A 43,417-nucleotide genomic window follows, 5' to 3' on the forward strand; every position below is an offset into this window, starting at 1 on the left:
CACTTTTCACTCGCTCGCACGCTCTCGATCGCTTTCGCTACGTAACGTGCGATCGATTATTCAGCAAACCCTAATTAGGACGTTCTGGTAAGGAAGTTGCAGCAAAAGCGCGATCGAACTCACCGTGCAAGCTCAACCGCCAGCGATTCACCTCATCCCAGGATACTTCTTGGTTGCGGATAGATAACAGTTGCGATCGATAATCCTGCACCCGAACGGGTACAAACCCCTCCTTGAGGACAGTAATTCCTGACAGCAACAAGCGGATTAAGTGCATCGCGTGCTTCCACCGAATTTCCCCGGTATTGCGGAGGTCTTGCTCCATTTTTTTAAATTGAGACAAAACGTAGCTATTGTAAGTTTGATAAACCAATTGAGAAAGAAAGATTTCCCGAATTTCCAGCAATTCTTCCGCTACGGGAGAAACTGTTTCTACTAAAGGCGTATACAAACATTCTAGCACATTTGGATTAGCTTTTAGTGCCAAAACTAAAAACTTTTGCAGTTCCCAATAGCATTCTTGATTTTCCTTGTTTTCCAATTGTTCTGGAATGCCGTAAAGCGACCAATGAAGTATTGCCGGCGGCAGGTAAATCCCGCGCCTATCTGTATCGGATTGCTCGTTATCAAGACCGTAAGCTCTCGAACCAACAATGCAGCGGTAAATTACAGAATCATAGAGGTTGTATTCTGCAAGAAAATCTCCTCCTGACTGCAATCCTTCGCTCTGAAACTGCTTGCGGATGCTGAGTTCGTGCCGCCGCAGACTAACTTGTGTTCCGTCTGGGAATTTGACTAAATATGCGTGGGAATTGTCCGTAGGCGATTGAACGATGACGCCTACTAATCCCGGTTTCCAAGATTGGTCGCCAGCGGGGTTTTTGACCTCGATTTTGGTGACAATTTGGGTTCCTGCGGGGATTATTAAGTTGAAATTTTGGGAAATATTGGCATTTGCCATGAGGAAACCTCCTGCGGGGCACGAGCTACTATGTTAGTGTAGTGTATTTGTAATACAAAATTCAAGCGAGAATTTATAGCAATTCGGAAAAGTACAGCTACATACAGAATTCTGTTTAGCGAAAAAGCAAAAAGTTCTCTAATTTTCTCGCTGCTTAATTTTTCGCTTTAGCTTATACCCCCTTTTCACTTTCATGTTGTGCAGGAAGTGCTACACGCCCATGAAAGTCATGATAACGATGTGAAAAGTCTTCTAAATATGGACTTTCAAGCACAGCACGTCGTTTAGCAAAATTATTATTTATTTGATGGTATAAGAAATCAGCATCTATCGCAAAAATTTTTTTAAAATCTACTGTTAATTCTGGTATGCCTTCCTGATATGATTCACGTTCTAGAGGTATTTTTTCCAAAAAATGGTATTGCTGAGAACGATTAGATTTAACTAAATTCCAATCTGCTGAATTTTGGTTGGGGCGAATTTCTTGAGCTGTAAATACTTGACAAAAAAGTATAGAATTTAATAACTTATTAGGTTTATCTCGATTTTGCCTAGCGCTATAGTCCCAATCTAAATCACAGTTTTGAGTAACAATAATTGCATAAGGATGAACAATAGGTTTAAACTGAATTTGATCGAAATACTGAATTTGATCGAGGTTTGGAGAAGATTCACTTGCAACTGGTTTAACCTGTATAAGTCCAGTCAGAATTTCCCCTTGTCTAAGAGCCTCTTTGTCATTCGAGGCTCTGTAAATCAAAGGTTTACTCATGGTTAGCTACTCAAAATCTAGAATTAAAGGTGGTCTGACTTCGCTAGGTAATACGCTACCAGTAAGTAATCCTAATTCTTTAGGTAAGGTAGTTTGTGCTAAGTCAGACCGACAGTCACTATAATATTCCACCATTCGTTCAAGCACTTCAGATGCTTCTTGCAATCCTTCTGGAGTATTAGCAAAAAGCAGATTGAGTAGCGTTAAGCACTTAACCCAAGTGATGGTGTTTTGATTGAATTGACCAAACCATTCACCACTAATAGGTGATTCGATGGAAACTTCGATTTTTAAGCTAGGAGTACCAGATGCTAAAGTGTGCCGATACTGCGTCTGAGCAGGAGTGGGTAAAACTTCATACCTTTGTCCAATTATATTTTTGCTTTGAATACCACCAGTTGTTACGTGCATAGGATTATATTGGTTGAGGTCGCATTGCTCTGTGCAACTCTTCCGTGATACCCCAGCGGAAGAGATTTCTGGCTGTATGGTTGTAGTTATCGAGTATTTTCCAGGCATTTTCACTCCTTTCTACTTTATCCTCAGTAAAAAAATCAGTATCTAATAAATAAGCTGTTTCATCTATACCTCTTTCTGTGTCCCTGACGTTAACAAGCCCATGATTAAAATTAACTTGACCGAATTCAGTTTTTAGCTGTAAATTTTTAACAAAGTTTTGAATTGAATCTGCTACTTCTGGTGTATACAGTTCAGAAGCAATACGTTGCGGTATTAATTCATGCCACTCTTTGTCTTTGATATTTAGTTTTGACCTAATAATTAAATCACGATATCTTAGTCCTGTTCGTGAATAAAAAGAGGGATTATATATTTTTTCAAAAAGTTCTACAGCGCGTTTAAATTGAGCAATAAAATTTTCATATCTTTCATACTTTGTCGTAGCAAACGTTATAGAGTTTTTGTCTAAAGATATCTGGCAACTCAAGTCTTCTGACTTAAATTGATAAGTCAAGTCAATTGAAGTCAAGTCACTGGTAAAATTTGAGCTGAATTGGGTTAAAAGATTGGATAGCTCAACCGGGATCTGCAAATTTCTAGAAGTTTCAAAAATTGGGTATTCAAACCTTATACTATCTTGAAAGTCTACAGGCTGTTGGCTGGCAATTTTCAGGATAGTTGGAAATCTAAGTTGAGCAATAACCTCAATAAGGGGGCTGTTCTCATAAATTACTCTTTCATAGTTTGGGAGCTTCATTTTTTCAAAGTATCCATTACCAATTTGAAGAGCGTCTATTATTCTAGCTTAACTTACTTCCAAACAGAATCACATTCAGGATAGATGCGATCGCCTTTTCCAAATCAACTTTTATAACAGAATAATTTCGATGGGCAATACAGGATTTGAACCTGTGACCCCTTCCGTGTGAAGGAAGTGCGCTACCACTGTGCTAATTGCCCGCAGATAATTAATCTACCATACCAAGTCCAAATTTGCAACTAAATTTTTCCTAAAAATTCAGCCGCTGGTTTCCCAGTTAAACTCGACACAATGCCAATAAGACAGGCATTTGTCGAGTCTGGCATCAGTTAACCTGCCACCAACCCGCCGACGGGCCGACAAACCGCACTACAATCCACCAAACAACCAAAAGGCTAATCCCCATCCAGCTTCCGCGACTTGTCCACTTGACAAAATCTTCGCTTTGGGTTTTCGTGATTGGCAGCCAGGGAACGATGCGTTCTTCTTTACCGTATTCGTCGCCGATCGACTCTTTGCGACGCTTAGCTTCACCCATAATCTTTGTCTGCTAAATTAGATTTCAACTGGATACCCAACCAAATTATAAGTCAACAGGTCAACTCAAGCCTGCGTCAGCCAAGTCGTATCCAAATAATCAATCCTCGCAAAAGGACTCAAAGCCGCTAAAACCTGCTTTCCGTAACTGCGGTGAATCACCCTGCTGTCGAAAATCGCCACAACCCCCTGACGTTCTCGCACAGGCGCGATCGCCCGCTGCAACTCATTCAGCGCCGCCGGCAGCAAATACAACCGAAACCAATCCTTGCGCTGCTCCTTATAATAAGCCACACGCGCCGTCACCAAAGGATTCTCCAAAGAAGGTAGCGGCAAAGTTGCGATCGCCAGCAAGTGAGGCGCCCTCAATTCCCCCTGATATTCCCGCCAAAACTCCCACCCCGTCACCAAAATCGCATTCTCGCCCACATCAGTCTTTTCTACCTGCACCCTAGAACCGAACTCAGAAGCCAAAATCGCTGCCAGCCGAGCCTTCAGCGGTACATCACCCACAATCAGCACCGTTAACCCCGCCACCGACGCGCTCATCAACAGCAAAGTCCGAATTTCTTCCATTAAAACTCCCTGAAATTCCGGCGTATTTGGCAGCGGCAGCCAGTTGGGGATGTACAGTTGAATTAATTCGCTTTGTCGATCGGGCGAAAACTTAACGCTTGTCAATTCTGGCAGTCCCAGCATTTGCCGGAAGATCGGAGCCTTCGGTTCCACATCCACCGCCCCCCCAATCAACACCACAGGCTGACAATCCCAAATTTTGCTCAAAACCTCAGCCACCTGCACCGGCGCGCAGAACAGAGAAAATGACCCAGCCTCCCGATTAATTTCCGCCCACCGCAGTGTTCCGTTTGTTTCCCACCGGTGCCAAAAATTGCTCCAAGCAGCCGGAATCAGCGAATTTGGCTCGATTTTTTCAAACAGCCCCTGCAAAATATTTTGCTCTGCCGTTTCCAGCAAATAGCACTCCTCTGGTTTCGCCGGATGCTGAAAGAAAGCCCGCGTTAGCAGTACCCGCCCTTGGAGGATTGCATCGGCTTCCAAAGGCCCAGATTCCATTAAATCGTTCCAGTCAGCAGGTTGCAAACACGCCGTCAATTGCTGGCGAGTCCAAACTTCCAAGTCATCCACACCGTCGATAATTGTCGGAATATTGCTCGGAAGTGGCGAATTCGCCGCCAAGCGAGCCGCCAGCCAAGACTCTGGATCGGCTAGCATCAATCCTCGTCCAGTGGCATTATCGGAATAAGTCTCGATCGACCCCTCTGTTTGCAGCCACTCTTGCAAGCGCGGAATTTCCACTGCTCTCAAATGCTCGATCAGCCGTGTCGGCGCCACCAAAATCACAGGCTGCGGCCACATCAAAATCGGCATCAAATAGCTGACTCGATACCGCTGTCGGTAAGCTCCAGCGGGAAGCCCCGTTTGGATCAGAGCGCTGCGCCCCAAGCGCAAAGCCCGCGCCACGAGCCGCGCCATCGTTAAATGGTGGGGCCAGTGCGGCTCGGAGTTCGATCGCAGGAAGCGGAGCAACGAGTTGTGGACTTCTACCTCAATCAATCGGTTTTAAAATTGACATTTCTCACTCAACATAATCAAAACTGGCCAGAAAATCAACTACTTTTTGACCGAGAGGCAAACTGAATTTACTCTCCTGATGAGTTGCACCTCCCTTCCCAAAATTACCGTGAGAATTCACCATCAAACTCTCCTGTCCCGAACTAATTAAAATAGTTTGGGTAGGTGACTCAAAAAACTTTGTGGGCTGACTTAACCGTGATATATTAGAGAGCAAATTTATCAACTCATTTAATTTATTTGTAGCTGTACTCAATGCTTTACGCAACTGCAATATTTGTTTTTCTTCCAAATTTTGATTCTCGATATTTTTGCCAATAACCATAATATTTCTCTGAGTTTGTACAGCATCCTTAAAAGGAAGAATCGCTAAAAAAGCTGCTGGCAATAAATGCTCATCTCTCTCAAATCTAAAAGTTAGAGTTGTGCGGCGGTAGCCGACTTCAATATTAGGAGGAAAATTCATTGCCCGGTAATGCTGAGCTATTTCGCTGTAAGCTGTTGCTAAAGTGCTGTTGGCTGAGTAGTCTAAAAGTGCGTCAACCACAATTTGCACTAACCCAGGCGTGTGATTTAAAAATTTTATTGATTCTGACGGCGAATTGAATTTTTGAATCTGAGTGCGATCGCCTGCGGGGCTGAGGTCAACCCACTGGCAAGTAATATCATCTGCAATGATGCCGCATCGAGGAACCAAATACAGTTTTGCTCCTGTTAAAGTTGCTCCCCTCAAATCAGCGCCTACCCAATCTGCATTAATCAAATTTGTTTCTGTCAAATCAGCGTGAACGAAACTAGCACTTCCTAAATTAGTATTTCTTAAATCTGCTCCGTTAAGGTTAGCTCCGCTCAATTTAGCACTGCTCAGATCCGCGCCGTTGAGGTTAGCTCCCGTCAAATCAGCCCATTTGAGGTTAGCTCCGCTCAAATTCGCACTGCTGAGATTCACCTGTTGCAAAGAAGCTTGTCTCATATCGGCATTGCTCAAATTGACGCCGCTAAGTTCTGCTTTTGTCAAATCCGCGCCGTGCAAGTTAGCTTCTTGAAAGTTAGCTGAAGCAGCCGAAGCACCTCTGAGATTTGCACCGGAAAGATTAGCACCGCACAGGTTAGCTTCCGTCAGTTTTACCTCTCTTAAATCTGCTTCAGTCAGGTTTGCACCGCTGAAGTTAGTTTTGCTGAGTTCGCAGCGGACTAATTCGCTTCTAATCAGGGATGCTCGGATTAATTGAGCTGCACTTAAATCGGCTCTCACTAAGTTTGCTACGTTGAGAGTAGCCCCGTTTAAGATTGCCCGCGAGAGATTGGTACTGCTGAGCCTAGCCACATTCAGGTTAGCTTCGCTCAAGTTAGCGTCGCTCAAATTAGCGCCGCTGAGGTTGGTGACAAATAAGCTAGCCCGCCTTAAAATTGATTGGCTGAGGTTGATGCGGCTGAGATTGGCTTCATTCAGGTTGATTCCTGTGAAATCTCTGTCGCCTTCTGTGTATCTTTTGACGATTGCAAATCGTTTGAGCAGTTCTTCAGCTTCCATTTTTTTTACCTGAATGAAATGGCAATCGGCTAACTTTTTTATGGCATAAGCTGTGGAGCATTTAAACCAGTAACGAGGCTAGTAGGGTGCGTCATTCGCGAACCCTTACGCTGAAACGGAAAACCTTAGATGCTGACGCACCTTACGCAAGTCCTTTAAATGCCGAACAGCTTAAATAGAAATAATATCAAATTCATTTATAGTATTTACTCACCGAGCTGATAAAAGCTTTTGACAAACTCAATGACCGTATTTAGCGGCGGGGTGGTAAATCTTTGGGCTTTAATTGCAGGACTGATAGAGGTTTTGTTGACTCCCGGCAAATTGGTCAAGTTTCTGCCAAAGTCTGGGTGATAGTGAATCATCAAACTTTCGGCGCTGGAGTTAGCCAGTACAGTTTGAGTAGGCGATTGGAAAAAACTTGACATCGGTTCGCGATCGAGGCGAATCGGCTGAATTTTCATTTCCCCTATTTTTCTCATTGTTTGGGTCAGGGCAACGTTTAATTGCACTACCATATTTGAGACTCTGACACCCAGGTTATTACCACTTTGGGGTTGAATCATTTTGATCAGAGTCATCAAATTTTTCTGAGTAAATGCTGCATCACTAAAGGGAGTAATCGCCACGAAAGCTGTGGGAAATAGTTGGTCGTCCTGTTCTATTCTAAATGATATGATTGTGCGTCTGGAATTAACTTCGATACTGGGAGGATGGTTCAAAGCAGGGTATTGACGGGCAATTTGGCGGTAGGTAGCTGCAAGGACAAAGTTAGCATCCGGGTCGAGGGGTCGATCGACAATAATTTGAACGGTCGGCGGTGTAGCATTGAAAAACCTTTGAGATTCTTCTGGGGTAAAGCGCTGAATGTGGCTGCGATCCCCGTTAGGACTGAGGTCAACCCAATCGCAGGTAATGTCATCTGCTTTCACATCAAACCTCGACACCGCGTAAATTTTTGCCCCCGTCAGGGCCGCCCCCGTCAAATCGGCGCCCACCCAATCGGCGTGAATCAAATTCGCTTGAGTCAAATCCGCGTGTACCAGAGTAGCGTTCAACAGATTGACGTTGCTCAAATTTGCTCCGTACAAGTTGGCCCCGCTCAATCTCGCTTCATCCAGGTCAGCGCCGGTCAGGTTCGCCCCGCTGAGGTCAGCCCACCGGAGATTAGCGCCTCGCAAGTCAGCGCCGCTGAGGTTGGCCTGAGATAGATTAGCTTGTCTGAGTTCGGCATTGCAGAGGTTGACACCTCGCAAGTCTGCCCTGCTGAGGTCGGCTCTGTGCAAGTTGGCCCGTTCCAAGTTTGCCGCTGTTAGGGAAGCGCCTCTGAGGTGAGCCCCGCTGAGGTCGGCTTGCTCTAGATTGGCTTCTCTGAGGGTTGCTTCTCTCAAATCTGCTTCGCTGAGATTTGCACCGGTCAAGTTGGCACTACTGAGGTTTGCTCGGATCAGTTCGGATCTGATCAGTGTAGCTTCGACGAGTTGGGATTCGCTGAGGTCGGCTCGAATCAAGTTAGCTACGTTGAGGATAGCACCGCTGAGGTTGGCTTTGTGCAGATTGGCACCGCTGAGTCTGGCAACATTGAGTTTGGCTTTTCTCATGTTGGCGTTTGACAAATTGGTGCCGCTCATGTTGGTGAGGCTTAAGATTGCCTCACTGAAATTAGCCCCGCCCAGATCGATCCTGCTGAGATTTGCCTCGCAAAGGAGGATGGCAGTAAAGTCTCTTTCTCCTGCTGCATATTTTGTGATGAGTTCTTCGGCATCCATGCTTTTGAATTTCCCTGATGTGTTAGCTAGAACAAAGCTTTGTTGTGCCAACCTTTAAACTAGAATAAGCATTTTTTGTAACTTGATGCAATATGCTTAGACATCTATATTGTGGAAGCCTTTTATAAAATCCAAAATGCTACTGATATTAGTTTGAGCCAATTTTGCGATCTCGGCTAACTTGCCAGAGGTTGAGTTACTTGGGTCGTATTTTTTAATCAGGCGCTTGCCGAAGGCTGGGTGGTGATATACGCTGAGTCTTTGGTCGCGGGAATTAATTAAGATCATTTGTGTTGGAATTTGAAAGAAATTGATGCTTTCGCCGATTTTTGGAAAAGAACTGGAAATTTTGATTTGGTCTACTTTGCTGATAGCTTGGTTGAGAGCTTTGCTGCATAACTGAACGTGTTTAGATTCTTTGACGTTAAGTTTGCCTGCATCGTGGGATTGAATCATTTTCATCAATGCTATTAGGTTTTTTTGAGTGATGGCAGCGTCGTTAAAAGGAATGATGGCAACGTAAGCCGTGGCAAATAATTTATCGTCGCTGTCCATTTTAAACGCGAGTACGGTGCGCCTGGAGCTGACTTCGATCGTGGGAGGCTGACTTAAACTCGGGTATTGTTGGGCAATTTGGTAATAAGTTGCAGCTAGTGCAAAATGAGCGCCTTGGTCTAAGGGCGAGTCAATCACAATCCGAACTGTGGGCAAGGTTTCGTGAAAAAAGTCGTGGGTTCCTCCTGAGTTCAACCAGTAAATTTGGCTGTGGTCGCCGTTGGGGCTCAGATCGACCCACTTGCAGGTCATGCCTTCGGTTTTGATGCCCAGCCGCGAAACGGCGTGGAGTTTGGCTCCGGTTAAGGTGGCTCCGGTTAAGTCGGCTCCAATCCAGTCGGCGCGGATCAGATAGGCATTTGTCAGGTCGGCGTGAACTAAGCTGGCATTGAGCAAGTTGGCGTGGCAGAGGTCGGCTCGGCTGAGGTCGGCGCCGCTCAATTTTGCTTCGCTCAGGTCGGCCCAGCGGAGATTGCAACCGCTGAGGATTGCCCAGCGCAAATTGACGCCGCTGAGGTCGGCGCCGCTGAGTACGGCTTGAGTTAGGTTGGCTTGTCTCAGTTCTGTGCCTCGCAAGTCGGCGCCGCTGAGGTCGGCTCGGCCCAGGTCGGCTCCTTGCAGGTTGGCTTGTTCGAGGTTGGCTTCTGTCAAGCACGCGCCGCTGAGGTGAGCGCCTCGAAGGTTGGCTTGAGCGAGGTTGGCTCCTCGAAGGGTGGCTTCGGTGAGGGTTGCGCCGCTGAGGTTTGCGCCGCTGAGGTTTGCGCCGCTGAGTTCGGCTCGAATGAGCTCGGCTCTGATCAGTTTCGCTCCTATGAGTATGGCTTTTTTGAGGTCAACTCGCACTAGGTAAGCGACGTTGAGGTCGGCGTCGGTGAGGTCGGCGCCGCCTAGATGGGCGCCGCTGAGTCTGGCGATGTTGAGTTTGGCACCTGTGAGGTTTGTTTTGCTGAGGTTGGCTCCGCTCAGGTTTGCTACACTCAGATTCGCACCCTTGAGGTTGGCTCCGCTCAAGTTGACGCCGCTGAGGTTGGCCTCAGTCAGGTTGATTCCGGCAAAGTTTCTTTCTCCGGCGGCATATTTTTTCAGGAGTTCCTCGACTGTCATGGGGGCGGCACCGTATCAAATATCCCCATTTTATTGCTATGAATATCGGTATTGTAGGACTGGGTTTAATTGGCGGCTCGATCGCTCTGGATTTACGATCGCGCGGGTTTAATATTGTTGGGGTTTCGAGTCGCCAACAGACTTGCGATCGGGCGCAAGCCAGGGGTGTTGTCTCTGAAGCCAGCATACACCTGTCTTTGATGGCAACAGCGGATTTGGTTTTTATTTGCACGCCCTTAGGAGCGATCGAGCCGATCGTCCAAAAATTAATTCCCCATCTTTCCCCTGATGCGATTGTAACCGATGTCGGTTCGGTAAAAACTCCGATAGTCGAGGCTGTGTCCGCTCTGTGGCCGAATTTTGTGGGGGGACACCCGATGGCGGGGACTGCTGAAAGCGGGATTGAGGCGGCGGTGAGGGATTTGTTTGTCGGGCGGCCTTATGTGGTGACGCCGCAGGCCCAAACGCCGGCGCAGTCAGTGGAGAAGGTTGAGGAAATCGCGCGGTTGTTGGGTGCTAAAGTTTATCGGTGCGGCCCTCAAGAACACGATCGAGCTGTGGCTTGGATTTCTCATTTGCCGATAATGGCTAGCGCGACGCTGGTGGCTGCGTGCGATCTTGAGGGCGATCGGGATATTGTGAATTTAGCCCAGCATTTGGCGAGTTCGGGTTTTCGGGACACGAGCCGGGTGGGGGGTGGCAATCCCGAACTGGGAGTGATGGTGGCAAAGTACAATCGAGAGGAATTATTGCGATCGCTCTCTATTTACCGCGACAGTCTCGACGAGTTGATCGGCGATATCGCAGCCGAAGATTGGCAAAGTCTCGAACACAAGCTGAAGCTGACTCAACAAGCGAGACAGAATTACAACTTGTGATCCAAAATTTACAACCCAATTCAACCAGTAATTCACGTTCAGATTGAGGCGCAAATAGTTGGTGCAGTCGCTAAAATGAAGCCAGTGTTAACGTTTAAAGCCTAGGAACGGGGCATTTGAGAATTAAAAATTAAACAAGGGTAAGGTGCGCGCGCCTCACCCTACTAATTTGTAATTCTCGGCCCCTTTTCCGATGCCCCATTCCCTATGACTGATTTTCAAGCATCACCAAATCCATCAAAACCTGTCCATCCCCTCAAGCGGCTGCTGAAGTACGGGCGCCGCTACCGCCTGAAAGCTTGGCTGGCAAGTACCTGTTCGCTGCTGAATAAATTCTTTGATTTAGCGCCGCCAGCATTAATCGGTATTGCCGTTGATGTGGTGGTGAAACAGCAAGATTCTATCCTCGCTCAGTGGGGCATAAAAGATGTCTTTTGGCAACTGGCAATTATCACTCTTTTGAGCGCGGTTGTTTGGATGTTGGAATCTATTTTTGAATATGCCTATGATTATTTGTGGCGCAATTTGGCTCAGGATATCGAACACGATTTGCGTCTGGAAGCTTACAGCCATTTGCAGGAATTAGAATTAGCTTATTTTGAAGAGCGCAGCACGGGCGGTTTGATTTCTATTCTCAACGATGATATCAATCAACTCGAACGTTTTTTGGACGACGGCGCTAATGAGGTAATTCAAGTAATGACAACTGTTGTTGTGATTGGGGCGGCTTTTTTTGCTGCATCTCCTCTTGTAGCTGGGCTGTCAATGCTGCCGATACCTTTTATTATTTGGGGCTCGATCGCTTTTCAAAATCGCCTCGCTCCTCTGTATGCTGATGTGCGGGAAAAGGTGAGTTTTCTGAACGGGCAACTGTCGAATAATTTGATGGGAATTACTACTATTAAAAGTTTTACTTCCGAAGATTATGAAATTGGGCGCATCGAAGCACAAAGCCAAGCTTACCGCCAAAGCAACCGACGGGCGATCGCACTTTCGGCTGCTTTTATTCCGCTGATTCGGGTGGTGATTTTCTTGGGGTTTATTGCAACACTATTTCTGGGCGGTTTGGAGGTGGTGGCGGGCCGGTTGTCTGTAGGAACTTACAGCGTTTTGGTGTTTTTAACCCAGCGGTTGCTGTGGCCGCTGACTCGCCTCGGAAATACTTTGGATCAATACCAGCGCGCTATGGCTTCGACTAATCGGGTGATGGATTTGTTGGATACTCCGATCGCAATTCGCACGGGTGATATTCGGCGGCCGGTTAGTTCGATTAAGGGTGAGTTGGAATTTAAAAATGTTACCTTTTCTTACAATCAAAGAAAACCGATTTTGCAGTATTTTTCTCTGACTCTGCCTGCGGGAAAAACTACTGCGATTGTTGGGGCTACTGGTTCGGGAAAGAGTACGCTAGTAAAACTAATATTGAGGCTGTACGAGGTACAGTACGGCAATATTTATCTCGACGGTATAGAATTAAATAACCTGAATTTAAAAGATTTGCGGAGATCGATCGGATTGGTGAGTCAAGATGTGTTTTTATTTCACGGTACGGTGGCAGAAAATATTGCTTACGGCAGTTTTGAGGCAACCAATCGAGAGATAGTAAATGCTGCTAAAATTGCGGAGGCTCACGAGTTTATTTCGCAATTGCCCGACGGTTACAACACTATTGTAGGGGAACGGGGTCAAAAATTGTCGGGGGGGCAGCGGCAGCGAATTGCAATTGCACGGGCTGTTTTGAAGAATCCGCCGATTTTGATTCTTGACGAAGCTACTTCAGCGGTGGATAACGAGACTGAGGCGGCAATTCAGCGATCGCTCGAACGAATTACCAAAAATCGCACTACAATTGCGATCGCCCACCGTCTTTCTACTGTCCGCAATGCCGATTGCATTTGTGTCATGGAAGAGGGGTTGGTGGTAGAATCGGGGCAGCACGAACAACTGATCGAACAGGACGGAATTTATGCGGCGCTCTGGCGCGTGCAGTCTGGTATAAGATAGAAACGCAGCGCTTTTGGGTAATTGGTAATTGCTAATTTGTAATTGGGGATGGGCCTTTGGGCATGGGTAACTAATGACAACAGTCAACAGCCAACTGCCAACCGCCAACTGCCAACTGCTAACTGACAACTGACTGCAAAATATTAGTTTCTACAAGCAAGAAAAGAAAATGTTTCTATTTGATAGCCCTGAGTCCAAACCCAACGAAAATAGCTGGAGCCGGAAATTAGATAAGTTTGTGAAAGCTAATCAAAATGAATTGGCTGCTTTGGCTTGGGGGCTATTTCTGGAAAGGGGAGAGGAAAGCGAGGAGATTTTGGCAATTGATATTGCAGAAACTGCGCGTTTTGTGTATTGTAAGAAAGAGGCGGTTGAGGAGTTGAACCGTCAAGTAAAAAGTCATATTCAGGAAGTTGTAGGTGTGTTGAATGCTCACAAACCTGAGAAAGAAGTGGCGATTTTGGCGATCGGCGAAGGTCAAATTAAGTTGATTCTTTTTGAACCTAAGCCTGAACCTCCTGTTTGTTTTGAGGAAGCGGCAACAGATGTTGATACATTGTTGGCTAAGCTGGAACAGCAGATGGTTGAATGTATGAAATAGGAATTATATCAAATCCGATGGCATCGGAATTGATATTACCTACAGTCAGGAGACGACGCCCTGCATTTTCCCGAAAATAAATCGGGCGATGGTTATATCTCTGATCGAGGAAGATTGATTATGTTGGGGTAGGGAAACGGCAATGTTGTGTCGTCAGTTGCCCTATTGTCGATGGTTATATCCGATCGCACTCTGAGGGCAATTTTATCCCATAGTCTCTTTCAATCCCTGGGTGATCTCAACATCCTATTAGCAACAGGCTTTTCGGCCTGTTCCACAAAGAGTAAACCCGGACTTATTATAGATATCAGAATAACCAGCAATCAAAATAACCAGGGGGAGGCGAATCGTCATGCAAAATTTGAACTTTGTCTAAATTAGGTATAGCTTCAGCCAATTCTCTACCTACTTTTATCTCAAGCGCCCTGTCTGTTAATGGAAAGGAAAATTGATAGCTATCTTGCAAATATTTGGCCTTAGCAACAATCTCATCTTTCTCTAAAATCGGGCTGTTGCTACCAATCAAAATGCTATTGCTTTCCTGGCCAACACACACGCACACTTGAGAAAACACGCTTTGAAAAGTTTTTATTTTTTCGGCATAAAACTGATCTCTTTGCAGCAGATTGGCTAGCACAACTCCCTTGCTTGACAAGCGTTTTTCGCAGAGTTGATAAAATTCTTTGGTGGATAGGCGGTGCGGAAAGTAGCCGTTGCCAAAAGCTACGTCGATCGTGATGGTATCGTATTGAGTATCTGATTTTTGCTGCTCTAAATACTCTCGACCGTCTTGAATTGTTACAGTTAGCCGATCGTCCAACTGCACCCCAAAACACTGTGTAGCTGCTTGGATCGCGATCGGATCGACATCCGCACATTCTATAACAGTTTCCGGCAAATAGTGGTGCAACACTAAGGGAATTCTGCCGCCGCCAAAACCAGCTATGTAGATTCTTTGAGGTTGGCTTTGCCAGACTAAACCCAACATCATCGCCTGAGTATATTCAGAAACTAGATGTAAAGGATTGTTGAAATCGAAAATAGATTGCAGTAAATCTGTTTGCTGGTTTACTTTTTCTACTAAAGATAGCTTAATGTGCGATCGATCTTTTGTGACTGCAACATAGTGAACACCAGACTCTTTGCAAAAAATAACTTTGTCTGGCTGTTGCAGCAGCCAAGCCAGCCGCTGTTGAATGGCAGCTAAATTCATACGTTGCCAATTTTGGCGATCGTCAATCATTAATTTTAATTGAAATTTTAGAGTATTGGACGCACGGGCGGTCAGAAACCGGGTTTTTTACCAAAATCCTTCGTCTTAGCCCGCAGATTCAGAAAAAAACCCGGTTTCTTTGGTTTGATGCGTCCAAGACTATTTTATTCAGGAATTACTCAGAAACCGGGTTTGCAGTCAATTTTATTTTCTTTATTATTCAAAACCCAGAGAGAAATTAAGCAGGCAGTATCCGTTTATATGCCACCAACTCCAAACCTGAAATCGAAAAATCCACTCTTTCCCAATCTTGCTTGTCACCTTCCAAATTTTCAAAGGCTGCTGAGGTGAGCAAAATCTCTCCCCGTTCCGCCAAATCCTCTCCCAGCTTGGATGCCAGATTAAATTCCGATCCGTACATATCCTCTCCTTCCAGCATCAAAACATCGCCACAGCCAATACCAATGCAGAGGTAAATATCCATCTCCGGCGGCAGTGTCGTGTTGACAGCCGCCGTTTGTTTCAAAGAGTCGATCGCAGCTTCCACGGTCGATTTTACATCGGAAAAAACTGCAAAAATATTGTCTGCTTCCTCCTTAACTACAGTGCCGCTGTATTCTGAAATTATCGGTTTGACAATTCCGTGCATCCGGTGAATCATTGCCAAAAAATGAATAATTCCGTAGCGGACTGTCGTGCGCGAAAATCCTGACATATCCATTACTAAAATTGCGTAATTTTGGCTAAAAGTTTCATTTATTTTCGCATCAATTTCCGCCATTCTTTCGGGATGCTCGTTTCTTTCTTGCAGCAACTTTTCCAAGTTAGCGCGGTTATTTGTTTTCATTTTATTTAATTAAATTCCCAATCGCGACACACTTCTTGAGGGCGACCAGCAGGATACACCGCACAATTGATGCCATCCTTACCGTAATAATAATCGCAGACTTTGCAAGGTTTAGTTTGCTCTAATTTTTGCATCAAAATTGCCCGGATTGTCTGGACTCGGTTGCGATACTTGTTTGCATTCGAGTGACTCGGTTCAATTGCCAAAGCTTGCTCGAAAGCTGCTAAGCTGGAATCGTACAATTTAATAATTTGGGAACTGTATTTTGTCCAAGCATCGGCATGGCTTTGATACAATTCGACTGTACTTAAGTTTAAAATTCCGTATTCTGTCCAAGCGTCGGCTGAAGCTCGATCGAACTTAATGTTGGCATTTAGCAACACTTTTTTAATCGTTGCCAAAAGTTCCCTCGGCTGCCAAGGTTTGCTAACATAAGCCTCGGCGCGATCGCCCTGGAACCTCGCAAATAAAGCTAACTGCTGTCCCTTCCCTGTTAAAAATACCACCGGTATGTTCCGAGTTTCGGGATTAGCTTTAATTAAACGGCAAACCCCGTAGCCGTCCAGACGGGGCATTATGACATCTAATAATACTAAATCGGGGCAATTTTTCTCAATTTTATCCAGCGCTTCCACACCGTCTGATGCCTGAATTACATTCAATCCGCTGCATCTCAACTGATGTGAAATGCACTCGCGCTGGCTGCGGGAATCTTCCACCACTAAAACTGTACTCATCACTCCCCACCTGCTTTTTGAAGTAAACTTGTTCGCTGCTTCGAGTAACCCTTGCTGAAATCAGTTTACCCACATTGGAAGAGTTTTTTATCACTTGCAAGCTCAACTTACTGAAATTGCAACAAATCTTAAACTGGGGAGCCAAGGTGATACTTATCAGAAAATGCGGGTTGCTAATACCGGAAAAATTATTAGATATTTGGGCGGCAAATATTGGGCTTTTCAGCCTTAATAACGGCAAATCGTACTGATGTCGGACGAACACCTTGTTGAATTGCAACAGATAATCGGCTATTGTATACATTAAAGTTCTTAAAGACGACAAATGAATCGATTGCTCCTCACTTTACTTGTAAGTCCGACGCTGTTTGGATCGGTGATGTCTTTGAGCGCGATCGCAAATCCCGCTCTAATTAGCGAAATACCAGCCCAATCGACTGATTCGCCTCAATGCGTGCGATCGCCCCACACTCAGCGTCTGACTTGCGTGCGGCTTCCTGGCAAGTCTGCTGCTGCTTCTAAGCCGAGAATTAGTTGGCAGCGCCCGGGTGAAAAACAGGTGGCGATGCTGGATTTTTCGGAAGCAGAAAGCGATGAGGCGGTGGCGCTGTTTGGCTGCGACTGTCAGATGTGTATCAACTCGCTGCGACAGTTGCGCGGTTTGCCTCCTCTGGATTTAGCTTCTTGAGGGCGATCGATCTGATATGTTGCACCATTCTCAATTAGTTTTTTATGAACAGGCTTTTCGGCCTGTTCCACAAGAAAATTTATCTTTTGTGGAACAGGCCGGAAAGCCTGTTGCTGACAATGGTGCAAGATATCCGATCGATTGTCAATTAACCTTTTATGAACAGGCTTTCCGGCCTGTTCCACAAGAAAATTTATCTTTTGTGGAACAGGCCGGAAAGCCTGTTGCTAACAAAGGTGCAAGATATTAGATCGATTGTCAATTAGTTTTTTATGAACAGGCATCTTGCCTGTTCCACAAGAAAATTTATCTTTTGTGGAACAGGCCGAAAAGCCTGTTGCTGACAATGGTGCAAGATATCAGATAGATCGAACAGCATTGGAAGTCAGTGTCAAAAACCTGGTTTCCGGCTGCGCGCTTTTGAGTGGCTTTAGCTTTCTCACTTTTAGAGACATTGTAGTCAATTTGTTCCATCATTTCTAGAGACTTTTTATCTCTCGAAACCTGGTCTCTAGTTTTTAGCGAGAACTTGTTTAAGTTGAGCAGTTGCTTGCTCAATTTTTTCGATACTACCTGGGTTGACCAATCCGTAGTAGTCAAAAACGTAAACTCGATTATTTTTTGTGGCTGTTAGTTGATTCCAAAATGAATCAGATTTAAATTGGTCTAAAATTCCTTCTCCCCGATCGACTACAATGATTACTTCGGGATTAGCCTGTAAAACCTTTTCCGCTGAAAGCGTTATGTAGCCTCGCATGGGGCTATCTCCTTGCAATTGGGCTGCGACATTTTTCACGTTAAACTTACCCAGCAAATCTCCAGCCCAACTGCTTTGATTCGGCGATAAAATCGGTTGTCTGCTTACCAAAACTAAAGTAGCGGGGCTTTGATTCGGGATGTCTGCTAAAAATGTTTGGTAGCGTTTTAACAGAGATTCTGGATTGGTATTGAGCGATTTAGCTAAAGTTGTTGTTAACTCTTCTAGGGATTTCCAGCTATCAACTTGAGTTAGTAAAGTTTTAATTCCAAGCTGCTGCAATTTTTGCATTGTTTGGTCGTGAAATCCCGATGCACCTACCACCAAATCCGGTTTCAATGCGATGATTTTTTCCAAATTGGGAGGGGTGCGTTCGGCAGTGACTGCGGTAATTCCTGTAAATTTGGGGTTGCTGCTGACTAATGCGCTGCCGGGAATTCCTACAAGTTTGGTTGAGTCGAGTTGATGGATAATATCGGCGGTTAAAGGTGTTAAAGCTACAACTTTTTGTGCTGATTCGCTGTTAGTTGTTTGTGATTGATTTGCTGATGGCGAACCAGCAGGAGTTGATGGCTGAATTTGGGGTGAAGTGGCGGCGGAGCAAGCGGCAAATGCTAAACTCAGCAACAGGATAGCGGTACGAGAAAAAAAAGTTTTGTACATAGTTTAGGCGGGAGTTACAGCGAGTTTAAACCAGGTTGAGACAGAAATGACGGGAAGTTCGATCGCACTTTAGCGCTGAATGATTTAAATATCAATAGTCTGCTGTCCAAAGAAACCGGGTTTTTAGGGAATCTGCGATGCTCTAACGACGTATTTTCGTCAAAAACCCGGTTTCTGGCCCATGCGTCCAGGATTATTACACGAAGTATGAATATACTAAATTTGGGAGACAGGAGCGATCGCACAAATCTGCAAGCCTACAGAAGTTTCTAAAATGATAGCTTCTACGCCAAAAATCTGAGCTAAATTATCAGGAGTTAAAACTTCTGCGGGAGTTCCTACACAAAAAAGTTCGCCTTTATTTAACATAGCAATCCGCGAACTGTACCTAGCAGCTAAATTAATTTCATGCAGCACTGTAATAATCGTCAATTTTTGTTCTAAATTGAGTTTGTTAAGCAGTTGTAACAATTGCAACTGATAGGAAATATCTAAATAAGTAGTAGGTTCATCTAATAGCAAAACTTGCGGATTTTGAGCCAAAGCTAAGGCGAGGAAAGCGCGCTGGCGTTCGCCTCCTGAGAGTTGTTCGACAGGGCGATCGCGAAATTCCTCAATCCCAGTTTGAGCGATCGCAACTTCCACCTTTTGGGCATCTTCCTTGCTCAATTCCCACTGCCACCAACCCTGATGAGGAGAACGCCCCAAACCGACTAATTGCCTTACCGTCAAACCTTCGGGTACTGCTTGCTGCTGCGGCAAAATCGCTAATTTTTGAGCGACAACAGCAGCAGGTTGAGTATGAATGGCTTTGCCGTCAAGCAACACACTTCCTTGCTGCGGAGTTAGGATGCGGCTGACTAATTTCAAGAAAGTAGACTTACCAGAACCGTTGGCGCCGATGAGACTCAACCACTCACCTGGTTGCAAAGATAAAGTGATGTTGCGGGCGATCGCAACTTCGCCATAACCGCCAGTTAAATCTTGAATTTCTAAATTCATTTTATTTTGGTAATGGTAACGGGTAATTGGTAAAACGTCAAACCGACGATCCGGCAGGGGTTTAAACCCCTGCCTCAAAGCTAAAGTCCTCTAAAGAGGACTGAAGAACTTAAATGACTCATGACTAATGGCTAATAACTAATGACTCATGACTCATGACTAATAACTAATGACTGATGACTAATGACTGATGACTAATCACTAATAACTAGAACGCCGATAAAGCAGCCAGACAAACAGCGGAGAACCCAACAAAGCCGTAACCGTACCCACAGGCAATTCTACCGCACCCAAACGTGCCAAAAAATCAGCAAAAGTCAACACCCAAGCACCGCCGATCGCACTCAGCGGCAATACAAACCGATAATCGTTACCAACCAACAAACGCACCCCGTGAGGCACAACCAATCCCACAAAACCAATCAATCCGCCGATGCTGACAGCACTCGCAGCTAGCAAAGTAGCAACACCGCCAATCAACAAGCGCGATCGTACCAGCGAAACCCCCAAACCAACAGCTAAATCGTCGCCCAAAGCCAGCAAATTTATCGATCGACCCAAAAAACATCCTAACAGCAAAGCAGCCAAAATATAAGGTGCAGCCACCTGCAAATCCGACCAACCGCGACCGTTCAAACTGCCTATCAACCAATTCAAAGCAGCTTGCAAGCGGCTGTCTTCAGCTAACAGCAGCAGTGTAGTTTGTATTGCCCCAAACAGAGAACTAACAGCCACACCAGCTAAAACCAAACGTTCAACAGAAATTCCCGTTTTAGTTTTTCCCAAAAAGTAGACTAGCATCGAAGTTAAAATAGCACCTATCCAAGCCGCCAAAGGCACCCAAGTTTGAAATATTCCCAAAGTCAGCATGGTAATCGCAACCAACCCTGCACCCGCCGAAATTCCTAATACAAAAGGATCTGCTAAACCGTTGCGGAGCAACCCTTGCAGCAAAGCCCCCGACATTCCTAAAGCCGCACCAACTGTCAGCGCGGCCGCCACTCTGGGCAAACGCAATTCCCAGAAAATAGTTTGATTGACAGCATCACCTCGGTGCAGAAATGCTTGCCACAATTGATCTGCACTCATCGGCACCGCACCGAAAGAAAGCGAAAGGGCGATGGTTAACAGCAAACTCAATCCTAAGAATAAAACTGCCTGAAAAACTCGATATTTTAGCCAGATTTTTGGGAGATTCACTAGATTACACCACAATCTTGATTGACAGCACTAAGTACCATATTTACTCTGTTTTTAACGCTCGAACTGGTTAACTACAATAACAATAACCGATGCACCTCAAGACGGCGATCGGGATCGCGAATTAAATAACTTATAATTTTAATTGTTATTGTGGGATGGGCTCTTATAGCCCGTCCACTCATGACGGGCTATAAGAGCCCATCCCACAAACTTGTGGAAGTTATTTAATTCTCATTCCTCATGGGAGCAGAATCGCTTGGCGATCGCACCCGCCGCCAAAATTAAATGTATAATATTAACGAAGTAAACCGCTACGAGTGAATCATGTCCGCAAACACCGCGCTACCGCCAGCCCTAGCTAAAATCGTCCAGCGCTTTCAGCGACACTCCGATCCGAAACAGCGCTACGAACAACTGCTGTGGTATGCCAAGCGACTTCCAGCATTTCCCGAAAGCGATAAACTGCCTGAAAACAAAGTTTCTGGCTGCGTGTCGCAAGTTTATATTACTGCAAATTTGGCAGAGGGAAAAGTTCTGTATCAAGGCGATTCAGACGCTCAGTTAGTCAAAGGATTAGTTGGCTTGCTGGTAGAAGGTTTGAGCGGATTAACGCCTGCTGAAATTGTCAGCATTACCCCAGATTTTATTCAAGACACGGGCTTGAATGTGAGTCTGACACCTTCCCGCGCTAACGGATTTTACAACATTTTTCAAATGATGAAAAATAAGGCACTTGCTTGTGAATTGAGCAAGCAAGCCGAAGCAAATTAAAAGAATAAACAGCCATGACTCAAACTACAAATTTAACAAAATCAAATTCTGGCAACTATCCCGTCGCAGTTCAAGAATATATCTGGAATTGGCAAGAAACGCAAATTAAAGTTATTTACGAAACCCGAGGACTGGGAAATCCTGTATTGCTGCTGCCTGCTTTCAGTACGGTTTCCACGCGAGAAGAAATGCGTCCTTTAGCAGAATTGTTAGCTCCTAAATTTCAAGTTGTGAGCTTAGATTGGCCGGGTTTCGGCGAATCGGATCGGCCGCGAACCGACTATAAACCGCAATTATACCATCAATTTATCAAGGATTTTGTTGAGGCAACTTTTAACAGTCCTGTTGCTGTAGTTGCAGCAGGTCACGCTGCGGGTTATGTGATGCAATTAGCGCAATCAAAGCCGAATGTTTGGTCAAAGATTGTGTTAGCTGCGCCGACTTGGCGCGGGCCTTTGCCGACGATGACCAAACAGCAAAGCGGGTGGCACGGAATCGTGAGAGAATTAGTACGATCGCCCTTACTGGGACAATTCCTTTACAAACTCAATACTGCGCCGTCTTTCCTGAGTTTTATGTACCGCCGCCACGTCTGGGCCGATGCTGCTAAAGTCACGCCGGATTTCATCCAAAGCAAATGGCAAGTGACGCAAAAACCAGGTGCTCGATACGGTTCCGCTGCTTTTGTGACTGGTGGTTTAGATCCGGCAAAAGTGCGATCGGAATTTACAGATAAATTTCAACAATTAGCAGTGCCGGTGATGGTTGTAATTGCTGAAAATGCGCCGCCCAAATCAAAGGCTGAAATGGAAGCATTAACGGAATTACCGGGTGTTGTATCGCGAGTTATTCCCGGTTCTTTGGGTATGCACGAAGAGAATGCAGAAGCTTTGGCAAATGCGGTTCAATCTTTTATTTGAGAGGATTAAGAGGGGATGAACCGCAGAGGGCGCAGAGAACGCAGAGGGGAGGAATGCAAGCTGTTTTTTTAACGTTTGTTTGGATTTTTTGCTATTGGTTTTGTCTGCCAGTTTATGCTGTCGGAGATTCGCCGATGGTCAATTTGCCACAGAGTACGATTGAAGGTGCGATCGACTTTCACATTCATTCTTCTCCTGATGTGATTCCCCGCAGGTTGGATGATTTTGAAGTAGCGAAATTAGCTGCTAGGGCGAAGATGAAAGCTGTTGTATTGAAAAATCATTATGCCAGCACAGCAGCGCGGGCTGTTCTGGTTAATAAAATAGTACCAGAAATCCAAGTTTTCGGAGGAGTTGTTCTCAATCATTCTGTAGGCGGAATTAATCCCGACGCTGTTGGCGCAATGCACCGCATCGGTGGTAAATACGGTAAAGTAGTGTGGCTGCCAACGGTTGATGCTGAGCATCACTTGCAGGTTTTTCACAAGTCGGGAAGGGGGATTAAAGTTGCGGAAAATGGCAAGGTTTTACCGGAAACAGCAGCGGTGTTGAAGGTTGTAGCAAAAGAGAATTTGGTATTGGAAACCGGTCATATTTCCTCAGAAGAAGTGATGGCAGTTGTAGCTGAAGCCAATCTGCTCAACATTAAGAACATCTTGATTACCCACGCAATGGCGGATGTACCGGGTTTGTCCTTAGAAAATATGCAAAGAGCAGCCGCAGCCGGAGCTTTCTTAGAACTAGCATTTGTGAACGATTTGATGGGAGAAAATGCCGCTGATGAGGGTCACAAAAACTGGCATCAAGTTTCTATTAGTAAGATGGCCGCAGCGATTAAACTAATCGGAGCCGAGCATTTTGTTATGAGTACGGATTTAGGAAGGGAACCCGATCCTTTACCTGCTGAGGGTTACAAATTATTTGTGGAAAATTTGATTTCTGAAGGTATTTCTCAACCTGAAATTGATTTAATGATGCAGGAAAATCCAGCGCGATTGTTAGGAATTTAGAAGTAAATATTATGTCCGATTGCCTAACTATTCTCAAGCTTGTACTGAGGACTTTTGTCCTCTCTGGGATTTCTAGTCAAGTAGCATCTACTTCCGGTTCTGGAGATTCGGGCTCGCCCGCTGGGGAGTTAGTTTGCAATTGGGATAGCTGCGAATTTAGCTGCAAACGTTCTTGATAGACGGTTTCTAAATGATTTTCTAATTCCCCTACTTGAGATTGCAGTTGATTTTGAGCCTGATTAGCTGTAGCGATTTGACTTTGAAATTCCGAGAGTTGAGAGTAAAGATACGATCGCTCTCTGTTAGCTGTTTCTAACTGGGATTGCAGTTGCGATCGCTCTGCTTCGACTAATTGCAGTTGAGTTTGCAAACCAGATAGTTGAGACTGAAGTTGCTCGCGCTCTTCAATGGAGCGATCGAACTTAATTTGAATTTCCGACAACTGGTACTGTACCTGCAATCTGCTTTGGCTAGCCGTTTCCAACTGACTCTCAAATTCCGACAGCAGAGCGTGAAATTGAGAACGTTCTGCATCAACCGCCTCTAACTCTGCTTGCATTTCCAGCAATTGAGCGTTAAGCTGCGATCGCTCCCGATCCGCCACTTCTAACTGCTCTTGAAGTTCTGCCACTTGTGCTAACTGGGACTCAGCTTGTTGAGCATTTTCTAGCTGAAACTGCAAATCAGCAATCAGAGCATCAATTTGCGATCTATCCCTGGCAATTCCTGCCAAAAATTCTTCCATTTCTGACACTTGATTTTTTAACAATTCTTGCTCGCGAGTCACAGTTTCCAACCGACTTTGCAACTGAGACAATTCAGAATTTAGCTGATTTTCATTTTGCACCTTTTGCCGCAATTCCGAATTGCTGACCTCCAACTGAGCAGCCAAATTCGATATAGCCTCCTGCGAACCCTGCATCCGCACCAAATTGCGTGAATTTCGCTTATTCAAAATTAGCCAGCAGACTAATGCCCCGCTTCCAAATCCTATGAATAAAAGTAATGCTTCCATGTGTTTTATCTAATTAATATAAATTGATTTAAGCTGTTGTGCATTTAAACTGCACAGTAAAAATTTGGTCAAGTTCTTGTGGGGAGTAGGGGTTGGGCCAGAAAGCCCGCACAAAAAATGCAATTTAGATGTCGAACAGCTTATTGCAATCCCGATCCAAAAATGGACATCCACAAATTGCTATCTTACTCAAAGCTATCACAACTTGCCAGCCCGTGTTTACTTAGCTCGACAATTTATATTTCTTTACAAATACCTGTTGTTTACAGGTAAGGTGCACCCGCACCCTGCAAGTCCGATTAATGCAGCAAATCCACAATATGAGGAATAATTTCGATATGCTGAGTCAACAAATAATCCAACCTATCCGCCAATAAACTAAAAATTAAATCGTTATAACTCATCCCGTATTCCGCCAAACCTAAAGCTACCAAACTCGTCACATTTTCCCCTGGATGTTTCAAATCCGGTTTGGGATTTGCTTCCAAAACATAAAGCGAGCCATCAGCATCACTTCGGACATCAATCCGCACCAAACTGTTCAAACTAAACTCCCAATAAATTTTTCTAGCTAACTCAATTAACTCTTGTTTGAGATCAGGTTCCTCACCGCCCATCAACCGTCCTCGATCCGCCGTAATCGCTTTTTTGTCCATAGAAGTAAAGATAAGTTCGTCAGGCTCAAGCACGCGCTCCACCGTCGAAAAAGCAAAAGGTTTTGTATTTTTATAGAAACCGCCTTTAGCATATTTAACATAGCCACAAACCGCTACACAAAATTCTCGTCCCGGCAAATATTTTTCAATTAAAGCAGTATTGTGAGTTGCTCGGTGAACTTCCGAAACAGCCTCAGACAAACCCTCAATGTTTTCTACAAAATGAACGTGCAGCGAAGCGCGACCGGATACTGGTTTAACAACAAACGGCCCTTGACAGTCACCAAAAGCAATGGCAAAACGCTGATGCAAATTAGGCTGCAAAATCCCTTGAGAAGGATGCCAAGTCATAAACGGAGCGGTTTTTATTCCGACTGATTGCAGTTCTCGTTTAAAAGCGTGTTTGTTATCTAAAGTTGAACTATTTAAAGGATTGTGACCGACATAAGGCATTCCCAACATTTCCAACAATGCGGGAGTGTGACAAACAGGATTGTAGCCCTGGACTCCGCCAGTATTCAGCCATACTAAATGGATATTTTTTTGTTTTAGTTGTTCCGGCAAGTTCATGTCGTCAGGCATGACAAAGACTTGCTGAAATCCAATTTCTGCTAAGGCTCTAGCAATCTCGCGAGCGACGATTTCGTAACTCTTCCAAGCGCGGGGATTGTGAGTTTTGTAAATCACTGAGCCGGGGCGATCGCAGTCGCCGCCGAACACCACCGCCATCCGCAATTTAGCAAACAGCACCTCTAAATATTGAGGCAGCAAACTAAAGTCATAATGCCAGCGATTCAGGATAATTGATGTGGGAATCATTTAAGTATTTTTTCCTTTGTATGTCATTTTTTAGCGACCGAACCGCTAGATTTTCCCAAATATATTCCAGCCAAAACCACAGAAAAAGCCAACCAATTAAACAAGCTCAAACTTTCCGAAAACAGCACCCAAGCCATAATAGCGGTAATTACGGGTTCTAGCAGCAGGAAAAAAGCTACAAATTCTGAGGACAAACGACCGAGACTGTGGATGAGCAGTCCCTGGCCGAAAGCTTGACAAATCACCGCCAAACCAATTACAGCCAGCCATCCCTGCCAAGAATAAGGGAAAATTCGATCGCCCGCCAGCAGAACCAGTGGCAAAACCAAGATACTGCCAATAAAACAGCGCCACATCAATATAGTTGTCGCCGGAAACTTGGTTCGCAAATGTTCTGAAAGTAGCAGATTTCCTGCATAAAACATCGCCGATAAAAGAGCAGCAATGTCGCCGACTAGATTGTATCCCGCCGTTTGCAAATCGTCCATTCCGATCGCAATTGCGCCAGACAAAGCCACCGCCAGTCCCATCAAAAACCTGTTGTCAAAACGCCGCCCCAACAGCAGCCATCCCCCCAAAGTAGTAAATAAAGGAGTTAAGTTTCGCAGTACAGTAGAATTAGCGACATTAGTCTGACTCAGCGACCAGGCCCAGAAACCCACAGAAGCAGAAGAAACCACGCCTACCGCTGTTAACAGCATCACATCCTGCAGAGTGTAGTTCGATCGCTCTTCAACTTGTGCCCCAGACATTCGGCGACGCGCAGCACCCGCACCATTCCACACTCCAAATACTACAGTTGCTATCCACAAACGGTTAAAAACAGTAGCATTCGGGCTGATTTCCCGTTCGCTAAACCTAATAAAAATCGCCGCCAGGGACACCGCTAGCAGTGCCGCCGACAGCGATGCGATCGCCCAAATTTTGCCTTTACTCTCAGCTAATTCATCGTTATTTAAACTGTCTGGCTTTCCTGAAACAAGAGTTTTGTCTTCAGTTGTTAAGGCAGAGTTTAACTCGGTTTTTTCCAAAAAATTGCGCTGAAGTTCAATATTTGGCTCTGGCAATTCCAGTTTTTTTGACATTATTAAAAGTTCCAATGAAGGCAAAACACAGAAAGCAGAAGGTATAATTATAAATTATACTAAGTCTCAAAACTCATGCAACAGTATCTGTAGGGTGCGTCGCCACCCTTAAATATTAAATAATATCCACAATCTTTGAGCGACGCACCGGTGCATACAGTCTTTCAGTAAGGCTCGCGAATTAAATAACTTACAATTTTAATTGTTATTGTGCGATGGGCGGGACGCCCATCCTTTTTGGACGGGCTTTCAGGCCCATCCCACAAACTTGTGGAAGTTATTTAATTCTCATTCCTAAACAAACCCACACTCATCATTGTTGCTTTCTGGAGGCGAGAATTGATAGTTAACAGCAGCTTAGGTTGAAGGTTTAACAGAAAGCCTTGTCAAAGCCTCCTTTAGCGCCGGCGGCAATTGGCGGATAATCTTGTTCTTATCGCGATCGACACCAACCAAAGTTACCTGTGCGGTGACATATAACTCCTGAGTCTCAGCCGATCGAATTTCGTAATCCCAAAGCAGCCGCACGCCCTCGCTAGCAGCCATCCGCGTTCTGACTGCCACAGATTGACCCATTTGTACAGCCCGGTGGTAGCGCAGCGAAAGTTCCACCACAGGCAATTCCAAACCCTGCGCCACCCAGTCGGCATACTCGATGCCGAGAGAACGCAAACTTTCCACCCTAGCTTCCTCCATCCAAGCCAGATAAGTCCCGTGCCACACCACACCGCTGTAGTCAGTATGGTGAGGGTAAACTCGCACCAAATATTCAAACCAGCCCTCAGAGTCCATCCCGCGCCGATTTTGAATGGCACCAGCCGGTGCGAGTTCTGGTTGAGTTCGATCGTTCTCTAACACTTTACAAATTGTTCCAAAACGCTACATTTCTACAAATCATAAGACAAACTTCAGGCTTATGCTTGACTGTAAGCAACTAGAGTACCAACGCCCTAGTTTAACGTCGCACAAGAAAACTCAACTGTTTTTACCGCCAAAACCATGATAGAAAAAATTTTAGTAGCCGTCGCCGGTCGCGGCTTGTGCGAAGAGATGTTTAATATGTTGATGGACATCCCTTCCTTGCAACAAACCTCTGTCACCGTCTTGCACGTCGTGCCGCCGCAAGTAACCTCCGATGGCATGGCCGAGAAGTTGGAAGAAGGAGGAAAGATTTTAGCACAAGCAGTCCAGTCTTTGAAAATAGATCCCAGCAAAGTCAACCCCCGGCTCAAACAGGGAGACCCCAAAACCACAGTTTGCCAAGTCGCAGAAGAAGAAAAAGCCGACTTAGTAATTATGGGTTCCCGCGGACTCGGACGGCTGCAATCGATTTTGGAAAACTCAGTCAGCCAGTACGTTTTCCAGCTAACATCCCGACCGATGCTGTTAGTAAAAGACGACATCTACGTCAAAAAAATCAAGCGCGTCATGGTGGCAGTAGACAAATCAGAAGCTGCCAAACAGTCATTAGAGCTTGCGCTATCTTTGGTCAAAGAAGTCAGCGGCGGAGAGATAATTTTAGTGCACGTCACCAAAGATTTGACGGGAAAATCCAGCACAGATTTAACAACAAGTGCTGAAAAAGACGCTGTATTGGCCCCAGCAGTAGCACTAACCAAACAAATGGGAGTTAGCTACCGCTGCGTGAGTGCTACAGGCAAGCCAGGGGAAGAAATTTGTCGGATTGCAGACGAGTTGAATGCCGACTTGTTGGTAATCGGTTCCCCGGATCGGCGACCCAGCGTTGCCAAAAACTTTGTGGATATCGATCGACTCCTGGGAAATTCGCTATCAGACTACGTGCGAGTTTATGCGAACTGTCCGGTCTTGCTAGCCCGCACAGTCGGCTAGAATCTCATCGTTAATATCATGTCCGATCTAGTGACCGCGATTAAAAGGGCGGGTTTTTGAGATTGTCAATTATTGGCAAGTATTGTTGGTGAACCCGCCCCTACCGTATTAGGGGTAATCGACCGGACATAATATAAGAGTTAGCAGCTAAAACTCAACAGTTAACAAAAAAAGCGCCTCAGCAAAAAGCTGTTGGCGCTTTTTTTTTGCAAGCAGCTTGCGCCTGACAGAAATAGCAGCAGTTGCTAATCTTTTCTACCTTGACGGCTAGCTGTTTGAATGTACAGAATGATTAGAAAAACACTGGGAACCAATACAAACAGAATGGTTGCCACAAACCCTAAATCGTTAACTTCCATGAAGACGCTCGCCTCTATCGGAAAATAGAAAAACACACACAACTAGGATATCACTCAAAGGCAAAAGGCAAACTCGAAGACAGAAGAAGAGCTGACGGACAAGCGTCGAAACCCGCTTTCTGCCTGGATGCCTCCCTGCCCAATCTCTTATTTGTCCTAGAAACCAAGTTTCTTTTCCTAGGCGAGCAAAAGGCGTGATTATACAGTGAAATAGGAAAAAAAACACAATTTTTGCATTCTGCAATTTTCTTTCTGTTAATCAACCTTCTGCCTTCTGAGAGTCACGGTTTAGTCTTGACGCTCACCGGGCCGTTGACCGTAGCTTGACAAGCCAACCGATAGTTTTCGGGCTTTTTCTTGAGCTTGCGGTTCTCAAAGTCAGTGCGGGGCGACAGATTTTCACTGCCCTCGACAATTTCCACAATGCAGGTGCCGCATTGACCGTAGCCCCCGCAATTCATCATCTTTCCCGAAAATGTGTACAAATCGATGCGGTTTTCTAGAGCTTTGAGCCTCAAATTGGCTCCGTCTGCTGCGATGACTTCCTGATTTTCCTTCACAAACTTGATATTGGCCATTGCCGATTCCTTAACGCAGTTGACATGGAACTCTATTACAAAATATTAACTAATGTGTCGGACGTTTAATACAGGATGTCCAATTGATCTGGTAATTAAAGCTCGCCCCAACCCCATCTCAAGGAGCATCCGAGAGGTTATTAGTCGGAAGATTGCTCACAGCCCGCTGGAGAGACGAAAGCCCCAGGTTGTAGTTGATAATTGCCGACAATCGGTTTCTCTCAGCCCTAGTCAAATCAGTTTCCGCCTGAATCACATCCGTCTGAGTACCCACACCAGCTTGAAACCGGAGTCTCGCCAAACGCAAAGCTTCCCTCGACTGCAAAACCCCCGCCTCAGAAGTTTCGATATTCTCAAAATTCGACTCTAAGCCATAATAAGCTTGTTCCACTTCCCGGCGCACTTGGTTGCGGAGTTGGTCGAATCGACTTTCGGCGATCGCAATATCAGCATCCCGCTGTTTCACCCTCGCGTTCGCCGCGCCCCCGTCGAAAATACTCCAAGTCAGACTCGCCCGGATCGAATAACCATCTGCCCAGCCGCGAGCAGTATACGGATCGGGGTTATCAGGGTCTTGTCCCAGCACGTTGTAACTACCTCCAACACTCAGTTGAGGCAAACGCCCCGCCTGAATCGATCGCCTCTGCTGCTTGCTGATATCCCTCTGCACCAACTGCTGTTCCAACTCGGGGCGATTCTTAAAAGCCTGCACGATACTGTCTTCCAAAGACAGCCTCCAAAAGCCCGCTTGCTCTACCGGATCTGCCGCCGTCAAGTTCGCCGACTGGCTGACATTCAAAATCTCAGCCAGACGCCGCTGGGCAACTCGCTGATCGCGACGGGCAACTGACAGTTGTTGCTGTTCGTTAGCCAAATTTGCCTGAGCCTGCAACACAGCAAACCGGGTTCCCACCCCTGCCCGTTCCAAAGCTTCGGCATCCCGCAAACTTTGCTCGGCATTTCTGACCGAAGCTTGGCGGATGGCAACTTGTCCGTCCGCGTTTTGCAAGGTGTAGTAAGCCTCAGCAGTGTCGAAGCGGAGTTCCTCGGCTTGGCGTTCCACATCCAATTCCCGAAGGCGCAACTGTTCCTCTGCCGCGCGGATGTTAGCCCGCCGCCTGCCGAACAAATCCACGTCATAGCTCAACTGCAAAGTGCTGTTGAGACTGTTGCTGCCGAAATTTGTGCCGGCTTGCTCGGCGGGCTGCCCGGTTCGGTTAGCCAGAGCGTTGAGGCGGCGTTGCCCAGCCCGGATTCCGAGTTCTCCGCCTGCCGTCACAGAGCGGCTGGCGTCCATTTGAAAATTCAGGTCTGGATAAAGAGCAGCTTGCTGTTCGCGCAAAGCTGCTCTGCTTTGTTCCACTTGCTGTCCGGCGATTTGCAAAACTTGGCTGTTACGGCGCGCGAGGTCGATCGCCTGCTGCAAAGTAATTGACTCTATTTGCTCGATTCTGACATCCTCCGGGTTTGTCGGAAACAGCAGCGGATTCGGGTTGGGTTCCAGGGAAGCCGGAGGCTTGGTGTCTAAAATACCCCTGGGAGGGAGAGGGGGGAAACTTTCGTTCGGAGTGCCCCGGAGGATGGGTACCGGGGAACTCGGCACAGGAACATTGTTGGGAGGGTTCGGGGAAGGCTGCTGAGTCTGTGTCGGTTCCAACCCTCTTAGAGGCGTTGCACCGGCCTGAGACAGAGTTGATGGGGAAGCCGGAGCAGCCTGTTGAGGCTTTGATGCTTGCTCGGTTCCGGTTGGGGGGTTAAGGGCGATCGACTGTTCGGCATCTGATGCTGATTCTGCCGCTGTGTTCGAGGTCGATCGAACATTGGGCCCTAATTCGAGCTGATTGAAGCGGGCCAAACTGTCCTGAGATTGAGTCGGAGACTGTGCTGAAGCACTCTGTGCGGCGTTGCCCAAAGTAATTGCAGCGCCCACTCCGACTACGATGATTTGACGAAAAACACGCATAATTTTTTAATTACTCTGCAATCCTAGAGACAATTTTAGAGCAAGATTGAGGTCTCAAATTTCTAGTCTGTAGCCTGAACTCGACGGTTGCAAGTCACAATTACCCTACTCATCTTAACTTTTGAATGTTCGATTCAAAATTTAGAATTTAACTTCAGCAGTTGCCAGACCGATCGCCGTCGAGATTAGTTCCTCTACTCCGCTCACCGGCAAAATCCGGGTTTTTAGCAAGCTGGCGAGCTGTTCGAGGGTCATGTCGTCGAGAAAACGCGGTTCCCCCTGTTTTAGCATCACCGACGGCAGCAGGATGCCATCTCCCAAGTCTCGCCCCTGCAAAGCTTCGAGCAAATCTTGCCCGGTGAGCAAACCCGTAACAGTGATAGTTTGTCCCCAGTAGCGGCTGCACAGTGCTGCCATGTTGACGGACAAGCCGGGAATTTGGTTTAGTTGTTGTACGATCGGCTCAAAAGCTTTTTCAACAGCATTCCCCACCACCCAAACCAACTTGCGCGGCGGGTTAACTGGCATCGGTTGCAGCTTCTCAAAAGCCGTTTCAAACTGCTGGATAAACTGGCGGATCGAACCCACACCATTACCGATTTGGGGATAATCTTCGTAATCAGCAGCCGACGGCAAATCTAAACCAGCTATTAAAAACCACTCGTCAGCCAGCCAAATACAGCGCGATTTTGAATTCTTCCTTTTCGGCTTTCCGCCGCCCTTTCCTTTACTCAAAAGCACTTGAATTTTCTGCACTTGCTCGATTACTTCTCGCGCTTTTTCCGCAGTTACTGCAATTAATTCATCTTCGGCAGGGCGAAAGCGAGTTAAACCCACCGGCACTACAGCCACCGATGCTACAGCGGGAATACTTCCAGTATGAAACTTGGCCAAATCTAACAAAGTGCGTTCTAAATGTTCCCCATCATTAATACCAGGACAAACAACTACTTGAGCGTGAATTTGCAAGCGGCGTTCTTGAAACCATTTGATTTGTTCGAGAATCTTCCCAGCCCTGAGATTTTTTAGCAACCTAATTCGCACTTCCGGTTCCGTAGCGTGTACCGAAACATATAGAGGAGAAAGCCGCATTTGTTCGATTCTGTCCCACTCTTTTTGAGTCAAATTTGTGAGAGTGAGATAGCTACCATAAAGAAAGCTGAGGCGGTAGTCATCATCTTTGAGATACAAAGTTTCGCGCTTTCCCGGAGGCTGTTGGTCAATGAAGCAAAAAGGGCAGCGATTGTTGCACTGAATTAGTCCATCAAAAAGAGCCGTCTCAAATTCTACTCCCAAGTCTTCGTCATACTCTTTTTCTATTTCTAATTTGTGACTTTTGCCTTTACTGTCTAATACTTCTAATTCTAGAACTTCATCCGCGCACAGGAATTGATAGTCAATTAAGTCGCGGGGTTTTTGACCGTTGACGGCGACGATTGAGTCTCCGGGTTCAAATCCCATTTCGGCGCAGATGCTGTCGGGGATAACTTTGGTGATTAGGGCGGGCCGGATTGATAAGTCGCTCATGGTTATTAGTTATTTGTTATTTGTTATTTGTTAGCGGAGAATGTTTACAGTTTAACTTGTCTAGGCTGACAGAAGCGATCGCCCGATCGCTTCTGCCAGTCTAGGCGGGTGAATTGTCTTTAACAGAATTGACTTGTCGGGTTGCTAAATATACAGCATTATATTTTTTCCATAAACAGTCCTGCAATCCGCACCTCAAAAGTTATTCCGGGTAGCTGAGGCTGCCATCCAAGTTGCACAGCTTGCCGTATCCATTGTGCTGCATCAGAGGGTGTTACTGGTTTCACTTCTTGCGTGGAAATAATCTTCCACACTCTTACTTCTGGTGGCGCTCCATCTCGCGGTTTCACCGGTATCCATTCACAGTTAGTTAAACTATAACCTTGAGGATGAGGTCGATCGGTGATGATAACTAACACCGAGCCCGGTTCTTCAGCGTGTTCGACAGCAACATGAAGATTCCCACCATCGTAGTCTGCTTGCGTATTAGTAGCTTGTCTTCGGATTAGCCAAATGAAAGGCTCCCCATCAACAATTATTTTTCTTGTTCCTTTTTTCGGTATTGACATAGTTTACTAAGGTCGATCGCCTTTAGAATCAGGATAAGTTCTGGGTTGTGAATTTAGCTTTGCTGTGAGAGGATGTATCAAAAATATGTATTTATGAAACTCAAAATTTTGACTGGTTCCTGACAGGCTTCGTTGTTTTTGCCAGCACAACACCGCTCTTTTATCAACCCAGCCGTCCGGGAAATAATCGCTTTTGTTGCGATACTATGCCATATATTAGCACTGGGATTCTGAACGGAGAAGCCGTTTGAAATCTGATACTATTGTTCCCACAATTCCGGGAGCGATAAATAAGCACATGGCTACACCAATGCTAGCAGCAGGAACCAGCATAATTAGCGCTAATTGTTTATTTTTTCCTCGCTATCTTCGAGCATTTTACATCCTTCACGGCGACGCTCACTTTGAGTTAAAAGCTAACAGCTTGTCAGCTATTAATAAGCTTTTTATGAACTGGCTCTCCGGCCCGTTCCACAAGAAAATTTACTCTTTGTGGAACAGGCATCTTGCCTGTTCTTGTTTTGTGGAACAGGCATCTTGCCTGTCCTTGTAATTATAACAACCTACGCATTTTTCACGGCCCCACCTGCGAGCGCCGTTAAAATGGCCACGCCAAAAGCTAGCCGATACAACACAAATATCCACATCTTTTGAGTTTGCAGGAACTTCATTAGCCACGCGATCGACAAATAAGAAAACACAAATGATGAAATCGTTCCGACTATCAAAGCTGCAACTCCCGCATGGCTGATTCCTTGTCCCAAATCACCCCTTAATTCCACTAATCCAGCCAGAGTAATTGCCGGAATTCCCAATAAAAAAGAAAACCGGGCGGCGGCAGGTCTTTCCAATCCCATGAACAATCCTGCTGTTAGAGTGGAACCCGATCGCGAACAGCCCGGAATCAAGGCTATTGCTTGAGCTAATCCCATCAAAATACCGTCTAAGACAGTTAACTTTTCATAAGTGCGATTGCGCTTGCCAATTTTTTCTGCTGTTGCTAAAAGTAGCGACATGACGATCGAAGCAATGGCGATGCTGGCCAAACTCCTGAGTGGCGACTTGTCAAAATCTGGAACCAATGCCTTGATTAGCAGCCCGAAAAAGACTATAGGTATTGTTCCCAAAACCAGTGCTACCGCCATTTGAAACTCATGGGATTTGTAGTTGCGCTGCACCAGGGCTTCTACTGCACCAACAGTTATATTTGTCAAGTCTTTCCAGAAATACCAAAGCACTGCAATAATGCTGCCCAACTGAATAACAGCAGTATAAGCAACTCCGGGATCGCCCCATCCCAGGGCGATCGGCACTACCTTCAAATGAGCGCTGCTGCTGATAGGCAAAAACTCTGTTAATCCTTGTACAATTCCTAAAACAAGGGCCTGCGCCAGATTGATTTGAGCCGGCCCGGAAACATCAGCAGCAGCAGTTTGGGCCAGGAGTGCGTCAAGCAAAGCTATCATTAGTTGTAAATTCCCAGTTGTCAGTTTCTAGTAATCAGTTGAATTTAATATCTTGCACCCTTGTCGGAAGCTAGAAGCCCATCCCACCACAAATAAATTTTATTGTGGCGCGGACACTTCCAGCCCGCCCCTGAAAAGCCGATCGCAAATAGTGATCTTGGGCCTGTCGAATCACCTTGTCGATCGCCACTATCAGCAATTTACGATCGTCGAGCCGAAACTACTTTAACCTACTCAACAACATTTGCCTACATTTTGCTGATAAACTTAGGAAAGTTTTTGCATCTGATTTCGCTTTTGTTACAGCAACTGCCCACAACCTATGATATTTCCTGAGAAAAAAAAATCACTTGTTACTGCTGCTTCTGGCATCCGCTGGCTGAGGCGAATCTTGTCAGCCAGTCTTGTAACAGTGGCGATCGCACTTAGCTTCATACTGCTAAGCGGCACGGCCCCAGCCTTGGCAACTCTTACGGACGATCGCTTTGACGGTACAATATTTGCCCTCTACGCCGGCAACGGTTCCCTAGTTCCTCCTAAAGTCAAGATTGCAGATTCTTTCAAACGCCATAAACCCGTATTGTTAGTTTTTTACACTGACGACAGCAGCGACTCCAAGCAATACGCCATCGTCGTCTCTCAACTCCAAGAATTTTACGGGCGCGAAGCCGATTTTATGCCGATAACAATTGACTCTTTGCCTCCGCAACCGTCACCCGAAATCACGGAACCCAGCCATTATTACGAAGGTTTCGTACCTCAAACTGTCATCCTAGACCAATCGGGAAAAGTAGTTTTCAATAAAAAAGGACAAATACCATTTGAACAGGTAGATGACGCTTTTCGTAAAGTATTTGACTTGCTGCCTAGAGAAAAATCCATTCCGCTCAAACGCCGTGTCGTGAACGAACTCAATATCGAATTGTCCAAGTAATAGGTAATGGCTAATTGCTAGTGGCTATAGCAATCTTCAATGATTCCTCAACCAGAGTTTTTCGGTCTTATATTGAATAAGGTATGCTGTGGCGCACCTTACATTGATCGTGATACTAATTGGATTGAAAAAGTGACAGGCAGAAGATAGAAGGTAGAATTAAAAATTAAGCTACGGGTAAAGACACGGCATTGCCGTGTCCCTACCAGTATCAAGGCAAAATAGATGTGAACAGTTTAAACTTTAAACAATGAGTAGAACCTTAATTCCTGTGATTCTGGCCGGCGGTAAAGGCGAACGTTTCTGGCCACTAAGTCGCAAGCAGCGGCCCAAGCAGTTTTTGAGTCTCGACGGTAGCGGCAAGAGTTTGCTGCAAGGGACGGCGGAAAGACTTTTGGAATTAGGTAACGGTTGGGACGATTTGTGGGTAGTAACGTCGGAAATGTTGGCTGCGGGGGTTCGCGAACAGTTGCCGCTGTTACCGCCGGAGAATTTGCTGGCGGAACCGGAGGGCCGGGATACTGCGCCGGCGGTGGCCTGGACTGCTATAGAAACTGCGAAGCGTTACGGTGAGGATGCGGTTGTTGGTTTTTTCCCGGCGGATCACTGGATTGGGGAACCACAGGAGTTTATCAAGACTTTGGAGGCGGCGGCCGAGTTGGCGAGAAATCAGGATGCGATCGCCACTTTGGGAGTCAAGCCGAGTTATGCTTCTACCGGTTACGGCTACATCGAACAAGGCGAGGAAATCGGCAGTTTTGGGGGTTTTCCGGCTTATCGGGTAGCGAGGTTTACCGAAAAGCCCGATCGCACAACTGCGGAAGAATTTGTAGCCAGCGGCAAGTTTAGTTGGAACGGCGGAATTTTTGTATTTCGAGTCGGAACAGTCTTGACAGAATTGCGAAATCATGTACCGGAAATGATGGCAGCTTTGGAAGCAAAAGGCGCCCAGGCTTACTCAGAATTACCCAAAATTAGCATCGATTACGCGCTGATGGAGAAGACGCAAAAGGCCTGTGTTCTGCCCGTAGGCTTTAGCTGGGACGATTTGGGAGATTGGAATGCGATCGGTCGTTTGCTGCAAGGAGACAAGCCGAATGTGGAGTTAGCAAAACACGTCGGCATTGATACGAAAGGTGGCATCTTTTATGCAGCCGATGAGAATGAGGTGATTGTCACCATTGGTTTAGAAGATGTGGTAGTTGTCCGAGATGGCAATGTGACTTTGATTGTGAAAAAGGACAGGACGCAGGAGATTAAACAGGTAATTAAAGTGTTGGGAGAAGATGATAAATTGAAAGATTTATTGTGATAGAAAAAGGGCGATTGAGAATCGCCCTTTGAAATTACAATAAATCCCGGAAAAAGCTACATACAAAAAAATATAAAACAGGGTGTTTTTCCAGAAGCTGTTAAAGAGGTTGAACCGGGCGAGCGTAAAACCCATCATTTAATTGTCTTACAGACTAGACTGAGGTTCGGTTTCCCATGTATAATAACTTAAATTATGGAATCAAGCGGTTGAGTACAGAGCGCTATAGAGAAAATAAGCCAATGAACACCTACTTTCAATCCCCTGCTGTCACTCTCTACCAAGGTGACTGCTTAGATGTATTAAACTCACTGCCTAATAATTGTGTCAATCTAATTCTGACAGACCCCCCCTATCATTCTACTAAAAAAGATAACATTACGGGCGACAAAAGATTTAAAAATGATCGAGATTACCTTCACTGGTTAGACAATATAGCCGAGCAATGGCAGCGGGTATTAGCTCCCAATGGCTCTTTCTACTGTTTTGCCTCTAATAAAATGGCAGCCAAAATTGAGGTAATGTTAGGTGAAAGATTTAATGTCCTAGCTTCAATTACTTGGACAAAACCCAATGAACCAGGCTATGATGGATGGAAGCAAAAGGCAAAAAAAGAAAATTTAAGGAGTTGGTATCATCATTCGGAACGGATTATTTTTGCTGAATCAGCATCAGCGGAAAACAACAAACAATCAGCTTTTGGTAGCTTGCTCAGAAAAACCCGCGAAGCTGCAGGGATCTCAACTATTCAGCTAACAGAAGCTATTGGTGAGTATGGGAGTGTCAATCACGGTGGTGCAGTATCGAATTGGGAGACCGGCAGAAACATCCCCAGTCCCGAACAATATCAAAAACTGAAATCGGTGTTGTCTAAATTTAGCCCCCAAGTCCCAGAATTACCTGATTATCAAGAAATAATCAGACCTTTTTCTGTAACTGCCGATATACCATACACCGATGTTTGGGATTTCCCAACAGTTAGACCTTACCGGGGTAAACACCCAGCAGAAAAGCCATTAGATATGATTACTCATATTATTGAAGCCAGTTCTTATTCGGGTGATATGGTGCTGGATTGCTTTGCAGGTTCAGGTGTTGTTGGACAAGCAGCCCAAATGTTAGGTCGTGAAGCTATGCTGATTGAGATTGAAGAAAGTCTGTGTCACAAAATAACTTTACGGTGTTCTGATATATCACAGCCATTACCAAAGTCTAAAACATCAGAATTTGACTGGAAAAAGGAATTTTTGTTTCAAAAATTATTAAATAATGTGTCTTCGGAAAAATAATTAATTAATTATTTTTCCGTTATTTGTGAGGACTTCTTCCATCCATTTTAATGTGCGTTTAACTCCCCAGTCTCTAGCTGCTGCATTACAGTGATGATGTCCCATCCCAAATTGTAACGACAGTGATTATATACTCCGGCTCTGAGTTCCTTAACATGAAATAAATTTGCTGTGGTAACTGTCAAATCAGGTACATTTCTACCTTCAGCTTGTTCCACGCGGGACGCCAGTTCTTGAGCTAGGATAGGCTTCAAGCAAAGAGGGCAAACGGTACGCTGTTGGCTATCTATTATCCTGTTTTGCGGAAGTAAATTAATATCTATAAGTCCCATGGACTGACATTTAGCTTCTATTTTTGCCTTGCATTCTTCAGGATTCGGTGTGCCTTCTTCTCGCGCCATATCAAGAATTCCTTCGGTTTGCCACACAAGGAAAGATAACTGATATTTAGTAGCTTCTATTTCCGTTTGTGAAGCATACTCATAAATCCTAATTCCTGCTCCTTGACCGCCAGTATCGCTATCTATGTACCCATGCCTTTCAAGAGAGTCTTTAGCACTGGTAGTATCTGGTACGCGGGCAAGGTATTGACCTCCTAGTGGTGAAATTCGAGAGTTAGCAGGATGCCAACCATACTGACTTGGAGGGTAGCTGTTCCATTGAAGTCTAGTCTCATAAAATACTAATAAATTTTGTCCAAGCTGTAAGTCTTTTGGTAAATTTGATTTAGAGGTTGGAGGAATCTCGGAAAAGTATTCCTCTGGATGGGCAAGAACTATGTAACCATTTTCAAATCCTCCTGGTGGTGGGACAACACCAGCTTTCCACGAGCTTAGCGGTATGAGGACTGTGCTACATCGGCGGACGCGGTTTTGATAAACAGTATCTTTCTCTGCACCTCTGGTTTGACCTGTCTTTTCAACTTTTCTAGCTATTGCTGCTGGCAGACCAAGTTGATAGCTCAACCGAGTATTTTTAGCTTTAGCATTTTTTTTAGCTGTCACTCTTCTACCTCTATACCATAGTTAGCAAAGAGAGCAGAAATAGATATATCCAGGGCTTTTGTTAGATTTTCAATATTCTCCAAAGATGGATTGCGCTGACCTCTTTCTATGCTCGAAATGTAAGTACGATGAAGTCCTGAAATTTCGGCTAGGTGTTCTTGTGATAGATCGAGTTCTCGCCGACGCCGCCTTATGGCTTTTCCAAAACGCTTTTTGATATCTATTTCACTTTTTTGCTTCAAGGTACAATTATCAAAAAATGTAGACAATAAATCTACAGACTATAAATAAACTTTTATAGACAATAAGTCTACAGATTATAAGTCAATTAATGAATGCTATAAGTAACAAAACGGTCTGAAAAAGTTTCCGAGACGAGGAAATTCTCAACAGCAATTCTGCTACCCAAAATTCGTGAAGCGAAGCTATCCCGTAGGGAATCGCGCCCCATTCGCACCACCCCCAAGTTATTCCCCAAGACACTGGTCAGCTTGGTCAACAGCGCTATCCTAGTAGTTATATAGCCCTTAAACCCGATCGACCCGGAGGCCCCTTGTTTAGCCTAGTTCAAAACACTTCTCGCAAAGGAGAAATTCTAGAGGTCGTCTTCCGCAACGGTTGGGACTACATGAAAAGCCTCCTAACCGGCCGCAAAACCGACGCACCCAGTCTCCCAACTCCAGCAGTTCTCCGCAACATCCTCGTCGAATTAGGCCCAGTTTTTGTCAAATTGGGTCAATTGCTGAGCACCCGTCCTGACCTTTTGCCGGCCAGCTATATCGAAACTCTCTCCACGCTACAAGCGGAAGTGCCGCCCGTACCGTGGTCGCAAGTAGAAGCAATCGTCCGCCAGGAACTCACACAATCTCTCGAAAATACCTTCGCCAAATTTAACACTGAAGCGATCGCAGCAGGTTCGATCGCCCAAACCCACAAAGCTACCTTAAAAGACGGCCGCGAAGTCGCCCTCAAAGTTCAGCGCCCCGGTATCGATATTGTCATCGAACAAGACATCGCCGTGCTCCGAGGTTTGGCAGAACTTGTCATGCTCACAGACTTCGGTCAACAATACGATATTGTCGCCCTAGCTGAAGAATTTGCGATCGCCCTGCGTGCAGAACTCGACTTCATTCAAGAAGCCAGCTACACAGACGAACTGCGCCGCAATTTATCTAAAAGTAAATGGTTTGACCCCACACAAGTTGTTCTACCAGAAATTAACTGGGAGTTAACTACAAAAAAACTCTTAGTAATGGAGTGGCTGAACGGAGTCCCGATTTTGTTAGGCGATTTGCAAGGAATTCGCCACAAAGGAGATATAAATGCCGAACGCGAAGAAATTACAACGCTGCTTTGCCGCGTTTTCTTCCAGCAGTTGTATATCGACGGATTCTTTCACGCAGACCCGCATCCCGGCAATTTATTTTATCTCAAAGACGGCCGGATAGCTTTGCTGGACTGCGGCATGGTCGGCAGATTAGACCCGCGCACTCAGCAGAATTTGACAGAAATGTTGCTGTCAATTGTCGATTTAGACGCTCAGCGCTGCGCTCAATTAACATTGGAAATGGCAGAATTTGCTCAGCCGAAAAGTTTAGCTGTTCTAGAGAACGATTTGGCGAGAATGCTGCGAAAGTATTACAATGTCAGCTTGTCGCAAATGAACTTGTCGGAAATTTTTTATGAGGTGCTGGAAATCACCCGCAAAAATAAAATTCGACTGCCCAGCAATCTCGGTTTGTATGCAAAAACTCTAGCTAATTTGGAAGGACTGGCGCGTTCTTTTAATCCCCGGTTTAATATTGTAGAGCAGGTCAAACCGCTGATGACCGATATGTTTCGGCGTCAGTTATTAGGAGATGACCCAGTACAGGCTATGCTGAGAACTGCCCTGGATCTCAAAAGCTTGTCTTTGCAATCTCCGCGACAGGTGGAAGTGCTTTTAGACCGGGTAACTTCGGAAACTTTGAAGTGGAACTTGACACTAAAAGAACTCGACCCGCTGCGCCGCACTCTGGGGGATTCTGCGAACCGACTTTCTTTTAGCATTGTCGTGGGTTCACTGATTATAGGGGCTGCAATTATTTCTTCTAACGCCCAAACTTCTCAGCTATCTTTTCTGAGCACTGGTTTGTTTGGGGCGGCGAGTTTTTTGGGTTTTTGGTTGATTATTAGTATTCTCAGGTCAGGGCGTTTGCGGAGTTGATTGAAAAGGGGAAATGGGGAAAATCAGGAGATATAGCAATCCTTTCGGGAAACGCGTAACAGGCTTTTTTTGTGAACGAACCGCGAAGACTCTCTTGACGCGAATGTTGAGAAGAGAAGAGAAAAATTTCACAATTGATGCCAGGATTGCTATAGCATCCTCAACTATTAAGCAACATCTCTGACTTAAGATAGGCGATCGCCCGCAACAGCTAAGTCTAAGCTAGAAATTATAGTTAGATCGAGTTTTGAGAGACTAAAGTCTCTCAAAACTCGATCGCTAATGACTTCAGTCCTTATTACAAACCTATTTTGTGATAAAAATAGAGCTAGGTGTTATTTTGAATGAGCAATATTAACCAACTATTTCAAAAAGACAAATTGCCGGAATTGGGATTAGTCTGCATTACAACATCCGATGCAGTTCGCTTTCGCACTGTCACGCGGAAGCGACTTTTACAGCTTTCGGAAACCGAACAAGAAACTGTATTGCGCGAGCTTTATACAGACAACTTAAAGCGGCTTGACAAAGCGATCGACTTCTGTTCCGTCAATCAGATTAAGCTCTACCGCATGACTTCTGCACTGTTCCCTTTTGCAGATACAGATTTGGGGGAAGCAGTGCTACACTCAATGACTGAGGAATTGCGGAAGACGGGCGATCGCGCTTTGTCTTTGGGCATCCGTTTGGTACTCCACCCGGATCAATTTGTCGTCCTCAGTTCCGACAAGCCTGATGTCGTTGCAAACAGCATTAAAATTCTGGCGACTCATGCTTTAATTTTAGATATGTTGGGACAGCCCCGATCGCCCCAGGCACTGATGAACATTCACGGCGGTAAGGGCGATCGCATTTCGCAGCTCAAATCAGTCATCCGCGACTTGCCAGAATCGATTCGATCGCGCTTAACCTTTGAAAATGACGAATACGCTTACAGTTCCTCGGAAATTTTAGAAGTTTGTCTCGATACCGGCGTACCAATGGTTTTTGACGCCCACCACCACGTCATTCACGAACATTTAGAAACTTACGACGACCCCAGCGTTGCCGAAATGCTAGCAGCAGCCCGCACAACTTGGTCGGTTCCTGAATGGCAATTAGTGCACATATCGAATGGCAGAGAATTTTTTGCCGACCCGCGCCACAGCGATTTAATTACAGAAATGCCTAATTGCTATTATCAGGCTCCTTGGATTGAAGTAGAAGCTAAATTCAAAGAATTAGCTATTGAAAAGTTGCGCGCCGAATGGTTGTCGTCGAAGGTTCCACAATTTACCAATGTCTCGTAGGGTGGGGTTTTACCCACAATAATTGCCTAAAACCAATCATCGCGCAAATTCACCCCCACTTAACGGTAAATCGCAAGAATAGGCAAGATGCCTGTTCCACAAAGAATGAATTTTCTTGTGGGGTGTCTCGCCCGCCCAAGAACAGGCAAGATGCCTG

44 protein-coding genes and 1 tRNA gene are annotated in these 43,417 nt (G+C 45.5%); 16 read left to right on the top strand and 29 right to left on the bottom strand.

The window, feature by feature from the left end:
* Positions 1-70 precede the first annotated feature (70 nt).
* The 10 genes from QUA50_RS08180 to QUA50_RS08225 form a co-directional block, all read right to left on the bottom strand.
* Positions 71-961, bottom strand: coding sequence for a DNA polymerase beta superfamily protein (locus QUA50_RS08180; protein ID WP_333265857.1), 891 nt, complete (start codon positions 959-961; stop codon positions 71-73).
* Between the two features lie 172 nt (positions 962-1,133).
* On the bottom strand, positions 1,134-1,733 hold the full coding sequence (locus tag QUA50_RS08185) for a hypothetical protein (protein ID WP_333265855.1): 600 nt from the start codon (positions 1,731-1,733) through the stop codon (positions 1,134-1,136).
* A 6-nt stretch (positions 1,734-1,739) separates the two neighbouring features.
* Complete coding sequence (locus QUA50_RS08190) at positions 1,740-2,144, bottom strand: hypothetical protein (protein WP_333265853.1); 405 nt, start codon at positions 2,142-2,144, stop codon at positions 1,740-1,742.
* A 4-nt stretch (positions 2,145-2,148) separates the two neighbouring features.
* The gene (locus tag QUA50_RS08195; RefSeq protein ID WP_333265851.1) at positions 2,149-2,949 is read right to left on the bottom strand and encodes a TIGR04255 family protein; all 801 of its coding nucleotides are present in this window, start codon (positions 2,947-2,949) and stop codon (positions 2,149-2,151) included.
* Positions 2,950-3,080: 131 nt separating this feature from the next.
* Positions 3,081-3,152: transfer RNA gene (locus tag QUA50_RS08200), tRNA-Val, on the bottom strand.
* A gap of 125 nt (positions 3,153-3,277) precedes the next feature.
* Positions 3,278-3,490 (bottom strand): DUF2839 domain-containing protein, encoded by a 213-nt coding sequence (locus QUA50_RS08205; RefSeq protein WP_333265849.1) that lies wholly within the window; start codon positions 3,488-3,490, stop codon positions 3,278-3,280.
* A 65-nt stretch (positions 3,491-3,555) separates the two neighbouring features.
* Positions 3,556-5,064, bottom strand: a complete 1,509-nt coding sequence (locus QUA50_RS08210; RefSeq protein ID WP_333265847.1) for a helicase C-terminal domain-containing protein — start codon at positions 5,062-5,064, stop codon at positions 3,556-3,558.
* Between the two features lie 22 nt (positions 5,065-5,086).
* A complete protein-coding gene (locus QUA50_RS08215) occupies positions 5,087-6,616 on the bottom strand; it encodes a pentapeptide repeat-containing protein (protein WP_333265845.1) in 1,530 nt (509 codons plus the stop codon).
* A gap of 206 nt (positions 6,617-6,822) precedes the next feature.
* Entirely contained in the window at positions 6,823-8,385 is a 1,563-nt protein-coding gene (locus tag QUA50_RS08220) for a pentapeptide repeat-containing protein (RefSeq protein ID WP_333265843.1), read from the bottom strand.
* Positions 8,386-8,481: 96 nt separating this feature from the next.
* On the bottom strand, positions 8,482-10,044 hold the full coding sequence (locus tag QUA50_RS08225; protein WP_333265842.1) for a pentapeptide repeat-containing protein: 1,563 nt from the start codon (positions 10,042-10,044) through the stop codon (positions 8,482-8,484).
* Positions 10,045-10,082: 38 nt separating this feature from the next.
* On the opposite strand from QUA50_RS08225, the gene QUA50_RS08230 reads away from it, so the two are divergent.
* The 3 genes from QUA50_RS08230 (at position 10,083) to ccmS (ending at position 13,527) form a co-directional block, all read left to right on the top strand.
* On the top strand, positions 10,083-10,922 hold the full coding sequence (locus QUA50_RS08230) for a prephenate/arogenate dehydrogenase (RefSeq protein ID WP_333265840.1): 840 nt from the start codon (positions 10,083-10,085) through the stop codon (positions 10,920-10,922).
* Between the two features lie 207 nt (positions 10,923-11,129).
* The gene (locus tag QUA50_RS08235) at positions 11,130-12,926 is read left to right on the top strand and encodes an ABC transporter ATP-binding protein (RefSeq protein ID WP_333265838.1); all 1,797 of its coding nucleotides are present in this window, start codon (positions 11,130-11,132) and stop codon (positions 12,924-12,926) included.
* Between the two features lie 169 nt (positions 12,927-13,095).
* Positions 13,096-13,527, top strand: coding sequence for a beta-carboxysome assembly chaperone CcmS (gene ccmS, locus QUA50_RS08240; RefSeq protein WP_333055796.1), 432 nt, complete (start codon positions 13,096-13,098; stop codon positions 13,525-13,527).
* A gap of 307 nt (positions 13,528-13,834) precedes the next feature.
* On the opposite strand, the gene QUA50_RS08245 is transcribed toward ccmS, so the two are convergent.
* The 3 genes from QUA50_RS08245 to QUA50_RS08255 form a co-directional block, all read right to left on the bottom strand.
* Positions 13,835-14,770, bottom strand: coding sequence for a fused MFS/spermidine synthase (locus QUA50_RS08245; RefSeq protein ID WP_333265835.1), 936 nt, complete (start codon positions 14,768-14,770; stop codon positions 13,835-13,837).
* A 208-nt stretch (positions 14,771-14,978) separates the two neighbouring features.
* Positions 14,979-15,587, bottom strand: a complete 609-nt coding sequence (locus tag QUA50_RS08250) for an adenylate/guanylate cyclase domain-containing protein (protein ID WP_333265834.1) — start codon at positions 15,585-15,587, stop codon at positions 14,979-14,981.
* A gap of 5 nt (positions 15,588-15,592) precedes the next feature.
* Positions 15,593-16,324, bottom strand: a complete 732-nt coding sequence (locus QUA50_RS08255) for a response regulator (protein WP_333265832.1) — start codon at positions 16,322-16,324, stop codon at positions 15,593-15,595.
* A 325-nt stretch (positions 16,325-16,649) separates the two neighbouring features.
* Here QUA50_RS08255 and QUA50_RS08260 point away from each other — a divergent pair, with 325 nt between their 5' ends.
* From QUA50_RS08260 to QUA50_RS08270, 3 genes are read left to right on the top strand one after another with little or no spacing between them, the layout of a single operon-like run.
* The gene (locus QUA50_RS08260) at positions 16,650-17,012 is read left to right on the top strand and encodes a hypothetical protein (protein WP_333265829.1); all 363 of its coding nucleotides are present in this window, start codon (positions 16,650-16,652) and stop codon (positions 17,010-17,012) included.
* Positions 17,013-17,028: 16 nt separating this feature from the next.
* Entirely contained in the window at positions 17,029-17,262 is a 234-nt protein-coding gene (locus tag QUA50_RS08265; protein WP_333265827.1) for a hypothetical protein, read from the top strand.
* A 35-nt stretch (positions 17,263-17,297) separates the two neighbouring features.
* Positions 17,298-17,495, top strand: a complete 198-nt coding sequence (locus QUA50_RS08270; RefSeq protein WP_333298618.1) for a hypothetical protein — start codon at positions 17,298-17,300, stop codon at positions 17,493-17,495.
* A gap of 28 nt (positions 17,496-17,523) precedes the next feature.
* Here QUA50_RS08270 and QUA50_RS08275 read toward each other — a convergent pair whose 3' ends face one another.
* The 3 genes from QUA50_RS08275 to QUA50_RS08285 form a co-directional block, all read right to left on the bottom strand.
* The gene (locus QUA50_RS08275) at positions 17,524-18,432 is read right to left on the bottom strand and encodes an ABC transporter substrate-binding protein (protein WP_333265825.1); all 909 of its coding nucleotides are present in this window, start codon (positions 18,430-18,432) and stop codon (positions 17,524-17,526) included.
* 216 nt (positions 18,433-18,648) lie between these two features.
* Entirely contained in the window at positions 18,649-19,434 is a 786-nt protein-coding gene (locus QUA50_RS08280) for an ABC transporter ATP-binding protein (RefSeq protein WP_333265823.1), read from the bottom strand.
* A gap of 201 nt (positions 19,435-19,635) precedes the next feature.
* Positions 19,636-20,634 (bottom strand): iron ABC transporter permease, encoded by a 999-nt coding sequence (locus tag QUA50_RS08285; RefSeq protein WP_333234556.1) that lies wholly within the window; start codon positions 20,632-20,634, stop codon positions 19,636-19,638.
* Between the two features lie 327 nt (positions 20,635-20,961).
* On the opposite strand from QUA50_RS08285, the gene QUA50_RS08290 reads away from it, so the two are divergent.
* From QUA50_RS08290 to QUA50_RS08300, 3 genes are read left to right on the top strand one after another with little or no spacing between them, the layout of a single operon-like run.
* Positions 20,962-21,408: a SufE family protein gene (locus QUA50_RS08290; RefSeq protein ID WP_333265821.1), complete on the top strand. Its 447-nt coding sequence runs from the start codon at positions 20,962-20,964 to the stop codon at positions 21,406-21,408.
* Positions 21,409-21,422: 14 nt separating this feature from the next.
* Entirely contained in the window at positions 21,423-22,328 is a 906-nt protein-coding gene (locus QUA50_RS08295; protein ID WP_333265819.1) for an alpha/beta hydrolase, read from the top strand.
* Positions 22,329-22,381: 53 nt separating this feature from the next.
* Entirely contained in the window at positions 22,382-23,338 is a 957-nt protein-coding gene (locus tag QUA50_RS08300) for a DUF6282 family protein (RefSeq protein ID WP_333265817.1), read from the top strand.
* A gap of 76 nt (positions 23,339-23,414) precedes the next feature.
* On the opposite strand, the gene QUA50_RS08305 is transcribed toward QUA50_RS08300, so the two are convergent.
* The 4 genes from QUA50_RS08305 to QUA50_RS08320 all read right to left on the bottom strand — a co-directional run bounded on the left by QUA50_RS08305 (position 23,415) and on the right by QUA50_RS08320 (position 27,771).
* Complete coding sequence (locus QUA50_RS08305) at positions 23,415-24,353, bottom strand: hypothetical protein (protein ID WP_333265814.1); 939 nt, start codon at positions 24,351-24,353, stop codon at positions 23,415-23,417.
* A gap of 299 nt (positions 24,354-24,652) precedes the next feature.
* Positions 24,653-25,828: an ATP-grasp domain-containing protein gene (locus QUA50_RS08310; protein ID WP_333265812.1), complete on the bottom strand. Its 1,176-nt coding sequence runs from the start codon at positions 25,826-25,828 to the stop codon at positions 24,653-24,655.
* 23 nt (positions 25,829-25,851) lie between these two features.
* On the bottom strand, positions 25,852-26,913 hold the full coding sequence (locus QUA50_RS08315) for a DMT family transporter (protein WP_333265810.1): 1,062 nt from the start codon (positions 26,911-26,913) through the stop codon (positions 25,852-25,854).
* A 357-nt stretch (positions 26,914-27,270) separates the two neighbouring features.
* Complete coding sequence (locus tag QUA50_RS08320; protein ID WP_333265808.1) at positions 27,271-27,771, bottom strand: thioesterase family protein; 501 nt, start codon at positions 27,769-27,771, stop codon at positions 27,271-27,273.
* A gap of 141 nt (positions 27,772-27,912) precedes the next feature.
* On the opposite strand from QUA50_RS08320, the gene QUA50_RS08325 reads away from it, so the two are divergent.
* Positions 27,913-28,764, top strand: a complete 852-nt coding sequence (locus tag QUA50_RS08325) for a universal stress protein (RefSeq protein ID WP_333265806.1) — start codon at positions 27,913-27,915, stop codon at positions 28,762-28,764.
* Positions 28,765-29,009: 245 nt separating this feature from the next.
* Here QUA50_RS08325 and psbM read toward each other — a convergent pair whose 3' ends face one another.
* The 5 genes from psbM to QUA50_RS08350 form a co-directional block, all read right to left on the bottom strand.
* Complete coding sequence (gene psbM / locus QUA50_RS08330; RefSeq protein WP_015177760.1) at positions 29,010-29,123, bottom strand: photosystem II reaction center protein PsbM; 114 nt, start codon at positions 29,121-29,123, stop codon at positions 29,010-29,012.
* Positions 29,124-29,404: 281 nt separating this feature from the next.
* Positions 29,405-29,701 (bottom strand): 2Fe-2S iron-sulfur cluster-binding protein, encoded by a 297-nt coding sequence (locus tag QUA50_RS08335; RefSeq protein WP_190733006.1) that lies wholly within the window; start codon positions 29,699-29,701, stop codon positions 29,405-29,407.
* 118 nt (positions 29,702-29,819) lie between these two features.
* Positions 29,820-31,664 (bottom strand): TolC family protein, encoded by a 1,845-nt coding sequence (locus QUA50_RS08340; protein ID WP_333265804.1) that lies wholly within the window; start codon positions 31,662-31,664, stop codon positions 29,820-29,822.
* A gap of 141 nt (positions 31,665-31,805) precedes the next feature.
* Positions 31,806-33,191 (bottom strand): TIGR03279 family radical SAM protein, encoded by a 1,386-nt coding sequence (locus tag QUA50_RS08345; protein ID WP_333265802.1) that lies wholly within the window; start codon positions 33,189-33,191, stop codon positions 31,806-31,808.
* Positions 33,192-33,349: 158 nt separating this feature from the next.
* The gene (locus QUA50_RS08350) at positions 33,350-33,760 is read right to left on the bottom strand and encodes a hypothetical protein (RefSeq protein ID WP_333265800.1); all 411 of its coding nucleotides are present in this window, start codon (positions 33,758-33,760) and stop codon (positions 33,350-33,352) included.
* A gap of 247 nt (positions 33,761-34,007) precedes the next feature.
* On the opposite strand from QUA50_RS08350, the gene QUA50_RS08355 reads away from it, so the two are divergent.
* Entirely contained in the window at positions 34,008-34,313 is a 306-nt protein-coding gene (locus tag QUA50_RS08355; RefSeq protein ID WP_333265798.1) for a hypothetical protein, read from the top strand.
* A 10-nt stretch (positions 34,314-34,323) separates the two neighbouring features.
* Here the strand turns inward: QUA50_RS08355 and QUA50_RS08360 are convergent, their stop codons facing one another.
* Entirely contained in the window at positions 34,324-35,226 is a 903-nt protein-coding gene (locus QUA50_RS08360) for an undecaprenyl-diphosphate phosphatase (RefSeq protein WP_333265795.1), read from the bottom strand.
* Between the two features lie 322 nt (positions 35,227-35,548).
* Between QUA50_RS08360 and QUA50_RS08365 the strand changes: the two genes are divergently transcribed.
* The 3 genes from QUA50_RS08365 to QUA50_RS08375 all read left to right on the top strand — a co-directional run bounded on the left by QUA50_RS08365 (position 35,549) and on the right by QUA50_RS08375 (position 38,761).
* The gene (locus QUA50_RS08365; protein WP_333265794.1) at positions 35,549-36,160 is read left to right on the top strand and encodes a thylakoid membrane photosystem I accumulation factor; all 612 of its coding nucleotides are present in this window, start codon (positions 35,549-35,551) and stop codon (positions 36,158-36,160) included.
* A 250-nt stretch (positions 36,161-36,410) separates the two neighbouring features.
* Positions 36,411-37,472: a mannose-1-phosphate guanylyltransferase gene (locus QUA50_RS08370; RefSeq protein WP_333265792.1), complete on the top strand. Its 1,062-nt coding sequence runs from the start codon at positions 36,411-36,413 to the stop codon at positions 37,470-37,472.
* A 176-nt stretch (positions 37,473-37,648) separates the two neighbouring features.
* Positions 37,649-38,761 carry a site-specific DNA-methyltransferase gene (locus QUA50_RS08375; protein WP_333265790.1) on the top strand — a complete coding sequence of 371 codons (1,113 nt, stop codon included), beginning with the start codon at positions 37,649-37,651 and terminating at the stop codon, positions 38,759-38,761.
* A gap of 47 nt (positions 38,762-38,808) precedes the next feature.
* Here QUA50_RS08375 and QUA50_RS08380 read toward each other — a convergent pair whose 3' ends face one another.
* The 3 genes from QUA50_RS08380 to QUA50_RS08390 are packed head-to-tail and all read right to left on the bottom strand — an operon-like array spanning position 38,809 to position 40,264.
* Positions 38,809-39,765, bottom strand: a complete 957-nt coding sequence (locus tag QUA50_RS08380) for a BstXI family restriction endonuclease (RefSeq protein ID WP_333265788.1) — start codon at positions 39,763-39,765, stop codon at positions 38,809-38,811.
* On the bottom strand, positions 39,762-40,034 hold the full coding sequence (locus QUA50_RS08385) for a helix-turn-helix transcriptional regulator (RefSeq protein WP_333231221.1): 273 nt from the start codon (positions 40,032-40,034) through the stop codon (positions 39,762-39,764). Before QUA50_RS08385 ends, QUA50_RS08380 begins: the two co-directional genes overlap by 4 nt.
* Before the next feature lie 59 nt (positions 40,035-40,093).
* The gene (locus QUA50_RS08390) at positions 40,094-40,264 is read right to left on the bottom strand and encodes a hypothetical protein (protein WP_333298615.1); all 171 of its coding nucleotides are present in this window, start codon (positions 40,262-40,264) and stop codon (positions 40,094-40,096) included.
* A gap of 54 nt (positions 40,265-40,318) precedes the next feature.
* Between QUA50_RS08390 and QUA50_RS08395 the strand changes: the two genes are divergently transcribed.
* Together QUA50_RS08395 and uvsE are read left to right on the top strand one after the other, a co-directional pair.
* Positions 40,319-41,971, top strand: a complete 1,653-nt coding sequence (locus QUA50_RS08395; protein ID WP_333265786.1) for an AarF/ABC1/UbiB kinase family protein — start codon at positions 40,319-40,321, stop codon at positions 41,969-41,971.
* 344 nt (positions 41,972-42,315) lie between these two features.
* Entirely contained in the window at positions 42,316-43,260 is a 945-nt protein-coding gene (uvsE, locus tag QUA50_RS08400) for a UV DNA damage repair endonuclease UvsE (RefSeq protein WP_333265784.1), read from the top strand.
* Positions 43,261-43,417: the final 157 nt, after the last annotated feature.

It is taken from the genome of Microcoleus sp. M2_D5, from assembly GCF_036701935.1.
Taxonomy (GTDB): domain Bacteria; phylum Cyanobacteriota; class Cyanobacteriia; order Cyanobacteriales; family Microcoleaceae; genus Microcoleus.

Bases quoted from the DNA above. Each gene is read 5' to 3' on its own strand.
- QUA50_RS08195 (WP_333265851.1), bottom strand. From the start codon at position 2,949: ATGAAGCTCCCAAACTATGAAAGAGTAATTTATGAGAACAGCCCCCTT.
- QUA50_RS08290 (WP_333265821.1), top strand. From the start codon at position 20,962: ATGTCCGCAAACACCGCGCTACCGCCAGCCCTAGCTAAAATCGTCCAG.
- QUA50_RS08245 (WP_333265835.1), bottom strand. From the start codon at position 14,770: ATGATTGACGATCGCCAAAATTGGCAACGTATGAATTTAGCTGCCATT.
- uvsE (WP_333265784.1), top strand. From the start codon at position 42,316: ATGAGCAATATTAACCAACTATTTCAAAAAGACAAATTGCCGGAATTG.
- QUA50_RS08205 (WP_333265849.1), bottom strand. From the start codon at position 3,490: ATGGGTGAAGCTAAGCGTCGCAAAGAGTCGATCGGCGACGAATACGGT.
- psbM (WP_015177760.1), bottom strand. From the start codon at position 29,123: ATGGAAGTTAACGATTTAGGGTTTGTGGCAACCATTCTGTTTGTATTG.
- QUA50_RS08220 (WP_333265843.1), bottom strand. From the start codon at position 8,385: ATGGATGCCGAAGAACTCATCACAAAATATGCAGCAGGAGAAAGAGAC.
- QUA50_RS08375 (WP_333265790.1), top strand. From the start codon at position 37,649: ATGTATAATAACTTAAATTATGGAATCAAGCGGTTGAGTACAGAGCGC.
- QUA50_RS08295 (WP_333265819.1), top strand. From the start codon at position 21,423: ATGACTCAAACTACAAATTTAACAAAATCAAATTCTGGCAACTATCCC.
- QUA50_RS08345 (WP_333265802.1), bottom strand. From the start codon at position 33,191: ATGAGCGACTTATCAATCCGGCCCGCCCTAATCACCAAAGTTATCCCC.
- QUA50_RS08370 (WP_333265792.1), top strand. From the start codon at position 36,411: ATGAGTAGAACCTTAATTCCTGTGATTCTGGCCGGCGGTAAAGGCGAA.
- QUA50_RS08265 (WP_333265827.1), top strand. From the start codon at position 17,029: ATGTTGCACCATTCTCAATTAGTTTTTTATGAACAGGCTTTTCGGCCT.
- QUA50_RS08250 (WP_333265834.1), bottom strand. From the start codon at position 15,587: ATGAAAACAAATAACCGCGCTAACTTGGAAAAGTTGCTGCAAGAAAGA.
- QUA50_RS08365 (WP_333265794.1), top strand. From the start codon at position 35,549: ATGATATTTCCTGAGAAAAAAAAATCACTTGTTACTGCTGCTTCTGGC.
- QUA50_RS08335 (WP_190733006.1), bottom strand. From the start codon at position 29,701: ATGGCCAATATCAAGTTTGTGAAGGAAAATCAGGAAGTCATCGCAGCA.
- QUA50_RS08190 (WP_333265853.1), bottom strand. From the start codon at position 2,144: ATGCACGTAACAACTGGTGGTATTCAAAGCAAAAATATAATTGGACAA.
- QUA50_RS08275 (WP_333265825.1), bottom strand. From the start codon at position 18,432: ATGTACAAAACTTTTTTTTCTCGTACCGCTATCCTGTTGCTGAGTTTA.
- QUA50_RS08230 (WP_333265840.1), top strand. From the start codon at position 10,083: ATGAATATCGGTATTGTAGGACTGGGTTTAATTGGCGGCTCGATCGCT.
- QUA50_RS08260 (WP_333265829.1), top strand. From the start codon at position 16,650: ATGAATCGATTGCTCCTCACTTTACTTGTAAGTCCGACGCTGTTTGGA.
- QUA50_RS08300 (WP_333265817.1), top strand. From the start codon at position 22,382: ATGCAAGCTGTTTTTTTAACGTTTGTTTGGATTTTTTGCTATTGGTTT.
- QUA50_RS08315 (WP_333265810.1), bottom strand. From the start codon at position 26,913: ATGTCAAAAAAACTGGAATTGCCAGAGCCAAATATTGAACTTCAGCGC.
- QUA50_RS08255 (WP_333265832.1), bottom strand. From the start codon at position 16,324: ATGAGTACAGTTTTAGTGGTGGAAGATTCCCGCAGCCAGCGCGAGTGC.
- QUA50_RS08235 (WP_333265838.1), top strand. From the start codon at position 11,130: ATGACTGATTTTCAAGCATCACCAAATCCATCAAAACCTGTCCATCCC.
- QUA50_RS08215 (WP_333265845.1), bottom strand. From the start codon at position 6,616: ATGGAAGCTGAAGAACTGCTCAAACGATTTGCAATCGTCAAAAGATAC.
- QUA50_RS08180 (WP_333265857.1), bottom strand. From the start codon at position 961: ATGGCAAATGCCAATATTTCCCAAAATTTCAACTTAATAATCCCCGCA.
- QUA50_RS08340 (WP_333265804.1), bottom strand. From the start codon at position 31,664: ATGCGTGTTTTTCGTCAAATCATCGTAGTCGGAGTGGGCGCTGCAATT.
- QUA50_RS08350 (WP_333265800.1), bottom strand. From the start codon at position 33,760: ATGTCAATACCGAAAAAAGGAACAAGAAAAATAATTGTTGATGGGGAG.
- QUA50_RS08305 (WP_333265814.1), bottom strand. From the start codon at position 24,353: ATGGAAGCATTACTTTTATTCATAGGATTTGGAAGCGGGGCATTAGTC.
- QUA50_RS08325 (WP_333265806.1), top strand. From the start codon at position 27,913: ATGATAGAAAAAATTTTAGTAGCCGTCGCCGGTCGCGGCTTGTGCGAA.
- QUA50_RS08280 (WP_333265823.1), bottom strand. From the start codon at position 19,434: ATGAATTTAGAAATTCAAGATTTAACTGGCGGTTATGGCGAAGTTGCG.
- ccmS (WP_333055796.1), top strand. From the start codon at position 13,096: ATGTTTCTATTTGATAGCCCTGAGTCCAAACCCAACGAAAATAGCTGG.
- QUA50_RS08310 (WP_333265812.1), bottom strand. From the start codon at position 25,828: ATGATTCCCACATCAATTATCCTGAATCGCTGGCATTATGACTTTAGT.
- QUA50_RS08185 (WP_333265855.1), bottom strand. From the start codon at position 1,733: ATGAGTAAACCTTTGATTTACAGAGCCTCGAATGACAAAGAGGCTCTT.
- QUA50_RS08225 (WP_333265842.1), bottom strand. From the start codon at position 10,044: ATGACAGTCGAGGAACTCCTGAAAAAATATGCCGCCGGAGAAAGAAAC.
- QUA50_RS08360 (WP_333265795.1), bottom strand. From the start codon at position 35,226: ATGATAGCTTTGCTTGACGCACTCCTGGCCCAAACTGCTGCTGCTGAT.